This window comes from Asaia platycodi JCM 25414 (assembly GCF_000614545.1).
GTDB classification, from domain to species: Bacteria; Pseudomonadota; Alphaproteobacteria; order Acetobacterales; family Acetobacteraceae; genus Asaia; species Asaia platycodi.
On record NZ_BAKW01000022.1, the window covers coordinates 1 to 50714 of the forward strand.

Sequence of the window (50714 nt, forward strand, 5' to 3'; positions counted from 1 at the left end):
GGCACGCGTGCCATGCCCTGGCCGTGATCGCCGTCACCCGCATGGGCATCGATCTGACCGAGCGCGGGCTCGGCCTCGGTCAGAGCTGTCGAGAGTTTGATCATCGCCGAGGCAACGCAACGCCCGCCCTGCCTGCCCGCTTCGGTGAGCGACTTCATGTAAACGGCAGGGGCTTCTGTCAGCACGGGAAGGGAGTCGCGATAGCCGCCTGTCATTTCATCCCGCCTCAGGGCAGCACTATCGACAGGCGCGCGCCACAGCGTCTCGAGTTCTTCATCCAGCCAGGTGAGCGTCAGAGAGCATCCTGCCATGTCGAGGCTCGTGATATATTCCCCTGCCAGTGGGGCGATGACTGTATAGCCCGCATTTTCAAGATGGGGGATGATCGCCTCCCATAACACGAAAAGCTCTTCGTATTTCGTGCTGCCGAGCCCGTTCAGCAGAGCGGTAATGCGCGACCCCGCATTGACCGGGGCTTCCTTGAGCAGACGATCGCACAGAATGGCGGCCAGCTCGCAAGGGCGCATCAGATCGAGTTCGTCGATGCCCTGCTCGCCATGGACCCCGAGCCCGAGTGCAAGACGCCTTTCGGGACATGGAACAGCTTTTCTCGTTCTCCCGGGAGCGTGCAACCATCAAAGGCGACGCCGAACGAGCGCGTCCGGGCGTTGGCACGACGCCCGATCACCTCGACTTCGTCGAGGCTCAGCCCGGCTTCGGCTGCTGCGCCGATAATTTTGAATACGGGCAGATCCCCGGCTGTGCCGCGTCTGCGAGCCTCTTCGCCGGCTGGAGCACTTGCAATATCATCTGTGGTGGCAATCATGCGCGTGTCGATGCCTTCCGCGCGCAAACGCTCGGCAGCAATGCTGAAATTCAGAACATCGCCAGCATAATTGCCATAGCCCAGTATGACGCCTCCCCCGAGATGGGCCTCACGGGCGATACGCAGAATGGCCTGCGTTGAAGGCGAGGCAAAAATGTCCCCTGCAACGGCTGCATCGGCAAAGCCCTCGCCGACATAGCCATTGAATGCCGGAAAATGCCCCGAGCCACCGCCGACCACGAGAGTCACCTTGCCCTGTTTGCCTGGCTTGGTTCTCGTCACGCCACCACGCACGGGCTGGACGATATCGCGATAGATGCTCGCAAAGCCGCGCAGTGCGGATGTTGCGAAATTCTCGCGTCGCCACAGATTTTGGTCATGGGATAGTGATCCTCGTTACGGGTAGGCAGAAGAATGGAAAGACAGGAAAATTTTCAGGATTCCCGGTTGAAATAGCGCCGGGCGAGCGCGTCGAAAGAGATCGCGACAACCACGATTCCGCCACTGACAATCGACTGCCAGTAGGGCGAAATGCCAAACAGCACGATGACATTCTCGATAATGCCGATAATCACAGCGCCGAGCACGGCACCGAACGGGCTGCCCAGACCGCCGGTCGTGGCTACGCCACCGATGACCGCCGCCGCAATCGGGGCAAGCACCCAAGTATCGCCGATCGAGGGTTGAGCCGTGCCCAGACGCGCGACCATCAGAATGCCGGCTAGTGCCGAGAGAAAACCGGCTGCTGCGAAGGCGCAGACCCTGATGGCGTCGACCCTGATGCCCAGCATGCGTGCGGCAGCGTTATTGCTGCCAATCGCATAGATGTAGCGACCGAGCGGTGTGCGGATCATGACGAAAGAGACAAGCGCCAGGCAGAGAAGCAGGATCACGAATGGCACAGGCATGCCGAACACCATGCCGCGCCCCAGAAACGAGATACTGCCAGGAATGCCTGTAATGGCGACGCCCTTCGTGAGTACCAGATTGGCGCCGCCGTAGACGCCTGCCATGCCGATTGTCAGCACGAGCGAGTGCAGCCTGAGTTTCGTAATCAGCAGGCCGTTCAGCAGCCCGCAGCCTGTACCGAGGGCGAGGCAGAGCACCAGAGAGAGCCATGGATCGAGCCCGGCCTGGACCATGAAGATGCCGCCCGCCACCCCCGCGAGCCCGCCTATGGCACCGACAGACAGATCGAGTTCGCCCAGGATCATCAGAATGGACTGACCGATTGTCACCAGTCCGACAAAGGCCAGCGAGCGCGCGATGATCTTCATGTTGAACGCGGTCAGAAAATTCGATGACAGCGTGCTTGAAAGAACGAAAATGACAATGAGAGCGATCACCACCGAAAAGGGGATTGGACGCCACCGACTTGAGGCGTGCGCGCGTGGTCGGTTGTGGAAGTGCGGCAGCGCCATCATGCGGCGCAGGCGTGTCATGCGACATGGCTTGTCTCCGGTGAGCCGATGATCGAGGCGACCAATGTGCTGATTTCGGTCGTTTCATGGTCGAATGAGCCGTTGATCCGGCCCGAATAGAGCGTGACGATGCGTGTCGCACAGCGCTGAAGTTCGCTCATCTCGGAAGAGACGAGAATGATCCCGATCCCCTCCTCGGCGAGGCGCTGCATGATGCGATAGATCTGGAATTTGGTGCCGATATCGATGCCTTTTGTCGGCTCGTCAAAGATTAGCAGGCGCGGCTTGAGCGCCATTGCGCGACCGATAATGGCTTTTTGCTGATTGCCACCCGAGAGAAACATGATCTTCTTGGCAGGCGACGACGTACGCAGATCGAATTGTGCGATGATTTCACGGACCAGCGCATTTTCGCGGCGAGGAGAAATGACCCCCGCTTTCGCAATGTTCCTGGTAACGGCGAGCGAGATATTTTCGCGCACGCTCAGCATTGGAAAAATGCCGTGATGTTTTCGTTCTTCCGAAAGATAGACCATGCCAGACCGCACGGCCTTGTCAGGCCGGTTCGGGGCGATCAGCTTGCCGTCCAGCACAACATGTCCGCTCTGGACTTTGCGGAAGCCGAACATGGCCTGCATGATTTCAGAGCGCCCTGCCCCGACCAGCCCCGCAAAGCCCAGAATTTCGCCGCGCTTCAGTTCGAAGGAAATGTTCTCAAAGCCTGGCCCGGTCAGATGCTCTACGGAGAGAATGGTCTCGCCGGTGCGCGAAGAGGGTGCGGGCTGGAATTGCTCGTCCAGCTTGACGGTGCTGCCTGACATGAGGCGGATCAACTCGCCTTCGGTCATGCCCTCCATCGCGAAGCTGCCAACGCTGCGCCCGTTCCGCAGAACTGTCACCGTATCGCCCAGGGTGAAAATCTCTTCCATCTTGTGGGAAACGAAAACAATGGCGACGCCCTGGGCTCGCAAATCGTTGACGATGCGAAAAAGCCGTTCGGTTTCCCTGGCCGTGAGAGATGAGGTCGGTTCGTCCAGAATCATGACCCCGAAATTCTCCTGTGTTGCCGCGCGGGCAATCTGCAGAAGCTGCTGATCCGGCACACTGATTTCGGCAATTTTCTGGTTCGGCCGGGCATGGATACCGAACCGGGCGATGAAGCTCTCCGCCTTTTGCTCCATTGCCTTTTCCGACACCGTGATCCGGCCGAAGCCCGAGCGGGCAAAGGGCATGAACATGTTTTCGGCGACGGTCAGATACGGAAACAGATTGAGTTCCTGAGGCACATAGGCCACGCGCCTGAACAGCTTGTGGTCACGCAGCGCATTCTCATCATCAATGACGAGTGTGCCCTCATCGGGCTTGACCAGACCGGCAAGGGTCTTGATCAGGGTTGATTTACCCGCCCCATTCTCACCGGCAAGGATGTGCACCTTGCCGGCTTCGAGTGTGAGGTCGATATGATCGAGGGCCACGACCCCTGGATAGGTCTTTCGTATGCCCGACGCTTCAAGAAGGACCATAGCCCCCTCCCCATCGTCTATCTGGAGAGCGATGATTTGGTGATGATATCGATGCCCGTATCGATGTTCTTGGGCGTCTTCTGACCGAGCGCCTTCTGCCAGGCAGCCATCACGGCCCAGTAGCCCTGCATTTCAGGACGCTGGAGGCCGAGGAATCCACGACGCCGTCCTTTATGAGCTGAAGCATGTCGTTCAGATTATCCAGACCGACTTCCTGCACCTTGCCGATCTTGTCGCTCTCGCGAATGGCCTGACCGATGCCCACAGGGCCTGCCGCGTCGCAGGCGACCCAGCCTGCGAGATTGGGGTGTGCCTGCATGATGGCAGAGGCCTGTTTCTGTGCCGTCTCGATGCTGTCATTATCGATGCCCGTCGCCACGACCTTGATGTCGGGATATTTGGCAAAGACCTTCAATTCGCAACGCGCCCGAAGGGCGTGATTGGGCGCAGTGGGCACGCCCATCATGACGGCGACCTCACCCTTGTGATCGACGAGCCTGGCAAGCCGTTCCGCCGCCAGGGTGCCCTGTTCGCAGAAATCGGCACCGACCGCCGTGATCTCCATGCCCTCGGGAGGCAGGGAGTCGAAAACCGTCATCGGGATGTGTTCGTCGATCGCTTCCTGCATGGTCGACCGGTTTCCTTTCTCATCGAGAAGGTCGAGGATCAGACCATCAGGATGCGTCGCAATAGCGCGTTCGATGATGTCATTCTGGGTCGAGACATCAGCGGTTTGCGGCGCGCGATATTCGACCGTGATGGCGCGTCCCGTGGCCTTGCTCAGGAGGGCGGCAGCGGCTTGCGCGCCATTATTGGCCTTGTCGAACCAGGGATGGACGGCTTTCGGTATCATGACAAACCGCATCGGCGCATTTTCCGCTGCCGCGTGGGCGGCGAGCGGGGCGAAGAGCAGGGTTGCGGTAGCGAGCAGTGCTTTTTTCATGAGATCAGACCTTATGGTCGCGTTAGCCCGTTATTTGCAGGAATTGGGTGAATATTTGCGATCGAGCGCGTTTATGCCGTCGACATTGCGCGCGGAAGCACTGGCCGGGTCGAATTTCTTGGCGAGGAAAGAGTCGACGATGGTCTTGGCGAGTTCTGCCCCGACGACGCGCGCACCAAGTGTGATGATATGGGCATCATTTGAAAGTGCGGCACGTTCTGCCGAATAGCTGTCATGCACCTGCGCTGCACGAATGCCGGGGATCTTGTTGGCCGAAATCGCAACGCCAATGCCCGTGCCGCAGCACAGAATGCCACGCTCGTACTCGCCGGAAAGAATGGCGTGGCCGACGCGCTCGCTCAGTTCGGAATAGAGTTCGCTCTTTTCATCGACGGGGCGTGAAAGATCGACCGCATCGAGCCCTTTGGCCTTGAGATGCGCCACGATCTGCTGGGCGAGACCTTCACCGGCGCTATCGCCACCAACTGCAATTTTCATGATTGTCTTCCTTTATGGTGTTCTAGAGAGGAGCGGTATGCGAAGCGGGCGCCATGTCGCCAAGCGGGGCGACATGCAGGTTGATGCCCGCATCGAGCATGCGGTTCTTCTGGTTTTCGGAAACGCCCGAATCGGTGATCACGACGTCGAAATCAGACAGATTGGCCAGTCGGTTAAGGGCTGTCACATCGAATTTCTGGCTGTCGATCATCAGTATGCGCCGATCGACAATCTCCATGAGCGCCATCTTGCACTTCACGATTTCCTGTTCCTGATGATAGGCGCCAAGATCGCGCACTGCGGAAACGGACATGAATAGCGTGTTCGCCCTGAGCGATTTCGTACCCTGTTCGCATAGAATGCCGAGAAACGCGTCGAAACGCGGATGATATTTGCCACCGAGGCAGATGAGGCTGATATCGCGCGCCCCGGCGAGTTGGGTTGCGATGCCCATGCTGTTGGTCAGCACGGTCAAGGGCATGCCCGATGGCAGGTTTTCCGAGAGGATGCGCGAGGTTGTGGAATCATCGAGGGCGATGATATCGCCCGCCTTGATGAAGCTCGTCGCTACGCGGGCGATAGCCTGTTTCTCACGCGAGGCGCGACGCATGCGGTGGACGACGCTCGTTTCCATCACGCCGCTGGCCAGCATGGTCACGCCGCCATGAACCTTGCGCACCAGACCCTGTTCGGACAGCGCGTGGAGATCGCGATGTATCGTCATGCGGCTTGTCGAGAAACGCTCGACGAGTTCCTCGATCTGGGCGCCGCCATTTTCGAGCACGTAATCGAGTATTTCGCGGCGTCTGGCCGAGACGGCCTTGCTTTCTACGCCGGTTGCGCCGCTCATGACACAACCGACTGGATGATGGCGGCAAGACCCGACGGGTCCCAGGCCGAGCGACCGATGAACACCCCATCGACATCTGTGAGCGCGGTGTAGCGCGCCGCGTTGTCTAGAGAAACGCTACCGCCATAAAGGATCGGCACGCGACGAGCCGTCGCTTGGCCGACCAGTTCGGCCAGGACATGGCGCAGGCGGGTGTGAGCCGTCCCGACGAAATCGGGCTCGGCAGCCCTGCCCTTCGCTCCGATCGCCCAGACGTTCGTAAGCCAGCAATACGGTTTCGATCTGGGCCGGGGTCAGCCCGTGAAGCGCCATCTTCGTCTGGCGGGCGAGCGTCTCATGCGTCACGCCGAATTCATATTCCTCCGCGCTGTCGCCAATGCAGATCAGCGGGCGCAGGGCGTGGCGTATGGCGGCCTTGACCTTGAGATTGACGGTAATGTCCGTCTCGCCGAAATGCTCACGACGCTCTGAATGGCCGAGCTCAATGATATCGGCTCCACATTCACGCACCATATGAGGCGAGATCTCGCCGGTCCAGGCGCTTCATCTTCCCAATGCATGTTCTGGGCGCCAACATGCCACCGCGTATCAGCAAGACGCGAGGCGACCGTTTCGAGCGAAGTGAAGGGTGGAATGACAAAGGGGGTCACGGAAGAGGGTACGGCCATGGAAGCGATCTGCTCGGCCGCATCACGGGCGGCGGCTGGCCCCTTGTTCATCTTCCAGCTTGTTCCGATCCAGAGCGACTTTAAGGGCATCGTGTTCTCTCTCCGTGACGCAGTGACGAGCAATGTAACGTCGTGATGTTAAGATAGGAATTTATCTAACATATCGGTAGAGAAAATATCATCAAGGGCGTTCACATTGATATGATTTAGAATGAGTTTAACGCGAAGATTTGAGTAAAAATTAGCTATATCAACGAAATAGCAATTGATCATTTTTGTTATCGGGCGATCATTGATTTTGTGATTCATTGCGGTGACCTCGACGGTCCTGCCTCTGGCAACCAAAGCGAGCAGAGAGGCCTGATGGCCGCGCAAAAAAAATGTTCCCTCGTCATGTTTCGCCGTGAGGCTCCGCCTGCGCTCTTCAGTCGGCCGCATATTGGGCAGAAGTATTGATAACGCCGTGCTGCTCGACGGCAATCTTCCAGCTGGCATCGATCTCGGATGTGCAGGTTGCCTCTGTCCAGCCAAGGGCTTCTGTCATGATCGCGCAAATCTCTTCGACCAGTTCACGGCTCAAGGCGCCGGAAAGCGCGATGGTCGTGCGTCGGAACAGAAGATCGGCGGCCTTTCGCACGAGTTCTTCCTTCGCGACGTAGAGAATTTCGTTTTTCGTGTAGCTGGCGAGCGTATCGAGTGGGTGATCCGGCGTTTGGGCGCAGAATGCGGCTACCCGGTTTGCGGTCGTGCCATAGCGTTCGAATAACTGTGCCGCACGCATTATAGGGAGGTCATGCGACCGGGCGAGGTGTTGCACATAGGCATTGCGGGCTTTCTGCCCCGGATAACCCGCCCCGCCCCCGATTGCCCTCTCGCGGGAAGAGGCGACACGTTTGCGGTGCAAGAGCCCCAGCACCTTGTCCGCGCTTTCCTCCGCCAGACCGCGAAATGTGGTCCATTTGCCGCCCACCAGAGACAGAACAGGTGTGGTGCCAGCGTAATCGGTATGAATGATGTGGTCACGGCTGATCTCGCCGGGATCGTCCGCACGGCTGGCCGGTAGTGGCCGCACCCCACAATAGCGATAAACGACGTCGCTATCGCTGAAGCGGAAACCGGGAAACAGCTCCTGCAGCATGGCCAGCATGTAGGACTGCTCGTCCTGTGTGCAGACCGCCCTGTCGGCATCCTGTACCGGGATATCGGTAGAGCCGACGAGTATATGGTTCATGAACGGATAGGCCAGGCAGATACGCCCATCTGGCGTACCGAAATAGACCATCTGTCCGTTGAGCTCGCGCAGAAGCGCGGGGTGACGAATGACCAGATGCGAGCCTTTCGTGCCTCCGATATAGCGTGTGGAGAGGCCGATCTCGGCATTGACCCGGTCAATCCATGCGCCGCCGGCATTGACGATCAGATCTGTCTGGATGTGCTCGATTTCTCCGGTCTGGCCGTCGCGCAGAGTCAGAGCGCCCTCATGAAACGACGTGACCCTGGTATAGGTTTTCACAGCGCAACCCAGAGACAGGCGAAGCGCATCCTCGACGCACTCAAACCCAAGTCTTTCAGGTTGTGTTATCGCTGCGTCGTAATACCGCCCGGTGGCAATAACCTTGCGTGTCATATGCGGCCAGTCGCGCCGGACGCTGCGCCCGAAAGAAAGCCTGTGGCGGGGCATCATGCGGGCACGCCGCCCAAGATAATCATAGATCTGCATGCCAGCTTCGGTGATGGCCACCCCCCGATCGGCGAGCCTGGTCTTCAGACCGCAAAACCGTTTGATAGAGGGCAGTATCCCTCCGAGCCAGGAATGGATCGGGATGATCGTCGGCAGAGGTTTGACCAGATGCGGCGCGTTGCGCAGCAGCAGATTGCGTTCGAGAGTGGATTGCGCGACGAGGCGAAATTCGCCGGTCTCGAGATATTTTATGCCGCCATGGATGAGTCGTGACGGGGCCGCGGATGCCCCGGTGCAGATATCGCCCTTGTCTATCAGCAGCACATTGAGCCCTTGAAGCGCCAGTTCCCGGAACAGGCCCACACCGTTTATGCCCGCCCCGATGATTGTGACATCGAAATGGGCGGAATCGAGTTGTGTTGCGGAGTGGGTCATGAAGTATCTCGGTCTGTGAAAAGGTGCTGAAACGGGTTTCGGTCGGCTGGACGAGTGGTCAGCCCGTCGCCTCGCCTGCCAGTGCGTCATGCGGGGCGGGAGTGCCGTGCAGTGACGGCCAGAAAGGCTCGAGAACCCGAGCTATCGTCGTGTAGCGTTCGTAAACTGCATCGTAGTAGCGCGAGAGCGCGGGTTCAGGGGCGAAGGGTCTGGGATGCATATCGAGCCCCGCAACGGCATCTTCCAGCGTCGGATGAATGCCGCAGGCAACGCTGGCCGTCAGAGCGGCCCCGAGCGCACCCGCCTCGCGCACTGGCGAGGTCATGACAGGCCTGCCGAAGATATCGGCGAAAAGCTGTCCGATTTCGGGGCGGCGGCTGCCTCCGCCAGAAACGCCGATGCTGTTGACGGGACCCGTACGCATCAGATCTTCCACATGATGGCGATGGTTGAAAATCGTGCCTCAATCATCGCCTGAAACAGATCGGCGCGGTCATGCCATGATTGCACCCCGAGAAACGACGCGGTCGCAGGTGTCTCGAAAGGAGATCCGAACAGATAGGGGTGATAAAGCGGGATCTGTCTCTCGACGCGGCCCCGCTCGAATTTGGCGATCGAGGCTTCGATAAGACGGGCGGCGGCTTCAGGGTCTTCGGGCGCGATATAGCGCGCCATCCATTCCAGATTGCTCGCCGAGGCCGGGGAGATGGCCATACAGTTCCACAGGCCTGTTCGATACCCGGCGCGACAGGCCCATTCCGCGCCGATTACCGGGCGGTCGCGCAGCACCTCATTGATCGAGAACGTACCCGCCGTAACAGTCATATCGCCCGCCCGCACCTGACCCAGCCCGACGGAGGCCGCGATGACATCGTGCAGCCCGGCAGAAACCGGCGTACCCTCAAGCAGACCGGTCATGAGCGCGGCTTCTGCGCTCACATGGCCTGCCCGGTCGCACGAGTTCAGCATCGAAGGAAGGGCGTTCGTGATTTCCTGCAAATCGAGTGTCTGCAGGATCTTCTGGCTATAGCTCTGGGTGTGGAGATCGGTAAAAGCCGTGCTGGCTTCTGTCAGATCTGTCGCGATCTTGCCTGTGAGGCAGAACCGGAGCCAGTCTTTTGCGAAAAAGACCGTGCCGATTGCATCGTAGCGCTCCGGTTCGAAACGCTTGATCCAGGCGAGCAATGTCGTTGCGGAATAGGGATAAGGTCTTTGGCCGGCTATTGGCATGAGGTGGTCGAGAAGACCGGCCTCCTTCCAGCCCTCATGCACGCCGAAGGCACGGCTATCGAGAGACATGACGCCCCTTCCAAGCGGTTGGGCCTCGCGGTCGAGCAGAAAAACACCGTCGCCATGGGCGGTGACGCCAATACCGGCAATATCCGAACCGCTACATCCGGCATCAGCGAGCGCCTCACGGATCGTTTCGGCAACAAGGCGCCAGCATTCTTTCATGTCGCGCTCTACCTGACGCGGTGTCTGGGTGATCTGGGGAACGCGAGCCTGTCCGATACCGACAATGCGCCCATTCGGTGCGAAGATGACGGATTTCGCTGTGGTTGAGCCGCAATCGACGCCCATGACATAGCCTGCACCCATGATCGCCTCTTCGTTCCAGTAGCTCGATAACGCTGTTTCATGTTCTAAAGAGAGACTAAATGTGATCAAAATCACAAAACGGTGCGATATGTGATATATACGAGTTCAAGCTGTCACGAACTGATTGCGAGGAGATGCGTTGGATTACATCGGGTTCATGACCGAAATCTGGGAAGAGTGGCTTGTGAGGATGAGATATTTGTGATATTTTTGTTATCTTATTTTCTGGTACGCTTGGTCTCAATAAAAGCAAGCACATCTGTCAAAGGCAGTTTCAGACCATGAGTGATGACATCAAGTCAGCGCCCTCCCTGGATGGTTTCTCGGGGATCAAACGTCAGAATCTCAAGTCGCGTCAGCAGCAGATTCTTGATCTGCTGTTCGAGCAGGGTAATGCCAGCATCGAATTTCTGGCCGAGCATTTCGATGTAAGCCGGATGACGATTCATCGCGATGCTCATGCGCTGGCCAGCCAGGGACTGATTGACAAGATTCATGGCGGTATCACGCTCAAGAACCGCGCACGTACGGAAAAGAACGTTGCCTATCGTCAGCATCGCGCAGCTAATCTGAAGAAAACAATCATCCAGCGTGCGGTCTCGATGATAGAGCCAGGCCAAGTCATCATCCTCGATGATTCCACCACCGTGGCCGAAATGCTGCCGCTACTGCCTGCGCGTGCGCCTCTTACCGTTATCACCAATGCAGTGGGCGTGGTCCAGGCGCTGGCCCCCTTCCCCGGAATCAAGATCATCTGCCTTGGGGGTGATTACAGCAATTCGCGCAATGCGTTTTTCGGGCTGGTTTGCGAGCAGGCCGCACGGTCGTTGCGCGCGAATGTCATGTTCATGTCCACCTCGGTGATTTCGGGTGACACGGCGTTTCAGAACGATCAGGATGTGGTGAAGGTCAAGAGGGCGCTCATGGCTATCGCCGATGACAGTGTTCTGCTGGTCGATAGCACGAAATTCAGACAGGGCGGGCTGCATCGCCTCACCTCCCTGTCTGAATTCACGCGTATCCTGACCGATAGCCACATCAAGCCCGAGACGCTGTCCGAACTTGAAACAGCGGGTGTTCCGATCGAGATCTGCTGAGTTCACACCCCTGCCTGGCGCAGGGGTGTAAAGACTCAGTCCGCGATCAGGCGGCGTTTTCGAGCGTCGCCATATCAATTACGAAGCGATATTTCACGTCAGACTTCATCATGCGTGAATAGGCCGTTTCGATCTCGTCCATGGCGATCATCTCGATATCGGAAGTGATGCCATGCTCACCGCAGAAATCGAGCATCTCCTGCGTCTCGGCGATGCCACCGATCAGCGAACCGGCGAAGCTGCGACGCTTCATGATCAGACTGAATACCGCAACTGGCAGCGGCTTTTCAGGGGCGCCGACCTGAACCAATGTGCCTTCACGCTTGAGCAGGTTGAGGTAGACATTGATGTCATGATCGGCCGCCACCGCGTCAAGAATGAAGTCGAAGCTCGCGGTCTCCTTCGCCATGGCTTCAGGATCCTTCGACAGCACGACTTCATGCGCGCCGAGACGCAGACCGTCTTCGACCTTGCTCTGCGACGTTGTAAACAGCACCACATGGGCGCCGAAAGCACGCGCAAACTTGACAGCCATATGGCCCAGACCGCCCAGACCGACCACACCGACACGCTGGCCCGGACCGACTTTCCAATGGCGTAGCGGCGAGTAAGTGGTGATGCCCGCACAAAGCAGCGGAGCGACGGCAGCGAGATCGAGGTTCTCGGGCACTTTCAGCACGAAGGCCTGATCAACCACGACGGCCTTGGAGTAGCCGCCATAGGTATTTCCACGACCTTGGCGATCTTCGCCATTATAGGTGCCTACAAAACCGTTTTCGCAGTATTGCTCAAGGCCTTCTTGGCAGCTTGGGCACTCGCGACAGGAATCGACCATGCAGCCGACGCCAGCGAGATCGCCTACCTTGAACTTCGTGACGGACGCGCCGACTTCGCTTACGCGACCGACGATTTCATGCCCGGGGACGCAAGGATAGACAGTATTGTGCCATTCATTGCGCGCCTGATGAATGTCCGAGTGACAGACACCGCAATAGAGAATGTCGATGCGCACATCTTCAGGCCCCGTATCGCGACGGTCGAACTTGAAGGGGGCGAGACGGTCGGACGCTTTCTGTGCGCCATATCCTATGCAGGACAGCATGGGCTCTCTCCGGTTTCGTTATTCTGAAGATTACGGAAAACGGCGCTTCTGCCCCGTAGGGCATACGCCTGCGCATTCCGTAACATATCGAGACAACGCTGCCAGCCCCTTTGAGTTCGATTTACGAAACCATCCGGTTTTCTTTCCTGTTTTCACGAAATCTTGAGAGCTTGATATAGAGCGTCGGCAGGACAAGAAGAGTCAGTGCCGTGCAGGAAATCAGTCCGCCGATTACCACCGTCGCCAGCGGTTTCTCGACTTCTGCCCCTTCGCTCATCGAGAACGCCATCGGAAAAAAGCCAAGGCAGGCGACGGTTGCTGTCGCCATGACAGGGCGAAATCGCTCACGTGCCGAGGTTACGGCGCCTCGACGGCATCGAACCCGGCCAGTCTCTTGTCTCGTATATATGAAATCAGAACCACGCCATTGAGCGTCGCGACACCGAAAAGGGCGATGAAGCCGATGCCTGCCGATATGCTGAACGGCATGGCGCGCAGCCAGAGCGCGATAATGCCACCTGTCGCAGCAAAAGGCAGGTTCACGAAGACCAGAGCAGCGAGCCACACATCGCCAAGCGCAAGTATGAGCAGGCAGAAAATCAGAACGAGGGTTATGGGCACCACGATTTCGAGACGTGCCACGGCGGTCTGGAGATTGCGGAACTGCCCGCTCCATTCGATCCGATATCCCGGAGGCAGTTTGATCTGGGTTTTGACTGCCGTCTGGGCTGCCTGCACGAACGAACTCAGATCACGGCCGCGCACATTGGCCTGCACCATCATGCGTCGCTCACCCTGATTACGTCTGATGGCGGCTGGCCCGTCACGCATGGTGATGTCGGCAACCTGATCGAGCCGTACCGTGTGATCGTCTCGTGTCAGCACCGGCAGGAGTTTGATGTCGTCGAGGCTGTCCCGCGCCTGGGGCATGATGCGCACTTCGGTCGGGATGAGTGCATCCTGAAGCGAGACCGGCGGACCGACGTGGCCGCCAATGGATTCAACCACGTCGAGCACCTCTGATGTATCAACATTGAGACGGGCTGCTGCTGTACGATCAGCGTCTATATGCAGATAGGGTATGGTCCCGACATCCTGAGGCGCCACGTCTGCCGCGCCTGGAACATTGTCGACTACCTTTGCGATCCGTGCGGCCAGATTCATCAGCTTGTCGATATCAGGGCCATAGACGCCGATAGCGATCTGCGAGCGCACGCCGGATTGCAGATCGTCCATTCGCATCTGAATGGGCTGGCTCCAGGAATAGAGCGAACCCGGATTGCTCTTCCGTAGAGCTGCGTCGAACGCGCGAATCAGCCCTTCCTGCGTGTTGGCCGTCTTCCACTCGGATCGCGGCTTGAGCAGCACATAGGTGTCCGACTGCTCACCGCCTTGCGGGTCGGTTGGTATGGCCGAGGTGCCGCTATTGCTTACCAGCATCCGGATATCGGGGAATTGCTTGAGCGTGCGTTCGATCTGCTGGATCGAACGCAGCGACGCATCGAGCGATATCCCCGGCAGACGCGTGGAGGTGACGATCAGATCGCCCTCCTGAAGCTGCGGAATGAACTCGCCGCCAAGACGCGTGGTCAGCCCCACCGATACGATCAGAACGACCATCGCGATGCCCATCACCATTCTGCCGTGGGCCATGCACCAGCGGGACGCCGGGGCGAAACCGCGCCGCAAAAAGCGTATGAAAACTGTATCGTGTTCGGTGCCGCGCGTGACCTCTTCCACTTCGTCGCCATGGTTCGACTTGTGCCCTGCGTCATGTCCAGGCTTGACGCGCATGAGGAGCGCCGCGAAAGCGGGGACGGCTACAAGGGCGTAGAGCAGCGAGGCAATGAGCGCGAGAATAACCGTCTGCGCCATCGGGCGGAACATGCGCCCTTCCACACCTTCGAGCGTCAGGACAGGCAGATAGACCAGGATGATGATCAGGATGGCGAAGATCACCGGTCGGGCCACCGAGGCAACTGTATCGGCGATGCGTCGTGTGAGCGGCACATCGTCGGCCGCCTGGCTGGAGAGCACGCTTTCGACGATGACCAGCGCGCTATCGACAACCATACCGAAATCTATTGCGCCCAGACTGAGCAGATTGGCCGAGATTCCCAGATGGCGCATGCCGACCATGGCTGCAACAAGTGAGAACGGAATGACCGAAATGATGACGAGCGAGGCGCGCCAGTCTCCAATCACGACCAGAAGGACGAACAGCACCAGCAATGCGCCGAGGATCAGGTTCTCCTTTACCGTGTGGATCGTCACATCTGTCAGTGTGGCCCGGCTGTAATAGGGTTCGAGGGTAACGCCCTGCGGCAGGGTCGAGACGATTTTGGGGAGGGCCGCCTCAATGCGCGCCAGCGTAGCTTTGGCATTGGCGCCCTGCTGCAACAGGATGACGGCATTGACGATTTCGCCTTCACCGTCGCGTGTGACACCTCCCAGTCGAGGTAGCGTGCCCTCCTGAACCGTGCCGACATCGCGTACATGTACCACCCCGCCATTGGGCATGGAGCGTACCTGAACCTCGCCCAGCTCATGCAGGCTGTCGATGAGGGAGCGCCCGACAATGATGTGCTGCTCGTCATTATGCTCGAGCCAGGCGCCACCCGCGGCCTCGTTATCGCGATCGACAGCATTGAAAACGTCGGACACCGAGACCTGAAACTGCCTCAGCGCCATGGGGTTGAGCGCCACTTCGTATGTCTGTGAGGCACCGCCATTGATGTTGACGTCGATAACACCCGGGATGAGACGCAGCTTCGGCACGACATTCCAGGTCATGATGCGGTTCAGAGCAGCGAGAGAACGCCCCTCGCCATGGATCTGAAGCTGCAGGATTTCACCCATCCCTGTGGCCATTGGCCCCATGGTGATCGAAAGACCACGCACCGACACGGCGGCGCGCGCCTGCGACAGGCGTTCGGCAACAAGTTGTCGAGCCCGGTAGATATCGGTCCCGTCGTCGAATTGCAGATAGAGCACAGACACCCCGGTGCGTGAGACCGAGCGCATCGAATTGACGCCGACCACGCCCGACATCACCGTCTCGATCGGGAAGGTAACCAGACGTTCGACCTCTTCCGTCGGCAAGCCCGGCGCACGGACCGACACCAGAACCTGTCTGGGCGAGATGTCGGGTACGGGTTCGACCGAGAGCGATCTGAGATCGGCGATGCCGGCGATCATGAACAGCACGACCGCGCCGAGAATGGCTACGCGGCCCCGAAGCAGGGCAAGCATGAAGCGCATGGTCAGCCCCCGCCCTCTCCGTGACTGGGCTCCGGCGCCAGAAGCGCCTGTGACTTCAGAACAAAACTGCCGTCGGTTACGACACTCTCGCCGGGTTTGAGGCCTGACGTCACCACGATCATCCCATCGAGATCGGGGCCTGTGCTGATCTTGCGCGCTTCATAATGGGTATCGTCCAGCCTGACAAACACACAAGTCTGACTGCCTATGGTCTGGACGGCAGCGTCAGGAATAAGCGTACCCTTGACCGCTTCCGACGCGAAAAGCCGCGTTTTGACCAGCATTTCAGGGCGTAGTTGCCGCTTCGCGTTTTCAACCAGACTGCGCACCAGAACATGGCGCGTCATCGGATCGACACTGCCTTCGATCAGATCGATATGCGAAACAATCGGTTTTGTGTCCGGTGTCGGCCAAGTGAGCTGGCGGCCGCCCCGACTCAGCTTGACGGCCTGCTGCTCTCCGACCTGCGAGACCACCCAGACCTTGCTCAGATCGTCGATCTCAACGGCAGGGGCCGTGCGATTTGAGACTTCCTCGCCTACTCCGACCGTGATCTTGTCGACGATACCGTCTATGGGCGAAATGACGGACGAATGCAGACCTTCAGTGCGTTCGGAAGAAGAACTGAACCGGGCAAGTCGCTCGCGTTCATTCTGCACAATGGCCTGGCTGCGTTCGACCGTTCCCTGGGCCTCTCGCAGACGCGAGTACCGGCGCTGGGCCTCGCCCTGTGAGACCGCGCCGCCCTGCAGCGCCCGCCCCCGATCGTAGGCAAGGCGCGCATCGTCACGCAATGCCTTGGCCTGCTGAAGCGCGGCCTCTGAGGAGAGCAAGCGCTGATGGGCGTCGCTCAGGCTGAAATCGTCATAGGTGAACAGAACCTGACCCTTCTTGACCAGTTCGCCCGGCGTGACGAGCACGCTCTGCACCCGCCCCTGCCCGACCGGGTGGATGCGCGCACTGCGCCGATCGTCCTGATCGATATAGGCTGGCACATCGATATGCGGAGGCAAAGCGCCGCTTCTGGCTTTTGCGGTGTGAATGCCTTCGCTTTTAAAGGCCTCTTTCGCAATTACGATCGGGCGGCTCGGCCAGTCACTGCCTGATTGGGCCAGGGCAACAGGCGCGCAAAGAGGAAGGGCGACCAGAAGCCGCAGACAGGAGATGTTCATGGATAATGTCCCGCCATAAGGCTCATTCTGATCATGGCAGCGTGCCAGATGACGTCGGCCTCTGCACTCCTTTGCCCGGCATCAAGCGCCGCCCGACGGGCACGCAGATATTCGATGACCGGCGTCTCGCCCACACTCCAGGCATGTTCGAGATCCTGCGCGCGGGCATCAAGCGCCTGTCGTGCAGAATTCGTGTGGCGCGTCATGCTGAGAGCTGAACTCAGGCTGGCACGGGTGCGCCGGTATTCGGTCGTGACCTGCCGCTGTGCCAGCACTGCGTCGCGCTCTGCGGCGCCCATGGCCTTGACCTCTTTCATGATCATGGGGGTATTCCGAGCCTCGCTCGGCAGGGCCATGGAGAATTGCACGCCGACCTGGGTATCCCAGGGGCTGCCAAATTGACCCTGCTTGACTACCTGCACTCCGACTTGCGGCGCGGGCATGTAGGAGTGCCTGGCCAGCACATAGGCGGCCTTGGCGCTTTTGGTCACGGCCTGTGCCATTTCGATGCGCGGGTCCTGTGACGGATCGAGCGTGAGTGTCTGGGTGCCGAGAATGCGCCCGTCGAGCGAGAGGATATCGGGAATGTCGTCAGTGCCCGTCAGAGCATCGAGTTCAGCTCTGGCGCTTTCCAGTGCCTGTTCAGACTGAGCGATCTGGGCATCGACATCGCCCTGCTCGCCTATAACGGCATCGAAATCGGCGGCAGCAATCTCCCCGGCCCTGAGACCCTGATGCGAACTCTGCACCACGCGCTCAAGCAGCGCGCTGGTGGCGCGTAAATTGCCTATCTTCTTCTTCAGCAAGGTCGCTGTGCTTGCGAGATCGAGTACGCGCACCGCGCTCAGCAGATGCTGCACCTTGATACGGGCCTTTGCCACAGCCTCATCGGCAAGTGCCGTGCGCATGGTTGCCGTGCCCTGCCCCGGCAACCAGAGTGGCACACTGATGCTGCCTGATAGGTGGTGTAGCCAGATTGGTGCCAATGAAATGGTCGTCGAGATATTGCCCGGCGACGATCGGACCATCAGGAAACCAGGACCTTGCGGCCCGTGCGTTTCTGGCAGATGCCTTGGCATCAATGGCAAAGGACTGGTTGGCGGGATCTCTGTCCCAGGCCGACTGGATGGCTTCGTGAAAGCTCTCGGCGAGACACGGTGGCGTCGCTGCAAAGGCGCCCATGATCAGGAGCGTGCCCCTCAATCGGGAGGTCCTGAAAGAGAAGGAATAAGCCCACGCCTTGATGCGTTGCCTGTGCGATCGGGGAATCACTGACATGATGCGCGATCTTAGGCATTAACCGCGCGTAATCCGCGACAAAACTTGGCTGGATAATAAAATTTATAATAAAATCTGTGGACAACCGGAAAATTTGGGGGCGTGACGGGCAGGCTGGCTCTACGTCCCAGCCTGCCCGTCACGCTATCATCGCGGACTTCGCGTTCAGTTATCCAGAGTTTGTACGTGCGACACCTTGCCGAAGCGATCGTAATAGATCACCGCATTGCCACGGCGTTGCGCGTAACCGTCAGGCGTGCCATCCGGGCGCTTGAACAGAATGCGGTTGGCGTCAGGCTGTTCGATCACCTTGTCGCCCCGCGGACGAAACTTGAACATGCTGAAATCTGCCTCGGCCTTCGGCAGGGTCGAAGACCGAGCGAGCTGGTGCATGTCAGGCGCTTTTTTGCCGTCACCGTCATCCTGAGCCTGCGCCATACCGGGGGCAATAAATGCCCCGGCGGTCAGCATGCCCAGAACGGCGCTGAACAATTTTCCCTGTTTCATCCTGATTTCCTGTCTCAACCTTTACGCGAAGCACCGGGCTGGGCGTTGGCTGCGGCAACATCAGCCGCACTCCACCCGCCGCCAAGGGCTCGGTACAGCGTTACCAGATTCTGGTAACGTGCGAGTTGCACGACTATGAGATTCTGCTGCGCTTCGTAAAGGCTGCGCTGCTGGGTCAGGGTCGTGAGATAAGGATCGATACCCGTGTTATAGCGCATCATCGCCAGATCGAATGCCTGCTGTGACGAACCCACAAGCGCCTTGAGATGGGTATCCTGAGCAAGATAGGTCTCTCGCGCGGTGAGTGCGTCAGACACTTCCTTGAACGCGGTCTGAACCGTCTTTTCGTAGGTGGCAATCTGCGAGAGACGCCGTGCCTTCGATATTTTCAGGTTCCCCTCGTTCTGACCCCAAGTGAAAATCGGTAGCTCGATATTGGGCGAAACAGACCATGTCTGGGCACCCGGCGTGAAGAGATGCCTGAACTGGAGTGAGCTGACACCTTCCTGTGCAGTCAGGGTGACCTTCGGGAAGAACGCAGCGCGTGCCGCACCGATATTCGCGTTGGCCCCGATCAGGTTATGCTCCGCCGACTGGATGTCCGGGCGTTGCGCGATCAGGTCGGAAGGCAGGCCAGCGGGCAGATCGGTCAGCAGGGTCTGCGAGCCGAAGGGCTGCGGCGCTGGCAGCGTATCGGGCAGTGGCGTGCCCACCAGAAGCTGAAGCTGATGTTCGTCCTGCGCCAGCTGGCGCTCATATTGTGCCTTGTTGCTCTGAGCCTGCTCGACCTGGGTCTGGGTCTGGGCCAGCGTCAGCGCATCGGCCTCACCATGGTCATATTTGAGTTTGGTGAGATTGAGCGTGTTGCTTTGAGAGGTCAGGGTCTCGTTTGTCACACGCACGAGTTCCCTGTCCGCCAGCCAGGACAGATACGTGTTGGCGACCTGCGACACCATGCTGATCAGTACCGACTGGGCACTCATCCGTGAGCCAAGGACTTCCTCAGCCTGCTGTCGTGACAGATTGCGTATACGCCCGAAGAGATCGATCTCGTAGACGAGAAACCGATATTCGCCCCGTAATAGCGCAGCATGGAGGTGCCACGGCCCAGACCGGGGGCAAATGAGAAGCCAGCAGTCTCGGAAGGCGCAAAATACTGTCCCTGCCCGGTCACACCGATCGGCGGAAAAAGAGACGCATGCTGTACTTCGTAGCTTCCCTGCGCTTCCATGATCGCCGCGGCCTGACTGCGCAGGTCGCGGTTGTTACGCAGGGCAAGGTCGATCAGGCGCGCAGACGCGCATCCGTGAAGAAATGCTTCCACCCGATATCGGCAGCGGCTTGCCCGCTCAGAGGCCTGGTCTGTCCGGAATTGGCGGGATACGCGTTCTGAACAGGTTGGGTGGGCTGCTGATACTTCGGCGCCAGATGCAGGAGGCGAGCATGGTGAACGCCGTGAGAGCGCTCACCGTCTTGAGTTTGGAAAGCTGGTTCATGCGCCCTCTCCTCGAGCGGCGGTATTGCGGTCTTCATAAGGATCAACGCGGTCCTTGATGCGCTGCACACGGAAGACGCGCAGGATGACAACGAAGAAGACGGGCACGAAATAGACTGCGAGGAGTGTCGCAGAGAGCATGCCGCCCACCACGCAGGTGCCGATAGCAACGCGTGACGCAGAGCCCGCGCCTGTAGCGATAGCCAGCGGAAACACACCGCAGACAAAAGCAATCGAGGTCATGAGGATCGGACGCAGACGCTCACGGCCGGCCTTGAGGACGGATTCTTCAAGGCTGTCACCCTGCTCGAAGAACTCCTTGGCAAATTCCACGATGAGAATGGCGTTTTTGACTGACAGACCGACGGTGGTCAGCAGGCCGACCTGGAAGTAGACGTCGTTGTCCAGACCACGCCACAACGTCGCCCCGATGGCACCGAGCACGCCAAGCGGCAGAACCATCAGCACCGAGATCGGGATGGCCCAGCTCTCATATAGCGCAGCAAGGCAGAGCAGGATCACGATCGCAGCCAAGGCATAAAGCGGGCCGGTCGCGCCAGCTGAGGCAACCTGCTCGTAGGAAATGCCGGTCCATTCGAAACCGATGCCTTTCGGCAGGGTCGCCATGATCTTTTCCATTTCCGCCATGGCGGTGCCAGTGCTGGATCCCGGGGCCGGCTGACCCTGCAGTTCGAAGGAGTTCAGACCGTTGTAGTTTTCGACCTTCTGGGGGCCGACAATCCAGTTACCCGTGGCGAAGGAGTTGAACGGTACCATCGAACCGGCGGTATTGCGGATATACCATTTATTGAGATCGTCCGGACGCATACGAGCCCAGGCCTCACCCTCGATATAAACCTGCTTCACACGGTCGCTCCGCATGAACTGGTTGACGTAGATAGAGCCGAAGGCACCCTGAATGGTGGTATTGATTTCGGCATTGGTAACGCCCTGGGCATTTGCCCGAGGACGATCGATTTCGAGATGGAATTGCGGCTGATCTTCGAGCCCCATCGGACGCACGGCTTGAAGCAGCGGGTTTTTTGCGGCGGCACTGAGCACCTTGTTACGGGCGTCGAGCAGCGCCTTGTGCCCCAGATGGCCATTATCCTCGAGTTCGAGATCGAAACCGGCAGCGTTGCCAAGTTCCAGAACGGCTGGAGGATTGATGGCGTAAATGATTGCTTCTGGATCCATCCAGAAATGCTTCATGATCTTACCGGCGACTGCCATTGTCGTATTCTGGCTACCGGGGCGTTCATCCCAGGGCTTGAGACGGATGAAGAAGGCACCCGCGCTTTGGCCCTGACCAGCAAAATTGAAGCCGTTTACGGCAAAGACGGACTCAGTGATATCACCGTAGTTCTTGAGGACGTAATCAGTGATCTTCTTGTTGACCGCTGCCGTCTGGGCGTCGTTCGCGCCGGGACGCATGGTCACCTGACCGAAGATGATGCCTTGATCTTCATCGGGCAAGAAGCCGCCTGGCACGCGCACAAAGAGCAGGATCGCGCCAATCGTGAATGCCGCAAAAATGACCATACTGATGAGGCGCTGACGCACAAGGAATCTTACACCCTTGAGATAGCCCTCTGTCATACGGTCGAAATTACGGTTGAACCACGCTATGGGACCGCGCTCGGCTTTCTTGTGGGTTGGCTTGAGCATCGAACCGCAGAGAGCGGGTGTCATTACCGTGGCAACAAGCACTGAGAGCCACATGGCGGCGACAATGGTAATCGAGAACTGGCGATAAATGACGCCCGTTGAACCGTTGAACGCCGCCATCGGAAGAAACACAGCGGTCAGAACGAGCACGATACCAACGAGGGCGCCAGTGATTTCGTCCATCGACTGGCGGGCTGCTTCTTTTGGTGAAAGATGCTTCTCGCTCATCACGCGTTCGACGTTTTCCACCACCACGATGGCGTCATCAACGAGCAGACCGACTGCCAGAACCATGGCAAGCATGGTCAGGGTGTTGATCGAGTACCCCATGGCCGCGAGTATGCCGAAAGTGCCGAGAAGCACGACAGGCACGGCAATCGTCGGAATGAGCGTTGCACGAAAATTCTGCAGGAAGATGAACATCACCACAAAGACGAGCCCGATGGCTTCGACGAGGGTGATCACAACTTCTTCGATCGAAAGCGTGATGAATGGCTCGGTATCGAGCGGGTAAACAGTCTTCAGCCCCTGAGGGTAATACCGTTCGAGTTCTGCAATCTTCGCGTGAACAGCTGCCTCTGTCGTGATCTGGTTTGCGCCTGGAGCGAGCTTCAGCGCCATACCCACGGTCGGCAGATTGTTCCAATGAGACGTGAAATTATAGTTCTGCGCGCCGAGTTCGACCCGGGCGACATCCTGAAGCAGAACCTGTGAACCGTCCTGCTGAACCTTCAGAACAATCTTCTTGAACTGATCGGGGTCGCTGAAGCGGGTGGGGCCGATGATCGTTGCATCGAACGCCATCTCCTTCGTGGACGGCAACCCGCCCAGCTCACCTGACGAAACCTGGATATTCTGCTGCTGGATCGCGGTCTGAATGTCACTGACATTCAGAGCGTATTTATAAAGTTTGTTCGGATCCATCCAGACACGCATCGCGTATTCCGTGCCGAACAAGGTGTGATCGCCGACGCCGGTCACGCGTGACAGCGGATCGGACACATTCGAGGCGACGTAATCCGCGATATCCTGTCCTGTCATGCTCCCATCGGTCGAGATGAAGGCAATGACGAGCATGAAGTTCTTGACGGCCTTGGTTACGCTCAGGCCCTGAGCGACAACCTCAGTCGGCAGACGCGGCTGTGCCAGCTGCAGCTTGTTCTGCACCTGAACCTGCGCGATATCAGGGCTTGTGCCCTGCACGAAGGTCAGATCGATTTCCATATGGCCACTGCCATAGGAAGAGGCCGAAAGGTATTCCAGACCATCGAGCCCGGACATCTGTTGCAGAATCGGCCGTACAGTCGTGTTGTTGACGGTGTCTGCCGACGCCCCCGGATAATCGACGGTAATCGCGATCTGTGGTGGAGCGATGGAAGGATATTGTGCGATCGGCATGCGGAAAATGGCCACACCGCCAACCAGCATGATGATCAGCCCGATAACCCAGGCGAAGATCGGTCTGTCAATGAAGAAACGTGACATGAAGAACTCTTATCCTGCGTGCACGGGCTGGGCGGCGTCTGGCTTTTCATCGGACGTTTTCTCGACCGGCTTCACCACCGCACCCGGATGGACCTTCTGCAACCCTTCGACGATGATCCGGTCGCCGTCCTTGAGACCGCCCATGATCACCCAGTCGCCGCCCAGTGCCCGATCGAGCTGGACAAAGCGGATGGTTACCTTGTTGTCATCGTCAAGCGCATAGACAAAAGGGTCGCCCTTTGAATCGCGCTGCAGGGCGGGCTGCGGGATGGTGACGGCCTGCGGATCGACGCCTTCGGCTATCTCTGCATGCACATACATGCCGGGCATGAGCAGACGCTCCGGGTTCGGGAACTCCGCGCGTACAATCATTGTGCCTGTCGCAGGGTCCACCGTGACTTCGGTCAGGCGCAGCTGACCCGGTTTGTCATAACGGCTGCCGTCTTCCAGCGTGAGCTGGATGGCAGCCGCGTTGCCAGAGACCTTCTCGAGCTTGCCGGAGGCGAATTCGCGGCGAAGACGCAGCATGTCGGACGTCGCCAGATTTACGTCAACGTAAATCGGATCCATACGCGTGACGGTTGCAATCGCGTTCGTCTGCCCGGCTGTCACGAGCGTGCCAGGAGTGACGAGCATACGGCCGATACGCCCGTCGATGGGGGAGCGAACCTGCGTCCAGTCAAGATTGACTGCTGCGCTATCGACATTGGCCTTGGCCTGCGCAATGTCAGCCTCGGCCTGCTTCGCTGACGAAAATGTATTGTCGTAGTCCTGTTTGCTGACAGCATGAGCCGCAGCCAGGGGGCGATAACGCTCAAGCTGGGCGCGAATGCTCAGCGCAGCTGCCTGAGCGTGCAGGAGCTGGGCTTTTGCCTGATCATAAGCAGCCTTGTAGGGCGCTGGGTTGATCGCATAGAGCAGCTGACCAGCCTTGACATCTGTCCCTTGCTCGAAGGTCCGCTTCAGGATAACGCCACCGACCTGAGGACGCACCTGGGCCTGTTCGAAGGCTTCGACACGGCCCGGAAGGGCGGTGCTCGTTTCCAGAGGGTGCGGATGGACGGTGTAAATGCCGACAGCTTGCGGCGGCGGCTTGGGCGCCGCTGCCTTGTGTTTGCAGCCTGAAAGGTCGAACGTCAAAAGAGCCAGGGGAATAAGGCGCAGGGAAAGGCTCGTTGTGGTCTTCAAGGTCCACGGTGAACGTGGAGAAAGAGACGAAAATACTCGCATAATGGCGCTATCCAAAAATACCAATGGCCCCAAGAGTAGCCGCCAACCCTGCGCTCGCGCCAAAAAAAGGTTTTCGGAAACCCTTGAGTTTCTCATGCATAGGGAACTATACGGTTTCCGAAAGCTGGTCAACGGACCGGATGCAGCCTCGGAGCGGTTTTCCTAACCAATATGTCAGATCTGGTCTCACCCTCCCCCGCCGTGCGTATTGATCAAAACCCGGTACAGGGGCGGCGTCAGTGTGGACGTCCGCCTGTGCTGTGCGAGACGGAAAGACGCGATCGAATTCTGGATGCGGCAGAGCTCGTTCTACAGCAGCACGGCTATTCCGGAGCCTCGATGGACCGGATTGCCCAATGCTCGAACATGTCCAAGAAGACCCTTTATCACATGTTCAGTTCGAAGCAGGACATGGTCGAGCATCTGCTCAGGGATCGCCTGCTCCTGTCCGGCCTGCGCGATCTTGAACTGGTAGGCGATACGGTCGAAGACCAGCTCGTCTACGGTCTGAGGGCGCTGGGCACGACAATGATGGAGGAGAAACGGCTAAACCTGATTCGGGTCGTCATTTCCGAAGTGTCCCGCAATCCTGAAGCCAGCCGCTTCGTACGCGAGTTTTTCTCCAGTCATAACGGTCCGTTCCCGCTCAGACTCTGGCTCGAACGTCTCTGTGATCGGGGGCTGTTGGTGATCGACGATGTCGAGGAAGCGACGGATATGCTCTTCGGCAGCGCGCTGGCAACGTTTATCCTGTGTGAGCTCAGCCATTGCCGACCCAATCAGTACTGGCGCGACAACCCGGACTATCTTCACCGGGTTGTCGCCATGTTCCTGACAGGACTTGAAAAGGGAAACGGGGCCTGAGCCCCGTTTTTTTACATCAGTCGCAAGATTAAAGGATGCGAGGTCAGGCGACCAGGCGCCCTTCCTTGTCGACCAGCTCGATCGGATAATCACCGGTAAAGCACGCATCGCAATAGCGACCTTCCGCCCCTACCCGCCCCTCATGACCGAGCGCACGATAGAGCCCGTCGAAGGAAATGAAGGCGAGGCTGTCGACGCCAATGGCCTCGGCCATTTTTTCCACGGTGTGCGTAGCGGCAAGCAGCTGGCTCTCTTCCGGAGTATCGATGCCGTAGAAGCATGGGTGCTTCGTAGGCGGGCTGCTGATGCGCATATGCACCTCGGTCGCGCCTGCAGCGCGTACCATGTCGACAATCTTGCGCGAGGTCGTGCCGCGCACGATCGAATCATCGACCAGCACCACGCGCTTGCCCTGGAGCACGGTGTATTGGCCGAATGCTTCATCCGTACGCCCAGATTGCGGATCTGGTCGGTCGGTTCGATAAAGGTACGCCCGACATAGTGATTGCGGATGATGCCCATCTCGAAGGGAATGCCACTCTCTGCGGCAAAGCCCATAGCTGAAGGCACACCTGAATCCGGCACCGGCACGATAACATCGGCCTCGACGCCACTTTCGCGGGCCAGTTCGACGCCGATCTGCTTGCGCGCCTCATAGACCGAGTGGTCTTCGAGGATCGAATCAGGGCGCGCAAAATAGATATATTCAAACACGCAGAAGCGCGGGCTGGTCTGGGCGAAGGGGCGCATCGAGCGCACGCCGTCATTGTCGATGATGACCATCTCGCCCGGCTCGACATTGCGGACAAATTCAGCGCCGACGATATCGAGTGCACAGGTTTCGCTGGCCAGCATCCACCCGCCATCAGTCGTGCGACCAAGGATCAGCGGACGCACACCCAGCGGGTCGCGAAGTCCTACCAGGAATTGAGGAGCCAGAGCGACGACCGAATAGGCGCCCTTAACCTGCTTGGCCGCATCGACGAGCCGCTCAAGCACTGTGGCGTAGAGCGAGATCGCAATCAGATGCACGAACACTTCGGTATCGGTCGTCGACTGAAACAGGCAGCCGCGCTTGACCAGCGCCTGACGCAGCGTCGCCGCATTGGTCAGGTTGCCGTTATGCGCGACGGCCAAGCCGCCGAATTCGAAATCGGCATAAAGCGGCTGCACATTGCGCAAAAGCGTACCGCCGGTCGTCGCATAGCGGTTATGGCCGATCGCGCCCCTGCCCTTGAGGGTGGCCATGACGCGGGCATCGCTGAAAACGTCACCGACGAGCCCGAGCCCCTTGTGCTGACAGAATCTTTCGCTGTCATGGCTCACGATGCCCGCAGCTTCCTGACCACGATGCTGGAGTGCATGCAGTCCGAGCGCGACGAGCGCGGCCGCATCGGGGGCACCCCAGATACCTACGACGCCGCATTCCTCATAGGGACGGTTCGAAGTTTCGAGTGTGTCAGGATTCATAATCTGGCGGCGCTCCTTTGCACGGTCACGCATGGGCGGTCGAGGCTGGGTCGATCAGAAGGCTGCGTCATGGCCTTTTGCGGGCGGCAAGGCAAGATGAAGTTGCGCGAAATATGGCGTAAGCCCCTGCAACAGATGCACGCCTGCAAGAATGTAGGGTCCCGAACGGCTGCCCGCAACGAGCGCACGAGCGGTAATTTCACCCGCTACCGACACGATACCCAGATAGAGCACCACCAGAACCAGCGCCCCGCGGAAGAGCCCGAACCCGCCCCCAAGCAGGCGGTCCGTGCCACCCACCAAAACGCTGCGCAAGCCTGTTGCGAAACGCTGGGCGACTGTCGAGAGCACCAGGACCAGCCCGATGAAGGAAATCACATAGGCCAGGGCACTCGCTGCAAGACCATCGCTGAGTCGCTGCGAAAACCATGGCAGAAGGAGGGGGGCTGTCTGGCTTGCCAGAACGAAGGCACCCACCCATGCGACAAGGCTGAAAATCTCCCGAGCGAACCCGCGCAGAAAACCCCATAAACCTGAGAGCCCCAGAATGCAGAGGACGACAATATCTGTTGTATTTTCCATCAGGGCAGTTTTGTCGATGAAGGCCGCCAGAACCTGCGGGCGGTCTCGGGGCTGTGCGGAATATCACTGTTGATCTGGGTCAGGAGATTGCCCAGTTGAAGCCTATGATCGATTTCACGCCAAACCTCGGACGCCTCCACGCCGCGCTTGCCCCATAGCCGCATAAGTGCGTCCAGAAAAGCAGCACTATGATCTATCAGTTCCTGGTTCTGTTCGAGCATGTAGAAACTGGTGCATCGAACAATTGCCTGAGCCAGGTCACGCCTTAACTCTTCATCCGGCAATGTGATGACCACCGGTGCTGTTTCGGTGAGAGCGGAACGTTTTTTGCGCCCTTTTCCCTTTTGCGGGGTATCACCCGCAACAGCGCCACGATCCGGTGCGTCTCGGTAGGCGTCTGCAAGTCGGTCGAGGATGTGAGGTGAAACCATGCGCGCCTTCATACTCCAGCCATATGAACTCATCACGGCTGGCGTCAATCAAATGCCTGTTTGCACCATAAAAATCACGCGGATTAATCGTCAATGCGACACAGATTTTGAAAACACGTTAACGATCACCACCCCGATGATGATGAAACCAAGCCGATCATCGCAGGGGCATCGAGCGCCTGCTTGAATTTGGCCCAGCTTATGGCCGAGATCAGCACGATTCCCACACCTGACCAGATGGCATAGGCGACGCCCGTCGGCATCGTGCGCAAGGTAAGCGACAGGGCGTAAAACGAAACGCAATAGCCGAGCGCGCTGAGAAGTCCGGGCATGGGGCGCGTGAAACTGTCTGACAGCTTCAGCATGGTCGTTGCGAAGACCTCGGAGCAGATGGCGATGAGGAGATAGAAATAGGTCATGGTGCGTCTCTTCAGGGCCGCGGCGGCGTCTTCGATGCCTTCTCCGTGCGGCTGATTTCGTCAGATCAGCCGCAGATCTATCAAGACCCTCAAGACCTGTCACGCTGCGACGCGCTCACAAGGAGAATGAGCGCGTCGCAGCGGCAGCGGGAAAATATGACGCGACAGAGGGTCGCGCCATCTACAGGCTATATTGAGAACTGTCAGACCTTTTCCGGTTCCTCTGCTGTGACATAGAGCTTGTTACCGCCGTTTCGGAACGCCTCTTTCATCTGCTCCATACCCTGATCGCGCTCGGCATTGCGGCGGATGTCATGACTGATTTTCATCGAGCAGAATTTCGGTCCGCACATCGAGCAGAAATGCGCGGTCTTGTGCGCTTCTTTCGGCAGGGTCTCGTCATGGAAGCAGCGTGCCGTATCCGGGTCGAGGGCGAGATTGAACTGGTCCTGCCAGCGGAACTCGAAGCGGGCACGTGAGATGGCGTCGTCGCGGATCTGCGCTGCCGGATGGCCCTTGGCCAGATCAGCCGCATGGGCGGCGATCTTGTAGGTGATCACCCCAACCTTTACATCCGAACGATCGGGCAGACCGAGATGCTCTTTAGGCGTGACGTAGCAGAGCATCGCGCAGCCGAACCAGCCGATCATGGCGGCGCCGATGCCCGAGGTAATGTGATCGTAACCCGGCGCGATATCGGTGGTTAGCGGCCCGAGCGTGTAGAAGGGGGCCTCGCCGCATTCACGAAGCTGCTTGGTCATGTTGATCTTGATCTTGTGCATCGGCACATGGCCTGGCCCCTCGATCATGACCTGACAGCCCTTTGCCCAGGCGACGCGCGCCAGTTCGCCCAGCGTTTCCAGCTCGGCAAACTGTGCAGCATCGTTGGCGTCGGCAATCGAGCCCGGTCGTAGCCCGTCCCCCAGCGAGAACGAGATGTCGTAGCGGCGCATGATGTCGCAGATTTCCTCGAAATGCTCGTAAAGGAAATTCTCGCGGTGATGAGCCAGACACCAGGCGGCCATGATCGAGCCGCCACGGGAGACGATCCCGGTGGTACGACCCGCTGTCAGTGGCACATGGGCGATGCGCACGCCGGCATGAATGGTAAAGTAATCCACCCCCTGCTCGGCCTGCTCGATGAGCGTATCGCGATAGATCTCCCAGGTGAGGTCTTCGGCGACACCGCTCACCTTTTCCAGTGCCTGATACAGCGGCACCGTGCCGATCGGCACCGGTGAATTGCGCAGGATCCAGTCACGAATGTTGTGGATGTTGCGACCGGTCGAGAGATCCATGACAGTGTCCGCGCCCCAGCGGATCGACCAGACCATTTTCTCGACTTCTTCGGCGGCCGAGGAGGTAACGGCTGAATTGCCGATATTGGCGTTGATCTTGACCAGAAAATTGCGACCGATGATCATCGGCTCGAGTTCGGGATGATTGATATTGGCCGGGATGATGGCACGGCCCGCCGCGATTTCGGAACGCACGAATTCAGGCGTGATAAAGGCCGGGATTTCGGCGCCAAAATCTTCGCCATCGGCACGCCGCGCTTCGGCGCCTTCGACCATGCTGGCACGGCCCAGATTTTCGCGATGAGCGACAAAGATCATCTCTTCGGTGATGATACCGGCGCGGGCGAATTCATATTGCGTGACATGAGCCGCCGCGATGCCATCCAGCACCTTGTGCGGTGCCGGACAATGCGGCACGGCCTGCGCGGCGCTGGCAAAACCGTTATCTTCAGGCTTGATAGCGCGCGTCTGTGCAACCGCTGTCAGGCCGCGTCTGGAAAGCCAGGGTGCACGCAAGGCGGGCAGACCGAGCGAGACATCGGCGTGGTAAGCCGGGTTGGTATAGGGGCCGGACGTATCATAAACGCGTACCGGCGCCTCGTTTGCGCTCGGATCGAGATCGATCTCACGAAACGGCACGGTGATATCGAGGTGATCGACCGGGCTGGAGAATATCTTGCGCGAGCCTGAAATCGGGCCCGTGGTCACCCTGCCATGGGCCGGCGCCTGATCGCGTGCAGCGACTTTTGACTGGGTGGGAAGCGTTGAGTCGTCCATTTACTGTCCCCTTGCGGTGTGGGGTTATGTCCGACAGCGCAAGAGCAGGATGAACGGGTCACGATAGAAGACTGGCCGCTCACACCAATCCCTACGCCGGTACGAACCGGATCAGGTTCTTCGCTCACATGCCGGAGCGAAAGGGTCGCTGCGCTGCGGTAAACCGCCAACAGCCTCTCAGCCTCTTGTCGAGGCACCCCCTGGTATGGCGCCGAGTGTGGCGTCGTTAGCGCGCTCGTGTCAACCGAATAAGATTGCCTGTCTGTAAGCTGGCGCCCACCTTCTGAGGAGCGGCGATCTCGATGATCACCTGCCGGGCTCAGGCACGCACACGTGAGGCGCGTGCTGTCATGGGCTTGAGCTGGCCGATTTCCTGATCATGGCGGCTCAGGCCTGCGGGAGTGATATAAAAACGCCCATCCGGGCCTAGGGCGACAAAGCCCATCGCCTGAAGTCTCTCCAGACAGGGCTGATCGCGTAGTGATTGCGGGCGGCCAATGCCTTCGCAAAGCAGCGCACGATGCAGCGTCGAGCGGCAGCAGGTCTCCAGATAGGGTTCATCCCACATGACGGCATCTCCACGACAGACTGCAAGGCGGTGTCTTCACGACCGGGTGACCTCTTTCCATGAATGGCACCTGGCCCGCAACTGCTTTACGCGCGGCAGGCCGGGGTTATGGGCTGCACAGGGTCGGCAAGGCTTTGAGAGGCACCTCATGATCGAGGGTTAGACCTGACGCGGTGCAGGGGTATAGAACACCGACGACGCTTTCACGCTCAGGATGACACATGGCCCTCTCTCCTTTTTCGCGCCTTGCGACGAAGCTCTTTCATGGTCTCGACCCCGAATCTGCCATGAGGCGGCAATCGAGACACTCGCGCTCGGTCTCGGGCCAAACGCGCCGAAAGATGTGCCTGCGCTGAGCACGCGCTGCATGGGGTTGCGTTTTCCCAATCCTGTCGGCCTTGCCGCAGGGTTCGACAAGAATGCGCGCGCACCGATGGCGCTGGCCCGCATGGGGTTTGGCCATGTGGAATGCGGCACCGTCACCCCGCGCCCTCAGGAGGGTAATCCCAAGCCCCGTCTGTTCCGCCTGACGGAAGACGCGGCGATCATCAACCGTATGGGTTTCAACGGCTGTGGCATAGACAGCTTCACGCGGCGCCTCGAGCGTTTCAGAACGCTTCAGGCAGGACGCAATGCTGCGCTACGCAGCGTACCCGTAGGCGCCAATCTCGGTATCAATAAAATCGGCGCCAGCCCACTCGAAGACTATCCCTATCTGGCCGCTCGGGTTGCCCCGTTGGCCGACTACATCACGATCAACCTCTCATCCCCCAACACGCCGGGCCTGCGTGACCTGCAAAGCGCCTCGACGCTGGGCGATATTCTTCAGGCAATCACCCGCGCCAATGACTCTCTGCCCCCGCTTCTGGTCAAGCTGGCGCCGGATCTAGACCCGGATGCACTGCCCGATATCGTCGAGGCGGCGGTCGAAGGCGGCGCTGCCGGCCTGATCGTCAATAATACGACCATCAGCCGCCCCCCTTCGCTGCGCTCGCCACTGGCGATCGAGACAGGCGGCTTGTCCGGGCGCCCCCTCGCCCAGCTTTCGCTTCAGACGCTCAAGCGCGTCGTGCCGCTCGTTCAGGGACGTATGGCCGTAATTTCCTGCGGGGGAATTGAAAGCGGTTTTGACGTATTCGAACGTCTCCGGTCTGGTGCGGATATGGTGCAGATCTATAGCGCGCTTATCTATCATGGTCCGGCTCTGGTTACACGCATCAAGAGCGAGCTGCTGCGTGAAATCTACAGGGCCGGATTTGACTCGGTTGACGACCTGAAATCTGCCGGGCGCTTAGCGACCGCATAATACATTGCAAAACCACGCGCCTGGTTCGTCGTTTCTATTCCCTGAACCAGGATCACAACGGAGGCGATCATCGGAATGTCAGCTTTGAAGAGGCAGTCAGCCCTGAAATATCTATATGGCTCTTCCTGGTCCTCGCCCTTTCGATATCGCCTCAATCGGCGTTTTCAGCCCCCGCCGGCTCTCAGGACAGTGCGGTGCTCGTCCCCTCGGTTTCTGACGGTTATGGCTGGACCACGGTTTCTGCCGCTCTCAACAAGCAGATCACTGCCTCGCAGAACCGCCTGAAATATATCTATGGACAACTCAACAGGACCGATATCGTCCTTGGAAGTGAGACGCTCTCCGATCTTTCCGATCAGATCGATGACATCACATCCGTTGCCCAGTCCATTCAGGCGCAGGCGGCCTCCTATCAGACGGTTTATGACAGTTATCTTGATATCGTAGGGGCGAAGACCGAAGGGGAGAGCGCTGCGATTGTCGCGCAACGTGCGCATCTTCAGGCTGTGCTTCAGGATATCAAATCGACCGTCACTCAAGGGAAGCTGCTCGGCCTTCAGGCCAAACAGGTTCAGCTTGAGGTACAGCGCAGGGGCTCGGTCAGCCAGAAGGAGCTGCTATCGGAGCGCATCGCATCGCCCCTAACTCTCACCTTCTGGCGCAACCTTCTGGATGAAGGCCCTGAACTCCGCCTGACCTTCGCGCCGCCTGTCAATAACGGCTTTGCCGGCGTGCTCTATAACTGGCCCTTCATGCTCGGGACGCTCGCCGCCGTTTTCCTGTTGACTGCCCTGCTCTCGCGTCCGGTCTACTGGATGCTTCGCATGGCCGAAGACAGGATCGTGCGCAGGTTCACCGGTGACTCGCTGCCAGAAACCCATCAATCCTTCATACCGGTCGCGCTGAGCGGTTTATTTTGCGGCGTGATCATGTTCGTGTTGTGGGAAATCATTTCGAGCATTCTCTCGTTGGACGCAGGGCGCAGCCCGGTCCTCGCCCATGGTATCGCAGGTATCATGCCGCTTTGCGGTTTTATCCTTGGCGCCGGGCTACCGGCTCTGAGCCGGGCGACTGCAATCGATGGTGCCTCGCAGGGGTCGGCTCGCGCGCTGTGGGGCGTCGATTGGTGCATCTCGATTTTCGTGCTGCTGCAGACCCTGTTCATGATCATCGGGCAGGAAAATGCCTTCCCGGTGACAGCGCGGCGTCTCATCGAGGCCCTGTTCACGCTCGTGGTCACATTGCTTTTCGTGTGGATGTGTCGTCGCCTGACACGGAGCACCGATGCGCGCCTCGCGCCTGCAGTCTACGGGATAGGCTGGCTTCTTCTGGTCGTTACGTGGTCTGCAATTGCGCTCGGTTTTCTTGCATTCGCGTTCGCGGTCGCCCTGTGGTCGGTTGCGATCTCGGTCAGCCTGGCCTCGCTCATGCTGCTCTCGATCGCCATGAAGGAGTTCACGTCAAGAACATTCTCGGTCGGCTCATTGATTTCAAAGCGCCTCTCCCGGCTGGGCGTTCACTCGAACCGCGTGGCCCAGTTCGGCGTCCTCCTATCTGGTATGGTCAATATCGGTCTGATCATTATCTTCGTGGCGATCTGCCTGTCGGAGGGCAGCCTCGATATTCCGGTCGTCGCTGACAGGGTTCAAAGCCTGTTCGTCGGCCAGACAATCAACGGCGTGCAGTTCTCGCTGAATACGGCGGTTTATTGCATTGTTCTGTTGATCGTCGCGTATTACGCAATTGGTGCCTTCACCAGGTGGCTCGAGTCACGCCTCTTTCCGACGACCAATCTGGATATCGGCGCGCGTACCTCTATTCTGAACATCTTCAATTATGTCGCCTGGATCACTGTTCTGCTTCTGGTCCTTTCGGAGGCGGGAGTGACCGTCAAGAACCTGACATGGGTTGTCAGTGCGCTCTCCGTGGGTATCGGTTTCGGCCTTCAGGCGATTGTGCAGAACTTTGTGTCTGGCGTGATCCTGCTTGCTGAGCGTCCGATCCGTGTGGGCGATCTCATTGAGCTGGGCGGCATCAAGGGTGACGTCAAGCGCATCAGCGTGCGTTCGACAGAGATCGGTCTAGGAGACGGCTCCACGATGATCGTGCCGAATTCGCAGTTCATCACTTCAGCGGTGCGTAACGCCACGCTCGGCACCTCGCTGAGTGCCGCTTCGGCAACCGTTACCATCTCGCCGCGTGCCGATGCGACCAAGGCGCAGATCGCGCTGATGGAGATGATGAAGCAGCGCGAAGATATCCTTCAAAACCCGCCACCGGGCGTGGCGATTTCTGCCATCACCGAGACGGGCATTACACTGGCCCTTTCTGCAAAAGTATCGTCGGTGCGTGACGTGGGTGGCGTGACCAATGCCATCATGCTGGACGCCTATCGCGTCCTGCAGGAAGCAGGTCTCGAACTCGGCAAACCAACCTGAGTTTGCGCTCACGAAAAAAGGGATGGTGGGCCGAAGCTCCCCATCCCTTTTTGCGACGTTACCCTGAGAATACGTCTCAGGCGGCGCGATCGCGATCCATCAGAAAGCCGGTGACCAGCGATTTGAGCGGCGTAAGTTTTTGCGCAATGGCGAGCCCAGCCTTGCGCAACGCCAGTGAGGACTTCGCGTCATGGGTGTAGAGTGAGGCGATGCCGTTGGTCGCGGCGAAAAGCGGTGCCGTTGCACGGCGATGACGTTTTTCGAAGCCCCTCAGCACAGTCGCCGCGCCAGGATCGCCCTCGCCTTGAGCAATTTCCTCACACAGGATTTCCTGTCCTCTGAGCCCAAGATTGAAGCCGTGCGCGGTGATCGGATGCATTCCCACCGCCGCATCGCCGATCAGGGCAAGGCGCGTGGTCTCGAAGCGATGCGCGAAGACAGTTTTCAGCGGATAGGTGCATCGCGCGCTTTCCAGACTCATGCTGCCCAGTCGCGTTTGAGTGCGGCGCGTAATGTCGGCATCGAACGCACCTTTGTCCATCGCCGTGAGTATCGCGATCTCTTCGGGATCCAGCGTCAGCACCAGAGAGGAAAGATGCCCCGGCTGATCGTCATCGGCCACAGGAAGTAGCGCGATCGTCTGACCTTGATCGAACCATTGAAGGGCGACGCCGTCATGCGGCTCCGGGTGACGCATGCGGCAGACGAGGATTTCCTTGCCGAAATCATGCACGATCGCCCCGATGCCGCGCATCTGGCGAATGCGGGAGAAGCGGCCATCCGCAGCGACGAGCAGGCTGGAGCTGATCAGTCTGCCATCATCCAGAAGGGTGATAGCCTCCTCGCGATTGCCCGAACTGGCGACGACGCCCTTACCCGACAAAATCGTGATGCCGTTCTTCTCGCGTACCGTTTCATACAGCGCTGTACGGATAAGGTGATTGGGCACGAGATAACCGAGGGCGTCCGAGGCATCCTGAGGAGCCTTGAAAAGCAGGGCTCCCGAGCTGTTGCCGGGAGATTCCTGGCCAGTCTCGATCCGTGCGGTCCTGAGGGGTGAAACGCACCCTGCCGGAATGCGACGCCAGGCGCCGCTTTGCTCTAGCCAGTCGCGTGAATGATGCGTCAGGGCAATTTCACGTCCATCGAAGGATGGCGAAGAGAGTGCAGCCTCTGGCGCGGGGTCTATGACGGCTACCCGCCAGCCTTTCTCGGCCAGAGAAAGGGCGCAGGCAAGACCGGCAGGTCCTGCACCGGCAATCGTAATGTCATAATGCTCTGTCACTGATCTGCCCCGAACCTGACCGGCTCGCCCTTATAGAAACCCATGAAGTCTTCGATGTCGGGGCGCTTGCTGCCCTGAACAGGTTTGTCAGGCGTCCCAACGAACAGGAAGCCGGCGAGGCGGTGTGCGTCGCTCAGGCCGAGCGCATCACGAAAACAAGGCTGACCGGCAAAATCGCTCGACACCCAGAAGCCTCCAAACCCTTCTGCATGAAGCGCATTAAGAACATTCATGGCGCCTGCGCCAACAGACAGCTCCTGCTCCTGTAGCGGGATTTTGCTTTCGGGGTCGAGCGCCATGACAAGCGCAATGGTCATGGGCATTTCCGAGAAGCGCTGACGGCGCTTTGCAATCTTCTTCTCGGGCACTTCCGGATCAGCGGAAACCATGGCCTTGACTACCTGCTCGGCAAATTCGGCGCGGTGCTTGCCCTTGATCACAATATAGCGCCACGGTCTGATCTTGCCGTGATCGGGCGCCCTCAATCCTGCCGAAAGGATGCGGGCAATCTGCGCCTTATCTGGCGCAGGCGCGCTGAGGTGATCGGTCGAGGCCCTGCTCAGCAGGACGTCAAGGGCGGAAGGGGATGCGTGCGCGCTGCTCATGGGTGATAGATGGCAAGTTCCCCTCGTCTCGCCAAGAGGCCATCGCGTATTCGCTCCGAATAGTTTATGGAAGAGAGTATGACAGACGCCAGACAGTCCCGCATTCACCGCAAGACCGGTGAGACCGATATCTCCGTTTCCATCAATCTGGATGGCACCGGGCAGGCCGAACTCGATAGTGGGATCGGCTTTTTCGATCATATGCTGACCGCTCTGGCAAAGCATGGTGGATTCGATCTCGAAGTGCGCTGCCATGGCGATCTGCATGTCGATGGCCATCATACGGTCGAGGATATCGGCATTGCGCTTGGCAAAGCCTTTGCTCAGGCCCTTGGCGACAAGCGGGGCATCACCCGTTTCGGCCATGCCCTCGTGCCCCTCGACGAGGCGCTGTGCGAAGTCGTGGTCGATATTTCGGGGCGCCCCTATCTGGCATGGAATGTCAGCTTCGTGCGTGAACGTATCGGCGAGATGGATACGGATCTATTCGAGGAATTCTACCGCGCCTTTGCCATGGCGTCTTCCATCGCCCTGCATGTCACCTGCAAGGCCGGTCGCAACGCGCATCACATCGCCGAGAGTGGCTTCAAGGCCTTTGCCCGCGCGCTGCGTATGGCAGTGGCGCTTGATCCGCGTGTTGCGGGAAGTGTCCCTTCGACCAAGGGGGTTCTGTGAATTACTATCAGGCTTATCGCACGCAGAATGATGCTGTTCCCTCAATGGTGCGTCAGGGGTTTTACTGGCGCCTCATGATTTTCGGGCCGATCGGTCTTCTGTTTGCAAGATGCTGGATTTCTCTCGCGCTGACCGCGTGCCTCAATGTGATGTTCGTCCACTTCGCTGGTCCTAGTGGGTGGCTTGCCGCCTGGGATGTCAATCTCGCTTTGGCGCTTTTCGGTGCGGAACTGATCGGCTGGGAAAAGAGGCTCAAGGGTGGTGTTTGCGAGGGGCTATGGCTGGGTCAGTCTGAAGCCGACGCCCAGCTGCGCTTTTCAGACAAGGTGCAGGCCTCATCATGAAAAAGATCGTTGTTATCGATTATGACGGGGGCAATCTTGCCTCTGCAGCACAGACCGCGCGTCATGTCGTTGCTGAAAAAGGGCTCGCGGCTGAAGTCGTGATCAGCGGAGACCCTGAGGCGGTGTTGGGCGCGGATCATATCATCCTGCCCGGTCAGGGCGCCTTTGCGCATTGCGCTTCTGGCCTGCAGGGCGGTCTGCGCGAGGCTCTTGCCGAGGCGACCGACCGTGGAACGCCCTTTCTGGGGATCTGCGTCGGCATGCAGCTTATGGCCGAATGGGGCCTTGAACATGGACGCACAGCCGGGTTGGGCTGGATAAAAGGCGAGATTTCCAGAATGGATTTCGCACTGGAAGCCGGTCTACGCCTGCCGCATATGGGGTGGAATGTGCTCGACTTCGAACCCGGCGCCCATCCTCTGACGGCGGGCCTGGACAAAGGTGACCACGGTTATTTTGTTCATTCCTATGCGCTAACGGGTTGGGACGATTCAGACATCGTGGCGACTGCAGAATACGGAGGCGCCGTTCCTGCCATCGTGGCGCGCAGTAACCGTTGTGGCACGCAGTTTCATGTCGAGAAAAGCCAGAAGACCGGATTGACGATCATGGCGAATTTTTTGAGCTGGGCGCCGTGACCCGCATCGCAGAACGTCTCTCGCGCATCGATGACATCGATATGGCGGCGTTGTGCGAAATCACGACGGCAGCCATCCTCGATGGGGGCGGTCTCGGCTGGCTGACCCCTCCAGGCCGCACCGTGCTGGAACGCTATTTCAATGGGTTGCTGCTCGTGCCGGAGACCCGCTTTTTCGTGGTTCGTGACGAGAGTGGGCAGATACAGGGCTGTGCCCAGCTTCTGCGACCCTCGCGCAACAACGAGGCGCAGGCGCAGACGGCGCAGATCCGGGGCTATTTTGTTGCGCCTTACATGCGCGGGCGTGGGCTCGGTTTTGTTCTGGCTGATGCTGTGATTGCTGCGGCACGCGCCATGGGCTGTCGTGTTCTCAATTGCGAAGTGCCGGAAACCAGTCTTCGGCCCTGGCCATGTTCCGTTCGCTGGGCTTCGAGCATTGGGGCACGCATCCGTATTACGCGCGCAGCCATGAAGGCACGATCAAGGGCCTGTTCATGACCAAGACCCTCGATCAGGTTGGCGCAGCGGCGAGACACAAGAAAAACACTGAAAAGGAAAGCAGCGTGGCGACTACCGACGCAAAGCAGAACCGTCACCTGACCCTGTATCCCGCCATCGACCTCAAGGATGGCGCCTGCGTCCGCCTGCGTCGCGGCGAGATGGATGACGCGACCGTTTATTCAGACAACCCGGCAGCGCAGGCGCTCGAATTCGCCCGTGCCGGCTGCTCGCGCCTTCACGTTGTGGACCTCAACGGCGCTTTCGCTGGGCGTTCGGCGAATGGTGCAGCGGTCGAGGCCATTATAGCCGCGACCGACCTGCCCGTTCAGCTCGGCGGTGGTATTCGCGATATGGCCGGTATCACACGCTGGCTCGAAGCCGGGCTCGATCGCGTCATTCTCGGTTCTGTTGCTGTCAAGAACCCGGAGCTTGTGCGCGAGGCCTGCAAGGCTTTTCCCGGTCGTATCGTGGCGGGCATCGACGCGAGGCAAGGTCGTGTCGCGACAGAGGGCTGGGCAGAGGTCTCGGAGCTGAATGCGCGCGATCTGGCGCTTCGCATGCAGGATGCTGGTGTCGCTGCAGTCATTTTCACCGAGATCACGCGCGACGGCATGCTTGAGGGGCTCGATCTCGAGCAGACTGCCGATCTGGCGCGCAGGCTTTCCATTCCTGTCATCGCAAGTGGCGGTGTCGGTTCAGCGCAGCATTTGCGTGATTTCTGTGAGGTTGCACAGGATGTGCCGGGCCTTGAAGGCGTCATCGTTGGCCGTGCGCTTTATGATGGACGTGTTTCGCTGGCCGAAGCGCTCAGCATTCTTGAGGGGGCCTGATGCTCAAGCTGAGAGTCATTCCCTGTCTCGACGTCAAGGACGGGCGCGTCGTCAAAGGGGTGAATTTTGTCTCGCTGCGTGACGCGGGCGATCCTGTCGAGCAGGCCATCGTGTACGATGCGGCGGGCGCAGACGAACTCACCTTTCTCGACATCACCGCCAGTGTCGAAAATCGCGACACTATTTATGATGTCGTTCGACGCACGGCAGAGCGGGTTTTCCTTCCTCTGACGGTGGGTGGTGGCGTTCGTGCGCCGGAAGATATGCGCCGCCTCCTGCTTGCGGGGGCTGATAAATGTGCGGTCAACTCCGCTGCTGTGGTCAATCCCGATCTGATCAATGAGTCTGCCAATCGTTTTGGCAGTCAATGTGTGGTTGTCGCCATTGATGCACGCTCCGATGGCAAAGGCGGGTGGGAAGTCTATACGAAGGGTGGCAGGCAGCCGACCGGTATTGACGCGGTGGCCTGGGCGAAGGAAGCGCAAGCTCGCGGCGCGGGTGAAATTCTGCTGACGAGCATGGATCGCGACGGCACGGGCAAGGGGTTCGATCTGGATCTGCTGCGGCGTGTATGTGGCGAAATCACTATTCCCGTTGTCGCGTCAGGCGGCGTCGGCGCGCTTGACCATTTCGTCGAGGGGGCAAAAGCGGGCGCCAGCGGCCTTTTGGCCGCAAGCGTTTTTCATTTCGGCACGTTTGGCATTGCGGGCGTCAAAGCAGCGCTCGAAAATGCGGGCCTGCCGGTGCGTCCGGGCAACTGACGACCTAAGCTTATCATTCGGAATTAGAGACGGATCACGATCATGGCGCTGGCAACTAAACGCACGACACGCAAGACGGACGGAGGCGCGGGCAAGAAAGGAAGCGCCAAGCGGTCAGAGACCAAGGCGGCTGCGGCAAAGAAATCGCCCGCAAAGAAGTCTCCAGGCAAGAAAGGCGCGGTCAAGCTTGAGGCTGTCGCCAGTCAGACTGTAGACGCGCAGGTTCTGGATCGTCTTTTCGAAACGGTAGAGTCACGTCGTGGCACGAACCCCGCTTTGAGTCACTCTGCCCGCCTTCTCTCTCGCGGACGGAAAAAGATTGCCCAGAAATTCGGTGAGGAAGCGGTCGAGTGCCTGATCGAGGCTGTTGCCGGCAAGCAATCCGAGCTCGTCAGTGAGAGTGCTGACGTGCTGTATCACCTGATCGTCATGTGGGTCGATGCGGGTGTGACCCCGCAAGAAGTCTGGCAGGAGCTACGCGCGTGAAGCGATGAGCGGCGTGGAGGAAAAAGCCTCACGCCCTACAGAGACGGGAGCCTGAGGCATGACGGTTGATCTGCATGTGCCCTATGATCAGGGCAATATCTTCGCCAGAATTCTGCGCCATGAGATTTCTGTACAAATTGTCTATGAAGACGATTATGCATTCGCTTTCCCTGACATCGCTCCTCAGGCCCCGATCCATGTCTTGATCATCCCCAAAGGCGCTTATGTGTCGTCGGCAGATTTCGGGTCGTCCGCGAGCGACGCCGAAATTGCCGGTCTGGCCAGAGCTGTGACAAAAGTTGCAGAAATTCTTGGCTTGTCCCATTCAGGTTATCGCCTGATCACGAACACAGGCCCCGATGCAGGCCAGGAAGTGCCGCATTATCATGTGCACCTTCTGGCGGGAGCGAAGCTCAGCGGAAAACTAATTAAAAAAACTTCCGAATAAACCCTTGCCGGGTGCCAATGAATATCATAGAACGCACCTCGCCTCGTCCCATTCGTCTAGAGGCCTAGGACACCGCCCTCTCACGGCGGCAACAGGGGTTCGAATCCCCTATGGGACGCCATTTCTTCCAGAAAACCGCAGTAATCCGCCATTTTTGAGCGAAGTTTTACAGTTTTCCGGACTCATTTTACAATTTGATCCTTTCGATCGCCGAGCGGGCCAGTTTTTCCTGGTCCACAGCGCGCGTGTATCGTTCGACTTCCGCGAGAGTCGCGTGGCCCGTAATGGCTGCGATCTGGTGGGTTGAGCAGCCTGCCTCTGCCAGCCTCCTGGCGGCGGCTTTGCGCAGACCGTGCGGGCTCAGCCCCTCGGGTAGCTCCGCCGCGGTGCGCCAGTCTCTGAAGCGCATGTAAAATCCATTGGCAGTGTATCCCTTCCCTCCTGGCGTTTGCAGGAACGTGCCGCTTGTGGGTGCGACAGCAAGCTCCTGTGCAAGGTGGGGGTGTATCGGGATCAGGAGCCGCGCCCCTGTCTTTTGCTGCCGCACTTCCAGCAAATCGCCCATGAGGTCTGCGCTGCCCATGCGCACCACATCACTACGCCTCTGCCCTGTATAGACCAGCAGAGCGAGAGCCAGCCGCTGGACGCTGCCCTGGGGCCAGCGGGCCTCGTATTGGGCAATCTGCTCCTCGGTCCATGTGATGGCACCCTCCGCCTTCTCTTTATGGCGCTTTACTGCAATTGCCGGATTGTCCGGACGCCAGCCTTCGCTGACCGCGTGATCGAACAGCACGCGCAGGATCTTGAGCCGGTTATTGGCCGCTGCTGGGGTCGCAGTATGACGGGCAAGAATGCGTCGGACGTAAACCGGCTGGAAATCCGTTACGAACGCATTTGCGTAATCCTGCCTCTGCATATCCAACAGGATACGGCGGTAGGTCGAGCGTGTTGTTTCTGCGAGAGCCGCAAAGCGCGCGCTGCGCATCCAGAAATCGATCAACCCGGCCAGCGTGCGCGGGGGCTCTTTTGGGCGTAAGGTTTCGGGCTCCCCCGCAGCAAGCGCCTCATTATACGCGGCCAGAAATCCCGGGTCGTTTTCAGCCGGCAGTCTTTTCGATTTATGCCCCGGGCGGCGGAAATAGAGGCGCGTTTTGCCCCGCCTGTCCTTCACGCGCTGGATATATCGCAGTCTCAGAATCATGGCGGCAGGATTGCCTCAAGCATGTTCGGTTCCGGCATGGGGAGTATGTCCGGTTTTCGCTCTATGCCGGCGAGGTGGTCGAGATAACGATCCAGATCCTCACGCAGCCACCCGAAATTGCGCGGCGACAGGATGATCCGGCGGCAATGCGGCGCGACGTGCTGCATGAATGTCTCGCGGCCGATCATGCCCCCCAGATAGGTTATGGCCTGCTCGGTGCTCAGCAGGCGCGGCGCGATATTGAGAACGGTGGCGTATCTCATGATCGCGGGGCCTCCCTGCCCTTTTCTGCGCTAGCCCCAAAACTGGCGCGGCCGCCATCCTGCTCGATCTGTGCGACCAGCAGGGCACGCAACCGTACGCGCCTCTTCCACTATGGCTTCCAACGTCAGGCGGGCGCGATACTCCCAGCCCGGCAGCGTTTCAAGACCGTTGAAGGCCGCTACCGCAGTGAGTTCTGCCAGTAGTTCAAGATAATCCTGACGCGACAACGCCAGACGATTGCACGTTGCCTCGATTTCCGTCGACGCGGCGGCAAAAGCACGTCTCTTGGTTTCTGCCCGGTCATTCACAGGATAAATCCCCTCCGGGCAGCGGTAATCGCAAGTCCGCGCAGCGCGTCGATCTGCGCCGCATGGGCTGGCGGAATGGTCAGACGGTCCGGGTGCCGGGTTGCGAGGTAGTTCTGTAACTCTGTGGCCAATGCCGAAGCCGCATGCTTCCACGGTGCGGCGCATTGCGGCGGTCGGCCATCATCGGCGCGCGTGGCGGCGTAGCGCCAGCGGCGGAACAGGTCGAGGGCGTGTGCCTGCTCGGCTTGGGATAGCGGGGTAATGGCGATCCAGAACGCACGTTCTGTCATGACGGCGAGTTGTTGGGCAGGAAGTGTCACGATGCGCATCTCCTAAAGAACGCACGATATGTCGCATATACCGACAGTTATCGCAACCTAATATTGTCGCCTATATCGACGCTGACTTATCCACTGCTCCTTACCTGAGACGACGCCTCTGTTTATTCCGGGATGACCTATGGGATGGGGAGGCGAATTGGGGCGTGCAGGATCGTAGCAGCTGCTTACTCGCGACCATCACGCAAGATCAGGGCGGAACGGGAAGCAGCGACCAGAAAGCGGCAGTAATGGATAGCGTTAATTTGTAATCAACACCTCCAATCTAAAACTGTACTAACCGGCCTGTACTCGATACGTTCCAGAGGAAAACAGGAGTGGGCCGTGCTCAAGAAAATCTCTGATAATTCAGACGATCTGTGCCTTTTTGTCCCGGACAAGAAGGTTGAGAAGCATGTTTTTCTCGTTGTCACTGAGACCGCGCCAAAATTCGATGAGGGTCTTTTCGTCCTGTTCTATCGGCGCACCGCCGATATCTTGGCTTGCCGCAGAAGATCCAGAATAAAGGTAGTCGAGTGATACAGAGAAGTAGTGAGCTATCTCTACAAATGTCGCAAATCCAGGATGCTTTCCACCTTCAATTTCGGCCAAATGCGACCGGCTGATGTCGAGCGCCGCAGACACGTCAACCTGTGACTGTTTACGTGCTTTGCGAAGCTCTCTTATGCGAGCGCCCATTTTTCCGTCCGTGATCATAGACGCACCATGACGCATTAATGCATTTTCCGTGCCGCCCATACCGACATTATCCTTGACGCCAAGTGTCGGTATAGGAGACAAAATGGTATGGACACAAAAGATATCATCCGCCGGGCCGGTGGGACAAACAAGGTCGCCAATGCGGTTCGCCGCAAGCACAATACAGTTGCTGGTTGGCAAAAAGTTCCTCCCTGCCATGTCGTTGCCGTGGCTGAACTAAGCGGAGTGCCGCCTCATCTTATAAGACCGGATGTGTTTCCTCCCCCGAAAGGCGGGACGAGCCGGGGGCTGGCGCTGCTGCTGCCTAAATAACAGGCCCGAGCCATGCTCACTTGCGGAAACGTTCCGCGAAACCACCAGACACAAGATTTCTCGCGTCCCTGACACAGAGAGACTGCCACCTATGTTCCCCTCGATAGATAGAGCTCTCCTGTTTGTTCTCGATACTGGGGTCAAGGCTCATGACTGAAGTCAACCGGGCCCAAGTCGCCTGTCTGAAAACAGCCACGCAAGCCGCAATCAGGCTTGTCGGTGGGGTTGAAGCAGCGGCCTCCTGCACGCGCGTCGGAAAGACGCAGATTTCTGAATATCAGAACCGCAATTCACCGCATGTTGTCCCTACCGACGTAGCCGTCGCGCTGGACGGTTATGCACAACAGCCCCTCATTCTTGCCGCCATGGCCACCATAGAGGGTTATGCGCTGCTCCCGATCGCGTTTGGCGAGGGATGCGCGGCAACGGCCATGAGCGAAGTCGCGGCCTCGGCCAGTGGCACGATGACCGCAGCCATCAGGGCGCTAGCAGATGGCAGGATCGACCGGACCGAGGCTGCTGACCTCTCGCAGCGTCTGGGCGACCTCATACGCCACTCGACCGATGCGCTGCAGAAAATGCAGGCACTCGCGTTTCGCCCCGATGGGGAGGGTTGAGCCATGAGCCAATCCCTCATGCAGTCCGGTGGCTCACCAGCCATAAAGTCCGTTGCGGTTGCTCCCGCGAAAACCGATCAGGCCAGAGCGGATCGTATTCTGTCCAACGTGCAAAAAGAGCGAGGCGGCGTGCAGGCGATTGCTGCCTGTATCGATCGGGCTCCTGGCAGCGTACAACGCTGGCTTCACGTGCCGGCCATCCATGTCAGGCCGCTGCTGAAAGCGCATGATTGCGGCTGGCTCACCCGCCGTATGGTCACCATCGCGCTGGGCGTTTCCAATGCCGACAAGCGCAAAGCGGGCAATCTGCTCGCCATCATACGAGCCACACCGGGCGGCATGGCCGTGCTGGCGCAAGCAGCGGGACGCTCTCTGGATGCCACGCGAAAATGGAAGACGGTGCCAGATGCTTTTGTGCCGCTGGTGCTGCGTGAGTTCAGCGACTGGCCGGGTCAGCGCAGGTTCGAGCGCGTTACCCGCACGAAACCCGCCTGCGCCAGCGTCTGGCACCGCAAATGCCTGAAATGCGGTGAGAAATTCAGTGTTAATTCCCCTTACGTCAGGCGGTGCGAGCTGCATCGCAAGGAGTGCTGATGGCCCGCCCTGCTCTTGATCGGGTGCGGCTCGCGCCCGCCATAAGGCTCTATCACCGCAAGGGCGTTCCAGCGCGGGGCATCGCCCTGCGGCTTGGCATTTCGGAACGCAGCACGCGCGGCCTTCTCAAGGACCTCGGACTTACAGCCCCGCGCAGTCCAGTGCTGAAGGAGGTGCGTCATGGGTGAAGCTCACCTTACCGCTCACGGATTAGGTGCCGCGGCATTCAGCGAGCCGGAAAACGTTCAGGCCGAATGCGCGCTGCTGGGCGCCATTCTGACCAATGGCCGGCGCGTCATGCCCATGGTCGAGGAATATCTCCGACCCGAGCATTTCTACGATCCGCTCAATGGCGTGATTTATGAAGCCGCGTTGCAGATGCATGGGCGCGGCATCGAGCCGAACCCCTTGCTCATTCGCGACCGGATTGGCGGTCATGATGTGCTGATGGGCCGCGTGCCGGCGGAGTATATTGCGCAGATCATGCTGGCGATGGTCGGCATCGCCAATGCTGGCGAATACGGGCGCGCCATATTCGATGCCTGGACGCGCCGCCAGCTGCGCACCATGTGCCTCGATGTTTCGCGGCTGTGCCTCAACCCCACCGGCAGAGCGGTGAGGATCTGGTGGAGCAGCTCGAAAGCGGGCTGCTCGACATTGCCCAGAACATGCGCGAGAGCCTGCCCAACGTGACTATTGCCGAGGCTATCGCGCAGGCTATTGCCTGCGGGCGCGATGCTCTGGCGCGTGGCTCGGCTCTGGCCGGGCTTTCATGGGGCTATCCCGCACTCGACCGCATGACGGGCGGCCTTCTGGCCGAGGGGCTTTATCTGCTGGGCGCACGCCCCGCGATGGGCAAAACGGCGTTGGGTCTCGGCATTGCCATGCGTGTGGCGGCAAGAGGCGAGCGCGTGCTGTTCTGGTCGGGTGAAATGGCGGCGCGTCAGCTGGGTGCGCGTGCCGGGGCGGCCTGGGCTGGACTTTCAACGCTCTCGGTATTCTCTGGGCGTCGCTACGACATTCCCGAAGATGTCGAGACCGGCATGCGGGTCGATCTGGCCCCGTGGCAATGGGACGATCTGGCAGAGGGCGAGCGGCAGGCCGGGGGCGTGCCACTTGAGCTCGATACGCGCTCCGGTCTGACGGTGGCCGGGTTGCGCTCACGCGCACGGCGCATGAAGCGCAGCAAGGCAGGTCTGAGTCTGATCGTGCTGGATTATGTAGGGCTGATGCAGGGTAGCGAAGCTGCGAGGCGACGCGGACGCTACGAGGAAATGAGTGAGATCAGCGCCGGCCTGAAAACCTGGCCAAAGAGTTGGGTGTGCCGATTATCGCGCTGGCACAGCTCAATCGCGAGGTTGAAAAGCGCGAGGACAAGAGGCCCATCGAGGCCGATCTGCGCGATAGCGGCGGGCTGGAGCAGGATGCCGATATGGTCGCGTTCCTCTACCGCGATCATTACTATCTGGCCAAAGAGGCGAGCGGTGACGGGCTGCAGAAGCGCGAACGCGAAACAGACGAGCAATTTGCCAATCGCTGTTCCGATCTTCAGTTCCGCATGCATGAAGCCATAGGCAAGGCGCAGGTGCTGATCCGCAAGAACCGTCACGGCGGGACAGGATCGGTCCGGTTGCGCTTCGATCACGATAGCACATGGTTTCGCGACGAAAGCGAAGACCCCCGCAGCCCGGCCTGGATGCGCGAGGCGCAATCATGAAGCGCCCTGCCATACTGCGCCGGCGTTTCGGGGCGCATGCGCGCGCGCTCATGACCGATGCCCGCTGGTGTCTCCTGCCCCTCGCCTCACGGGCGCTGTGGCTGCAACTGACCGATCTCGCCGACGCCATGCCAGAGCTGCGCGCGCCGTCACGCGGGCATGCGGTAACGGCGTCGAACCTCGCCCAGTATCTCGCCGCCGAACCGCTCGATGTGGCCCATGCACTCGCAGCGCTGGTGCAGCGCGACATTCTTGAGCCCGTCGATGACGGATATCGTCTGAAAGCCTTCTGATGATGACCTATAGAAAAGCCGATCAGGCACTCATTGCCCGGATCACGATCATGGCGACCTCGAACCTGCGCCTCATGGCCATGTCGGCCGAGGCCCTGCTCATGTGGCAGCGCATGATGATGCTCATTGTGCAGTACGGCACGAATGGCTTGCTTTCCCTCACGGAGGCATCGGGCATCGGGTTTTCGACGCTTGCCACCATCGGGTTACGCACAAGCGAAACCCAGCTGGAAACCTGGCTGGAAACCTGGGCGCAAAACCTGAGCATAACCTGGGACCGGCAGGCGCAAACGATCGGCTTTCCACCCGAATTGCAGGGTATCGCGACCGGATCGCGCCGGGCGGCAGCGTCGCGGGAAAACGGCAAAAGGGCGGAAGACCGCCAAAAAACGCGACATTCACTCCGCAAAACGATCCTCGCCAGCGCAGCGCCATGATGCCCATTGCAGGAGGTAAAACCATGACTGACGAAAACCCAGCGCTTCCCCGGGTTTCTCGCGCGCGTGAGAAGCTTGGCTTGGCTTCTTCCAATAGCTTTGAAGAGAAAGCCAAGCTTGAGGCGCCCGTGAGTGACGCACAGATCGATACGGCTTATCGGCGCATAGGTCCGAAGGCTTTTGAGGCAGCCGGGTTCGATCCGGCACGCAGCATGGTCAATCATGGCGTGGTGCGACAGTGGAGCGCCGACGCCCTGCGCGCCGGCTTCACGGTTGACGAGACCGAGCGGCTGATCCTCGGTGTGGTGACCAGCGTGACCGAGCGTCAGGCCGGCAAAGGCGGCGCAATCGGGCATCTGGGGTATTTCAGCAAAGCCGTTGCGGAGGCCATTGCCCGGCGCGATCTGCCCGAGGCCCCGTTGAGCGAAGCCGAGATCGAGGCCGACCGGGCTTTCCGCCGCGATCTGGAACGCTGGAAGGAAACCGGGCTTGCGGCGGGTGAGCCCGTGCCGAACCGCGCCGCCTATCTGGCCCGTGCAAGAGCCGCAGCATGACCCGGCTTCCTCCCGCTTTCGATCCCGAACGCAGCCTGCCCGAACAGGTGGGCGAATGGCTGGATGAAGCGGCCCTCACCCTCGCCTGCCTCCCCGCCACCGGCCTGCGCCCAGCCGGAGCCCGCAGCACCTGGCCCGCCTATCTGTGCGATCTGGAGGATCTTGGATGGGAACGTGAAAGCGATGAATTCCTGCCCCGCCCCACAGCAGAACAGATCGACCGGCTGGACGTGGTGCTCGGCTGGATACCGCTGATCGAGGATCGCAAACTCAGAACGGTGGTGAACATGCGCCTGATCGTTCACCCGATTTCAGGCGCCTATCGCTGGGAATGGCGGAAAATCGGGGCCAAACTCGGCATCAGCCACGTCACCGCCAAAGCCTGGCATCAAAGGGCCTGCGCGATGATCGCAAGAAAAATCAACCGCGCGCCATTTTCCACTTTCCAGTCTGTCCAATTTGCAGTGTTTTCGTGATTAATCTCGATGACTATTGTCAGCAAAACAACTTACCCTAGCGTCAGCAAACGCGTGTCTGATTCATTTTCCGCAAATAAACCGCTATGGTCAGAGTGTATCTGAGCAAGAGAAGATAAAGGTTTAGGATATTGACATGCCGAACAGTTTAGAAATCGTTAAAGGTACGATTGCCCCACTTAGCACGCTAGTGCTCGGCCTACTGACTTACAATGTTTCCAGATACCAAAAAAATATACAAAAAGAAAAAATCATATCCGATCTATTTACGAGGCGAATTGAAGTATATGATGCATTTTTGGATGCTATATGTCTCATTGCCTTCAATTATAATGCATCTATACACGATTATGATGAACTAAAAATTGTTCAAAAGCAGTATAACTACGCAAGATTTCTATTCGAAGAAGAAGCCTATAGCAAACTAACAAGTATAAAGTGCGACATTTTCGAATATCATTTTAAAGCTCAATTTCAAAATAAAGCAATCGGCCCCTCGGTAAATGAGACAGAACATGATATGCAAGTTAAAAAAAAGACTTCATGATATAAACGTCAAAATGCAAAAGCTGCTCGAGGGCGAATTTGCGAATTTATTTGATCCATACATGAGTATAAAAGATTTCAGAAATCGAAACTATACAAGAATTTCCAAGGCATTCAAAAAAAGTCTCAAAAATATTCTAATAAACTTGGTGTCTAATTATATTTTCATTTCATTATACGATAGACGAATGATTAGAGTATTAAATCAGAAACTTACCTATTTGAAACCGATCAATTTATCCAGACAGTCGAAACGAACCCAAAGTTCTATCACTCTCTAGAATGGCGCGGCCTGATGTCTCGCCTTCTCGTCCAACGTGGTCGACGCTGCGAGGCCTGCGGCCGCACTGACTGCCGCATCTTCGGCGATCATATCCATGAACTGAAAGACGGCGGTGCGCCGCTCGATCCGGGCAATATCCGGCTGCTTTGTGGCTCCTGCCATAGTGCCAAAACCGCCCGCGTCCGGGCCATCCGCACCCGCGAAACCCCAACCCGCTGAGCCCGAGGGGGCGGGTCGAAAGTCTGGCCGGATCCTACCCCCGCAACCGCGCAAGGCTCAGCGGCAGATTTTCCGGTCTATCAAGGAAATCAAGTTATCAAGGAAAGGGAGCAGAAATGGCTCACGGTGGCGCACGTCCTGGCGCCGGACGCAAAAAGGGCAGCCGGAACAAGAAGCAGGTGGACTGGAATGGCCCGCTCGTGTCGATCCTTCCGCACTTGCGCCCGGCCTCGATGCCCTGAGCGGCATGAGTTTGCAGGATCTCGCGACTTCATCGCCGCTCGCCTTCCTTACGCATATCTATCGCAATCGCGGCCTGGCCGCCGCCATACGCGCCGATGCCGCCAAGGCCGCCCTTCCCTACGCCCATGCCCGCCTCGCGGCCCCGCGTG

48 protein-coding genes, 1 tRNA gene and 9 pseudogenes are annotated in these 50714 nt (G+C 58.8%); 24 read left to right on the top strand and 34 right to left on the bottom strand.

Annotated elements, in window-relative coordinates; translation table 11 throughout:
- The 12 genes and pseudogenes from JCM25414_RS26820 to JCM25414_RS20675 form a co-directional block, all read right to left on the bottom strand.
- Positions 1 to 1120, bottom strand: a pseudogene (locus JCM25414_RS26820) (dihydroxyacetone kinase subunit DhaK); the annotation flags it as partial.
- A gap of 140 nt (positions 1121 to 1260) precedes the next feature.
- Positions 1261 to 2268, bottom strand: a complete 1008-nt coding sequence (locus JCM25414_RS14005; protein WP_025842037.1) for an ABC transporter permease — start codon at positions 2266 to 2268, stop codon at positions 1261 to 1263.
- Positions 2265 to 3770 (bottom strand): sugar ABC transporter ATP-binding protein, encoded by a 1506-nt coding sequence (locus JCM25414_RS14010; protein ID WP_025842038.1) that lies wholly within the window; start codon positions 3768 to 3770, stop codon positions 2265 to 2267. Before JCM25414_RS14010 ends, JCM25414_RS14005 begins: the two co-directional genes overlap by 4 nt.
- Positions 3771 to 3879: 109 nt before the next feature.
- Positions 3880 to 4713, bottom strand: a complete 834-nt coding sequence (locus tag JCM25414_RS20665) for a substrate-binding domain-containing protein (RefSeq protein ID WP_242403610.1) — start codon at positions 4711 to 4713, stop codon at positions 3880 to 3882.
- A gap of 30 nt (positions 4714 to 4743) precedes the next feature.
- On the bottom strand, positions 4744 to 5211 hold the full coding sequence (locus tag JCM25414_RS14020; protein WP_025842039.1) for an RpiB/LacA/LacB family sugar-phosphate isomerase: 468 nt from the start codon (positions 5209 to 5211) through the stop codon (positions 4744 to 4746).
- A 22-nt stretch (positions 5212 to 5233) separates the two neighbouring features.
- Positions 5234 to 6061, bottom strand: coding sequence for a DeoR/GlpR family DNA-binding transcription regulator (locus JCM25414_RS14025; RefSeq protein WP_025842040.1), 828 nt, complete (start codon positions 6059 to 6061; stop codon positions 5234 to 5236).
- Positions 6058 to 6255 (bottom strand): annotated as a pseudogene (locus JCM25414_RS26825) (triose-phosphate isomerase); the annotation flags it as partial. The gene JCM25414_RS14025 and the pseudogene JCM25414_RS26825, both read right to left, overlap by 4 nt.
- Positions 6179 to 6550, bottom strand: coding sequence for a triose-phosphate isomerase (locus JCM25414_RS26830; protein ID WP_369346095.1), 372 nt, complete (start codon positions 6548 to 6550; stop codon positions 6179 to 6181). The pseudogene JCM25414_RS26825 and the gene JCM25414_RS26830, both read right to left, overlap by 77 nt.
- Positions 6445 to 6819: a triose-phosphate isomerase gene (locus tag JCM25414_RS26835; protein WP_369346093.1), complete on the bottom strand. Its 375-nt coding sequence runs from the start codon at positions 6817 to 6819 to the stop codon at positions 6445 to 6447. Before JCM25414_RS26835 ends, JCM25414_RS26830 begins: the two co-directional genes overlap by 106 nt.
- Before the next feature lie 334 nt (positions 6820 to 7153).
- On the bottom strand, positions 7154 to 8845 hold the full coding sequence (locus JCM25414_RS14040) for a glycerol-3-phosphate dehydrogenase/oxidase (RefSeq protein ID WP_025842042.1): 1692 nt from the start codon (positions 8843 to 8845) through the stop codon (positions 7154 to 7156).
- Between the two features lie 58 nt (positions 8846 to 8903).
- Complete coding sequence (locus JCM25414_RS25435) at positions 8904 to 9269, bottom strand: FGGY-family carbohydrate kinase (protein WP_242403611.1); 366 nt, start codon at positions 9267 to 9269, stop codon at positions 8904 to 8906.
- Positions 9269 to 10513: an FGGY-family carbohydrate kinase gene (locus tag JCM25414_RS20675; RefSeq protein ID WP_242403612.1), complete on the bottom strand. Its 1245-nt coding sequence runs from the start codon at positions 10511 to 10513 to the stop codon at positions 9269 to 9271. The genes JCM25414_RS25435 and JCM25414_RS20675 overlap by 1 nt, the downstream gene beginning before the upstream one ends.
- A gap of 212 nt (positions 10514 to 10725) precedes the next feature.
- On the opposite strand from JCM25414_RS20675, the gene JCM25414_RS14050 reads away from it, so the two are divergent.
- Entirely contained in the window at positions 10726 to 11541 is an 816-nt protein-coding gene (locus tag JCM25414_RS14050; RefSeq protein ID WP_025842043.1) for a DeoR/GlpR family DNA-binding transcription regulator, read from the top strand.
- Positions 11542 to 11587: 46 nt separating this feature from the next.
- Here the strand turns inward: JCM25414_RS14050 and JCM25414_RS14055 are convergent, their stop codons facing one another.
- From JCM25414_RS14055 to JCM25414_RS14090, 9 genes and pseudogenes are all read right to left on the bottom strand, one after another.
- On the bottom strand, positions 11588 to 12643 hold the full coding sequence (locus JCM25414_RS14055; protein WP_025842044.1) for an NAD(P)-dependent alcohol dehydrogenase: 1056 nt from the start codon (positions 12641 to 12643) through the stop codon (positions 11588 to 11590).
- A gap of 121 nt (positions 12644 to 12764) precedes the next feature.
- Positions 12765 to 15904 (bottom strand): annotated as a pseudogene (locus JCM25414_RS20680) (efflux RND transporter permease subunit).
- Between the two features lie 2 nt (positions 15905 to 15906).
- The gene (locus tag JCM25414_RS14065) at positions 15907 to 17076 is read right to left on the bottom strand and encodes an efflux RND transporter periplasmic adaptor subunit (protein WP_025842045.1); all 1170 of its coding nucleotides are present in this window, start codon (positions 17074 to 17076) and stop codon (positions 15907 to 15909) included.
- Positions 17073 to 18020, bottom strand: a complete 948-nt coding sequence (locus JCM25414_RS20685; RefSeq protein WP_159101781.1) for a TolC family protein — start codon at positions 18018 to 18020, stop codon at positions 17073 to 17075. Before JCM25414_RS20685 ends, JCM25414_RS14065 begins: the two co-directional genes overlap by 4 nt.
- Complete coding sequence (locus JCM25414_RS23450) at positions 17962 to 18354, bottom strand: hypothetical protein (protein ID WP_159101782.1); 393 nt, start codon at positions 18352 to 18354, stop codon at positions 17962 to 17964. The genes JCM25414_RS20685 and JCM25414_RS23450 overlap by 59 nt, the downstream gene beginning before the upstream one ends.
- A gap of 165 nt (positions 18355 to 18519) precedes the next feature.
- A complete protein-coding gene (locus tag JCM25414_RS20690) occupies positions 18520 to 18861 on the bottom strand; it encodes a hypothetical protein (RefSeq protein WP_242403613.1) in 342 nt (113 codons plus the stop codon).
- A 14-nt stretch (positions 18862 to 18875) separates the two neighbouring features.
- Positions 18876 to 20357, bottom strand: a pseudogene (locus JCM25414_RS20695) (efflux transporter outer membrane subunit).
- Positions 20354 to 23509, bottom strand: a complete 3156-nt coding sequence (locus JCM25414_RS14085) for an efflux RND transporter permease subunit (protein WP_025842046.1) — start codon at positions 23507 to 23509, stop codon at positions 20354 to 20356. Before JCM25414_RS14085 ends, JCM25414_RS20695 begins: the two are co-directional and overlap by 4 nt.
- Before the next feature lie 9 nt (positions 23510 to 23518).
- A complete protein-coding gene (locus JCM25414_RS14090; protein ID WP_242403614.1) occupies positions 23519 to 24697 on the bottom strand; it encodes an efflux RND transporter periplasmic adaptor subunit in 1179 nt (392 codons plus the stop codon).
- Positions 24698 to 24940: 243 nt separating this feature from the next.
- Between JCM25414_RS14090 and JCM25414_RS20700 the strand changes: the two genes are divergently transcribed.
- The gene (locus JCM25414_RS20700; RefSeq protein ID WP_206777962.1) at positions 24941 to 25603 is read left to right on the top strand and encodes a TetR/AcrR family transcriptional regulator; all 663 of its coding nucleotides are present in this window, start codon (positions 24941 to 24943) and stop codon (positions 25601 to 25603) included.
- Positions 25604 to 25646: 43 nt separating this feature from the next.
- Here JCM25414_RS20700 and purF read toward each other — a convergent pair.
- The 6 genes and pseudogenes from purF to JCM25414_RS14125 form a co-directional block, all read right to left on the bottom strand.
- A pseudogene (purF, locus tag JCM25414_RS20705) lies at positions 25647 to 27073 on the bottom strand (amidophosphoribosyltransferase).
- A 54-nt stretch (positions 27074 to 27127) separates the two neighbouring features.
- Entirely contained in the window at positions 27128 to 27655 is a 528-nt protein-coding gene (locus JCM25414_RS14105; RefSeq protein WP_025842049.1) for a CvpA family protein, read from the bottom strand.
- Positions 27655 to 28086 carry a hypothetical protein gene (locus tag JCM25414_RS22010; RefSeq protein WP_148301110.1) on the bottom strand — a complete coding sequence of 144 codons (432 nt, stop codon included), beginning with the start codon at positions 28084 to 28086 and terminating at the stop codon, positions 27655 to 27657. The genes JCM25414_RS14105 and JCM25414_RS22010 overlap by 1 nt, the downstream gene beginning before the upstream one ends.
- A gap of 90 nt (positions 28087 to 28176) precedes the next feature.
- Positions 28177 to 28505, bottom strand: a pseudogene (locus JCM25414_RS20715) (DMT family transporter).
- Positions 28506 to 28708: 203 nt separating this feature from the next.
- Positions 28709 to 30580, bottom strand: coding sequence for a phosphomethylpyrimidine synthase ThiC (gene thiC / locus JCM25414_RS14120; RefSeq protein ID WP_025842051.1), 1872 nt, complete (start codon positions 30578 to 30580; stop codon positions 28709 to 28711).
- A 319-nt stretch (positions 30581 to 30899) separates the two neighbouring features.
- Positions 30900 to 31148 (bottom strand): hypothetical protein, encoded by a 249-nt coding sequence (locus tag JCM25414_RS14125; RefSeq protein WP_025842052.1) that lies wholly within the window; start codon positions 31146 to 31148, stop codon positions 30900 to 30902.
- Between the two features lie 214 nt (positions 31149 to 31362).
- On the opposite strand from JCM25414_RS14125, the gene JCM25414_RS20720 reads away from it, so the two are divergent.
- Together JCM25414_RS20720 and JCM25414_RS14135 are read left to right on the top strand one after the other, a co-directional pair.
- Positions 31363 to 32454 (top strand): quinone-dependent dihydroorotate dehydrogenase, encoded by a 1092-nt coding sequence (locus JCM25414_RS20720; RefSeq protein WP_148301111.1) that lies wholly within the window; start codon positions 31363 to 31365, stop codon positions 32452 to 32454.
- Between the two features lie 194 nt (positions 32455 to 32648).
- Positions 32649 to 34892, top strand: a complete 2244-nt coding sequence (locus JCM25414_RS14135) for a mechanosensitive ion channel domain-containing protein (RefSeq protein WP_025842053.1) — start codon at positions 32649 to 32651, stop codon at positions 34890 to 34892.
- Between the two features lie 76 nt (positions 34893 to 34968).
- Here the strand turns inward: JCM25414_RS14135 and ubiM are convergent, their stop codons facing one another.
- Entirely contained in the window at positions 34969 to 36177 is a 1209-nt protein-coding gene (gene ubiM / locus JCM25414_RS14140; RefSeq protein ID WP_025842054.1) for a 5-demethoxyubiquinol-8 5-hydroxylase UbiM, read from the bottom strand.
- On the bottom strand, positions 36174 to 36782 hold the full coding sequence (locus tag JCM25414_RS14145; RefSeq protein WP_025842055.1) for a nitroreductase family protein: 609 nt from the start codon (positions 36780 to 36782) through the stop codon (positions 36174 to 36176). Before JCM25414_RS14145 ends, ubiM begins: the two co-directional genes overlap by 4 nt.
- A gap of 78 nt (positions 36783 to 36860) precedes the next feature.
- Between JCM25414_RS14145 and hisB the strand changes: the two genes are divergently transcribed.
- The 8 genes and pseudogenes from hisB to JCM25414_RS14185 all read left to right on the top strand — a co-directional run bounded on the left by hisB (position 36861) and on the right by JCM25414_RS14185 (position 41585).
- Positions 36861 to 37457 carry an imidazoleglycerol-phosphate dehydratase HisB gene (gene hisB / locus JCM25414_RS14150; protein WP_025842056.1) on the top strand — a complete coding sequence of 199 codons (597 nt, stop codon included), beginning with the start codon at positions 36861 to 36863 and terminating at the stop codon, positions 37455 to 37457.
- Positions 37454 to 37801 carry a hypothetical protein gene (locus JCM25414_RS20725; RefSeq protein ID WP_025842057.1) on the top strand — a complete coding sequence of 116 codons (348 nt, stop codon included), beginning with the start codon at positions 37454 to 37456 and terminating at the stop codon, positions 37799 to 37801. The genes hisB and JCM25414_RS20725 overlap by 4 nt, the downstream gene beginning before the upstream one ends.
- The gene (gene hisH / locus JCM25414_RS14160; RefSeq protein ID WP_025842058.1) at positions 37798 to 38439 is read left to right on the top strand and encodes an imidazole glycerol phosphate synthase subunit HisH; all 642 of its coding nucleotides are present in this window, start codon (positions 37798 to 37800) and stop codon (positions 38437 to 38439) included. The genes JCM25414_RS20725 and hisH overlap by 4 nt, the downstream gene beginning before the upstream one ends.
- Positions 38440 to 38480: 41 nt before the next feature.
- A pseudogene (gene hisA, locus JCM25414_RS20730) lies at positions 38481 to 39769 on the top strand (1-(5-phosphoribosyl)-5-[(5-phosphoribosylamino)methylideneamino]imidazole-4-carboxamide isomerase).
- The gene (gene hisF / locus JCM25414_RS14170; protein WP_025842059.1) at positions 39769 to 40530 is read left to right on the top strand and encodes an imidazole glycerol phosphate synthase subunit HisF; all 762 of its coding nucleotides are present in this window, start codon (positions 39769 to 39771) and stop codon (positions 40528 to 40530) included. Before hisA ends, hisF begins: the two are co-directional and overlap by 1 nt.
- A 42-nt stretch (positions 40531 to 40572) precedes the next feature.
- Positions 40573 to 41071: pseudogene (locus JCM25414_RS20735) on the top strand (phosphoribosyl-ATP diphosphatase).
- A gap of 3 nt (positions 41072 to 41074) precedes the next feature.
- Entirely contained in the window at positions 41075 to 41464 is a 390-nt protein-coding gene (locus tag JCM25414_RS14180; protein WP_025842060.1) for a histidine triad nucleotide-binding protein, read from the top strand.
- Between the two features lie 45 nt (positions 41465 to 41509).
- A tRNA-Glu gene (locus tag JCM25414_RS14185) sits at positions 41510 to 41585 on the top strand.
- 66 nt (positions 41586 to 41651) lie between these two features.
- Here the strand turns inward: JCM25414_RS14185 and JCM25414_RS14190 are convergent.
- The 5 genes from JCM25414_RS14190 to JCM25414_RS20745 all read right to left on the bottom strand — a co-directional run bounded on the left by JCM25414_RS14190 (position 41652) and on the right by JCM25414_RS20745 (position 44454).
- Positions 41652 to 42665: a site-specific integrase gene (locus JCM25414_RS14190; protein ID WP_025842061.1), complete on the bottom strand. Its 1014-nt coding sequence runs from the start codon at positions 42663 to 42665 to the stop codon at positions 41652 to 41654.
- Positions 42662 to 42928 carry a hypothetical protein gene (locus tag JCM25414_RS20740; protein ID WP_025842062.1) on the bottom strand — a complete coding sequence of 89 codons (267 nt, stop codon included), beginning with the start codon at positions 42926 to 42928 and terminating at the stop codon, positions 42662 to 42664. The genes JCM25414_RS14190 and JCM25414_RS20740 overlap by 4 nt, the downstream gene beginning before the upstream one ends.
- A gap of 30 nt (positions 42929 to 42958) precedes the next feature.
- Positions 42959 to 43237, bottom strand: a complete 279-nt coding sequence (locus JCM25414_RS14200) for a hypothetical protein (RefSeq protein ID WP_025842063.1) — start codon at positions 43235 to 43237, stop codon at positions 42959 to 42961.
- Positions 43234 to 43557, bottom strand: coding sequence for a hypothetical protein (locus tag JCM25414_RS14205; RefSeq protein WP_148301112.1), 324 nt, complete (start codon positions 43555 to 43557; stop codon positions 43234 to 43236). The genes JCM25414_RS14200 and JCM25414_RS14205 overlap by 4 nt, the downstream gene beginning before the upstream one ends.
- 366 nt (positions 43558 to 43923) lie before the next feature.
- Positions 43924 to 44454, bottom strand: a complete 531-nt coding sequence (locus JCM25414_RS20745; protein ID WP_159101783.1) for a helix-turn-helix domain-containing protein — start codon at positions 44452 to 44454, stop codon at positions 43924 to 43926.
- A 281-nt stretch (positions 44455 to 44735) separates the two neighbouring features.
- On the opposite strand from JCM25414_RS20745, the gene JCM25414_RS14215 reads away from it, so the two are divergent.
- The 12 genes and pseudogenes from JCM25414_RS14215 to JCM25414_RS26190 all read left to right on the top strand — a co-directional run bounded on the left by JCM25414_RS14215 (position 44736) and on the right by JCM25414_RS26190 (position 50564).
- Positions 44736 to 45203, top strand: a complete 468-nt coding sequence (locus tag JCM25414_RS14215) for a hypothetical protein (protein ID WP_025842066.1) — start codon at positions 44736 to 44738, stop codon at positions 45201 to 45203.
- Positions 45204 to 45206: 3 nt separating this feature from the next.
- The gene (locus JCM25414_RS14220) at positions 45207 to 45797 is read left to right on the top strand and encodes a hypothetical protein (RefSeq protein ID WP_148301113.1); all 591 of its coding nucleotides are present in this window, start codon (positions 45207 to 45209) and stop codon (positions 45795 to 45797) included.
- The gene (locus JCM25414_RS14225) at positions 45797 to 45985 is read left to right on the top strand and encodes a hypothetical protein (RefSeq protein ID WP_025842068.1); all 189 of its coding nucleotides are present in this window, start codon (positions 45797 to 45799) and stop codon (positions 45983 to 45985) included. Before JCM25414_RS14220 ends, JCM25414_RS14225 begins: the two co-directional genes overlap by 1 nt.
- Positions 45978 to 46490 carry a DnaB-like helicase N-terminal domain-containing protein gene (locus JCM25414_RS14230; RefSeq protein WP_025842069.1) on the top strand — a complete coding sequence of 171 codons (513 nt, stop codon included), beginning with the start codon at positions 45978 to 45980 and terminating at the stop codon, positions 46488 to 46490. Before JCM25414_RS14225 ends, JCM25414_RS14230 begins: the two co-directional genes overlap by 8 nt.
- 104 nt (positions 46491 to 46594) lie before the next feature.
- Positions 46595 to 47514, top strand: a pseudogene (locus tag JCM25414_RS14235) (replicative DNA helicase).
- Complete coding sequence (locus JCM25414_RS14245; protein WP_025842071.1) at positions 47511 to 47807, top strand: hypothetical protein; 297 nt, start codon at positions 47511 to 47513, stop codon at positions 47805 to 47807. Before JCM25414_RS14235 ends, JCM25414_RS14245 begins: the two are co-directional and overlap by 4 nt.
- Entirely contained in the window at positions 47807 to 48244 is a 438-nt protein-coding gene (locus JCM25414_RS14250) for a hypothetical protein (RefSeq protein WP_025842072.1), read from the top strand. The genes JCM25414_RS14245 and JCM25414_RS14250 overlap by 1 nt, the downstream gene beginning before the upstream one ends.
- A gap of 23 nt (positions 48245 to 48267) precedes the next feature.
- Positions 48268 to 48798, top strand: coding sequence for a hypothetical protein (locus JCM25414_RS14255; protein WP_148301114.1), 531 nt, complete (start codon positions 48268 to 48270; stop codon positions 48796 to 48798).
- Positions 48795 to 49274: a DUF6362 family protein gene (locus tag JCM25414_RS14260; RefSeq protein ID WP_025842074.1), complete on the top strand. Its 480-nt coding sequence runs from the start codon at positions 48795 to 48797 to the stop codon at positions 49272 to 49274. The genes JCM25414_RS14255 and JCM25414_RS14260 overlap by 4 nt, the downstream gene beginning before the upstream one ends.
- A gap of 136 nt (positions 49275 to 49410) precedes the next feature.
- Entirely contained in the window at positions 49411 to 49821 is a 411-nt protein-coding gene (locus JCM25414_RS14265; RefSeq protein ID WP_025842075.1) for a hypothetical protein, read from the top strand.
- Between the two features lie 294 nt (positions 49822 to 50115).
- On the top strand, positions 50116 to 50322 hold the full coding sequence (locus JCM25414_RS22640; RefSeq protein WP_081775955.1) for an HNH endonuclease signature motif containing protein: 207 nt from the start codon (positions 50116 to 50118) through the stop codon (positions 50320 to 50322).
- A 116-nt stretch (positions 50323 to 50438) separates the two neighbouring features.
- On the top strand, positions 50439 to 50564 hold the full coding sequence (locus tag JCM25414_RS26190; RefSeq protein ID WP_277911346.1) for a hypothetical protein: 126 nt from the start codon (positions 50439 to 50441) through the stop codon (positions 50562 to 50564).
- Positions 50565 to 50714 lie beyond the last annotated feature (150 nt).

Coding starts and splice junctions, on each gene's coding strand:
- JCM25414_RS20740 (WP_025842062.1), bottom strand. CDS start 42,928: ATGAGATACGCCACCGTTCTCAATATCGCGCCGCGCCTGCTGAGCACC.
- JCM25414_RS14245 (WP_025842071.1), top strand. CDS start 47,511: ATGAAGCGCCCTGCCATACTGCGCCGGCGTTTCGGGGCGCATGCGCGC.
- thiC (WP_025842051.1), bottom strand. CDS start 30,580: ATGGACGACTCAACGCTTCCCACCCAGTCAAAAGTCGCTGCACGCGAT.
- JCM25414_RS14190 (WP_025842061.1), bottom strand. CDS start 42,665: ATGATTCTGAGACTGCGATATATCCAGCGCGTGAAGGACAGGCGGGGC.
- hisF (WP_025842059.1), top strand. CDS start 39,769: ATGCTCAAGCTGAGAGTCATTCCCTGTCTCGACGTCAAGGACGGGCGC.
- JCM25414_RS14225 (WP_025842068.1), top strand. CDS start 45,797: ATGGCCCGCCCTGCTCTTGATCGGGTGCGGCTCGCGCCCGCCATAAGG.
- JCM25414_RS14180 (WP_025842060.1), top strand. CDS start 41,075: ATGACGGTTGATCTGCATGTGCCCTATGATCAGGGCAATATCTTCGCC.
- JCM25414_RS14020 (WP_025842039.1), bottom strand. CDS start 5,211: ATGAAAATTGCAGTTGGTGGCGATAGCGCCGGTGAAGGTCTCGCCCAG.
- JCM25414_RS23450 (WP_159101782.1), bottom strand. CDS start 18,354: ATGTCAGTGATTCCCCGATCGCACAGGCAACGCATCAAGGCGTGGGCT.
- JCM25414_RS25435 (WP_242403611.1), bottom strand. CDS start 9,269: ATGCGTACGGGTCCCGTCAACAGCATCGGCGTTTCTGGCGGAGGCAGC.
- JCM25414_RS26835 (WP_369346093.1), bottom strand. CDS start 6,819: ATGCCCTTAAAGTCGCTCTGGATCGGAACAAGCTGGAAGATGAACAAG.
- JCM25414_RS14005 (WP_025842037.1), bottom strand. CDS start 2,268: ATGACACGCCTGCGCCGCATGATGGCGCTGCCGCACTTCCACAACCGA.
- JCM25414_RS20720 (WP_148301111.1), top strand. CDS start 31,363: ATGACACATGGCCCTCTCTCCTTTTTCGCGCCTTGCGACGAAGCTCTT.
- JCM25414_RS20665 (WP_242403610.1), bottom strand. CDS start 4,713: ATGAAAAAAGCACTGCTCGCTACCGCAACCCTGCTCTTCGCCCCGCTC.
- JCM25414_RS22010 (WP_148301110.1), bottom strand. CDS start 28,086: ATGGTTTCACCTCACATCCTCGACCGACTTGCAGACGCCTACCGAGAC.
- JCM25414_RS14145 (WP_025842055.1), bottom strand. CDS start 36,782: ATGAGCAGCGCGCACGCATCCCCTTCCGCCCTTGACGTCCTGCTGAGC.
- JCM25414_RS14025 (WP_025842040.1), bottom strand. CDS start 6,061: ATGAGCGGCGCAACCGGCGTAGAAAGCAAGGCCGTCTCGGCCAGACGC.
- hisH (WP_025842058.1), top strand. CDS start 37,798: ATGAAAAAGATCGTTGTTATCGATTATGACGGGGGCAATCTTGCCTCT.
- JCM25414_RS14125 (WP_025842052.1), bottom strand. CDS start 31,148: ATGTGGGATGAACCCTATCTGGAGACCTGCTGCCGCTCGACGCTGCAT.
- JCM25414_RS20690 (WP_242403613.1), bottom strand. CDS start 18,861: ATGAAACAGGGAAAATTGTTCAGCGCCGTTCTGGGCATGCTGACCGCC.
- JCM25414_RS14040 (WP_025842042.1), bottom strand. CDS start 8,845: ATGACCCACTCCGCAACACAACTCGATTCCGCCCATTTCGATGTCACA.
- JCM25414_RS14050 (WP_025842043.1), top strand. CDS start 10,726: ATGAGTGATGACATCAAGTCAGCGCCCTCCCTGGATGGTTTCTCGGGG.
- JCM25414_RS14260 (WP_025842074.1), top strand. CDS start 48,795: ATGACCCGGCTTCCTCCCGCTTTCGATCCCGAACGCAGCCTGCCCGAA.
- hisB (WP_025842056.1), top strand. CDS start 36,861: ATGACAGACGCCAGACAGTCCCGCATTCACCGCAAGACCGGTGAGACC.
- JCM25414_RS22640 (WP_081775955.1), top strand. CDS start 50,116: ATGTCTCGCCTTCTCGTCCAACGTGGTCGACGCTGCGAGGCCTGCGGC.
- JCM25414_RS14055 (WP_025842044.1), bottom strand. CDS start 12,643: ATGCTGTCCTGCATAGGATATGGCGCACAGAAAGCGTCCGACCGTCTC.
- JCM25414_RS14105 (WP_025842049.1), bottom strand. CDS start 27,655: ATGGAAAATACAACAGATATTGTCGTCCTCTGCATTCTGGGGCTCTCA.
- JCM25414_RS26190 (WP_277911346.1), top strand. CDS start 50,439: ATGGCTCACGGTGGCGCACGTCCTGGCGCCGGACGCAAAAAGGGCAGC.
- JCM25414_RS14230 (WP_025842069.1), top strand. CDS start 45,978: ATGGGTGAAGCTCACCTTACCGCTCACGGATTAGGTGCCGCGGCATTC.
- JCM25414_RS14010 (WP_025842038.1), bottom strand. CDS start 3,770: ATGGTCCTTCTTGAAGCGTCGGGCATACGAAAGACCTATCCAGGGGTC.
- JCM25414_RS14065 (WP_025842045.1), bottom strand. CDS start 17,076: ATGAACATCTCCTGTCTGCGGCTTCTGGTCGCCCTTCCTCTTTGCGCG.
- JCM25414_RS14255 (WP_148301114.1), top strand. CDS start 48,268: ATGACTGACGAAAACCCAGCGCTTCCCCGGGTTTCTCGCGCGCGTGAG.
- JCM25414_RS14085 (WP_025842046.1), bottom strand. CDS start 23,509: ATGTCACGTTTCTTCATTGACAGACCGATCTTCGCCTGGGTTATCGGG.
- JCM25414_RS14250 (WP_025842072.1), top strand. CDS start 47,807: ATGATGACCTATAGAAAAGCCGATCAGGCACTCATTGCCCGGATCACG.
- JCM25414_RS14220 (WP_148301113.1), top strand. CDS start 45,207: ATGAGCCAATCCCTCATGCAGTCCGGTGGCTCACCAGCCATAAAGTCC.
- JCM25414_RS14265 (WP_025842075.1), top strand. CDS start 49,411: ATGCCGAACAGTTTAGAAATCGTTAAAGGTACGATTGCCCCACTTAGC.
- JCM25414_RS14215 (WP_025842066.1), top strand. CDS start 44,736: ATGACTGAAGTCAACCGGGCCCAAGTCGCCTGTCTGAAAACAGCCACG.